Source organism: Campylobacter sp. RM6914 (genome assembly GCF_004803835.1).
GTDB lineage: Bacteria > Campylobacterota > Campylobacteria > Campylobacterales > Campylobacteraceae > Campylobacter_A > Campylobacter_A californiensis.
The window spans coordinates 1-57,671 of record NZ_CP012545.1; the positions used below are offsets into that span (position 1 = coordinate 1).

General features: G+C 38.8%; 49 protein-coding genes, 1 other RNA gene and 3 pseudogenes. 36 read left to right on the forward strand and 17 right to left on the reverse strand.

Going from position 1 to position 57,671, the window contains the following annotated elements; translation table 11 throughout:
* The 5 genes and pseudogenes from dnaA to CCAL_RS00025 all read left to right on the forward strand — a co-directional run.
* Nucleotides 1-1,314 (forward strand): chromosomal replication initiator protein DnaA, encoded by a 1,314-nt coding sequence (gene dnaA, locus CCAL_RS00005; RefSeq protein WP_169938123.1) that lies wholly within the window; start codon nt 1-3, stop codon nt 1,312-1,314.
* A gap of 153 nt (nt 1,315-1,467) precedes the next feature.
* Nucleotides 1,468-2,535 (forward strand): DNA polymerase III subunit beta, encoded by a 1,068-nt coding sequence (dnaN, locus tag CCAL_RS00010; RefSeq protein ID WP_170016833.1) that lies wholly within the window; start codon nt 1,468-1,470, stop codon nt 2,533-2,535.
* Between the two features lie 13 nt (nt 2,536-2,548).
* Nucleotides 2,549-4,861 (forward strand): DNA topoisomerase (ATP-hydrolyzing) subunit B, encoded by a 2,313-nt coding sequence (gene gyrB / locus CCAL_RS00015; RefSeq protein ID WP_170016835.1) that lies wholly within the window; start codon nt 2,549-2,551, stop codon nt 4,859-4,861.
* A 107-nt stretch (nt 4,862-4,968) separates the two neighbouring features.
* On the forward strand, nt 4,969-5,628 hold the full coding sequence (gene queF / locus CCAL_RS00020) for a preQ(1) synthase (protein WP_228026752.1): 660 nt from the start codon (nt 4,969-4,971) through the stop codon (nt 5,626-5,628).
* A pseudogene (locus CCAL_RS00025) lies at nt 5,629-6,846 on the forward strand (HD domain-containing protein); the annotation flags it as partial.
* A 3-nt stretch (nt 6,847-6,849) separates the two neighbouring features.
* Here CCAL_RS00025 and ffs read toward each other — a convergent pair.
* Nucleotides 6,850-6,947: signal recognition particle sRNA small type (gene ffs, locus CCAL_RS00030), an RNA gene on the reverse strand.
* Between the two features lie 189 nt (nt 6,948-7,136).
* Between ffs and CCAL_RS00035 the strand changes: the two genes are divergently transcribed.
* Nucleotides 7,137-8,651, forward strand: coding sequence for a SulP family inorganic anion transporter (locus tag CCAL_RS00035; RefSeq protein ID WP_169972339.1), 1,515 nt, complete (start codon nt 7,137-7,139; stop codon nt 8,649-8,651).
* A 41-nt stretch (nt 8,652-8,692) separates the two neighbouring features.
* Here CCAL_RS00035 and CCAL_RS00040 read toward each other — a convergent pair whose 3' ends face one another.
* The 8 genes from CCAL_RS00040 to ung form a co-directional block, all read right to left on the reverse strand.
* Nucleotides 8,693-9,838, reverse strand: a complete 1,146-nt coding sequence (locus CCAL_RS00040) for an iron-containing alcohol dehydrogenase (protein WP_170016837.1) — start codon at nt 9,836-9,838, stop codon at nt 8,693-8,695.
* A gap of 123 nt (nt 9,839-9,961) precedes the next feature.
* Entirely contained in the window at nt 9,962-10,651 is a 690-nt protein-coding gene (locus tag CCAL_RS00045) for an anaerobic ribonucleoside-triphosphate reductase activating protein (RefSeq protein WP_169938114.1), read from the reverse strand.
* 5 nt (nt 10,652-10,656) lie between these two features.
* On the reverse strand, nt 10,657-10,824 hold the full coding sequence (gene nrdD, locus CCAL_RS09415; RefSeq protein WP_169938112.1) for an anaerobic ribonucleoside-triphosphate reductase: 168 nt from the start codon (nt 10,822-10,824) through the stop codon (nt 10,657-10,659).
* A gap of 10 nt (nt 10,825-10,834) precedes the next feature.
* The gene (locus tag CCAL_RS00055; protein WP_170016839.1) at nt 10,835-12,931 is read right to left on the reverse strand and encodes a ribonucleoside triphosphate reductase; all 2,097 of its coding nucleotides are present in this window, start codon (nt 12,929-12,931) and stop codon (nt 10,835-10,837) included.
* Between the two features lie 322 nt (nt 12,932-13,253).
* On the reverse strand, nt 13,254-13,727 hold the full coding sequence (locus CCAL_RS00060) for a GNAT family N-acetyltransferase (protein WP_170016841.1): 474 nt from the start codon (nt 13,725-13,727) through the stop codon (nt 13,254-13,256).
* A gap of 2 nt (nt 13,728-13,729) precedes the next feature.
* Nucleotides 13,730-14,239: a pyridoxamine 5'-phosphate oxidase family protein gene (locus CCAL_RS00065; protein ID WP_170016843.1), complete on the reverse strand. Its 510-nt coding sequence runs from the start codon at nt 14,237-14,239 to the stop codon at nt 13,730-13,732.
* 7 nt (nt 14,240-14,246) lie between these two features.
* Nucleotides 14,247-14,579: a YnfA family protein gene (locus CCAL_RS00070; RefSeq protein WP_169938104.1), complete on the reverse strand. Its 333-nt coding sequence runs from the start codon at nt 14,577-14,579 to the stop codon at nt 14,247-14,249.
* A gap of 8 nt (nt 14,580-14,587) precedes the next feature.
* Nucleotides 14,588-15,277 (reverse strand): uracil-DNA glycosylase, encoded by a 690-nt coding sequence (gene ung / locus CCAL_RS00075; protein ID WP_169938102.1) that lies wholly within the window; start codon nt 15,275-15,277, stop codon nt 14,588-14,590.
* A gap of 532 nt (nt 15,278-15,809) precedes the next feature.
* On the opposite strand from ung, the gene CCAL_RS00085 reads away from it, so the two are divergent.
* The 10 genes and pseudogenes from CCAL_RS00085 (at nt 15,810) to CCAL_RS00130 (ending at nt 25,242) form a co-directional block, all read left to right on the forward strand.
* On the forward strand, nt 15,810-16,454 hold the full coding sequence (locus CCAL_RS00085; RefSeq protein WP_169938100.1) for a ferritin family protein: 645 nt from the start codon (nt 15,810-15,812) through the stop codon (nt 16,452-16,454).
* Between the two features lie 317 nt (nt 16,455-16,771).
* Entirely contained in the window at nt 16,772-16,969 is a 198-nt protein-coding gene (locus CCAL_RS00090; RefSeq protein ID WP_228026754.1) for a DUF2798 domain-containing protein, read from the forward strand.
* Between the two features lie 28 nt (nt 16,970-16,997).
* On the forward strand, nt 16,998-18,308 hold the full coding sequence (locus CCAL_RS00095) for an NTP/NDP exchange transporter (protein WP_170016845.1): 1,311 nt from the start codon (nt 16,998-17,000) through the stop codon (nt 18,306-18,308).
* A 388-nt stretch (nt 18,309-18,696) separates the two neighbouring features.
* A pseudogene (locus CCAL_RS09490) lies at nt 18,697-19,011 on the forward strand (YbaK/EbsC family protein); the annotation flags it as partial.
* A gap of 62 nt (nt 19,012-19,073) precedes the next feature.
* Nucleotides 19,074-19,778 (forward strand): SDR family oxidoreductase, encoded by a 705-nt coding sequence (locus tag CCAL_RS00105; protein ID WP_170016847.1) that lies wholly within the window; start codon nt 19,074-19,076, stop codon nt 19,776-19,778.
* Nucleotides 19,779-21,008 carry a hypothetical protein gene (locus CCAL_RS00110; RefSeq protein WP_170016848.1) on the forward strand — a complete coding sequence of 410 codons (1,230 nt, stop codon included), beginning with the start codon at nt 19,779-19,781 and terminating at the stop codon, nt 21,006-21,008.
* A gap of 239 nt (nt 21,009-21,247) precedes the next feature.
* Nucleotides 21,248-22,261 (forward strand): MBL fold metallo-hydrolase, encoded by a 1,014-nt coding sequence (locus CCAL_RS00115; RefSeq protein ID WP_172285010.1) that lies wholly within the window; start codon nt 21,248-21,250, stop codon nt 22,259-22,261.
* Nucleotides 22,262-22,338: 77 nt separating this feature from the next.
* A complete protein-coding gene (locus CCAL_RS00120) occupies nt 22,339-23,175 on the forward strand; it encodes a DUF3737 family protein (protein WP_170016852.1) in 837 nt (278 codons plus the stop codon).
* An 11-nt stretch (nt 23,176-23,186) separates the two neighbouring features.
* Nucleotides 23,187-24,053: an aldo/keto reductase gene (locus CCAL_RS00125; protein ID WP_170016854.1), complete on the forward strand. Its 867-nt coding sequence runs from the start codon at nt 23,187-23,189 to the stop codon at nt 24,051-24,053.
* 187 nt (nt 24,054-24,240) lie between these two features.
* Nucleotides 24,241-25,242: an aldo/keto reductase gene (locus CCAL_RS00130; RefSeq protein ID WP_170016856.1), complete on the forward strand. Its 1,002-nt coding sequence runs from the start codon at nt 24,241-24,243 to the stop codon at nt 25,240-25,242.
* Between the two features lie 275 nt (nt 25,243-25,517).
* Here CCAL_RS00130 and rarD read toward each other — a convergent pair whose 3' ends face one another.
* Nucleotides 25,518-26,393 carry an EamA family transporter RarD gene (gene rarD, locus CCAL_RS00135; RefSeq protein WP_170016858.1) on the reverse strand — a complete coding sequence of 292 codons (876 nt, stop codon included), beginning with the start codon at nt 26,391-26,393 and terminating at the stop codon, nt 25,518-25,520.
* Between the two features lie 102 nt (nt 26,394-26,495).
* Between rarD and CCAL_RS00140 the strand changes: the two genes are divergently transcribed.
* From CCAL_RS00140 to CCAL_RS00160, 6 genes are all read left to right on the forward strand, one after another.
* Nucleotides 26,496-27,371, forward strand: coding sequence for an aldo/keto reductase (locus CCAL_RS00140; protein ID WP_170016860.1), 876 nt, complete (start codon nt 26,496-26,498; stop codon nt 27,369-27,371).
* Between the two features lie 18 nt (nt 27,372-27,389).
* Nucleotides 27,390-27,965 (forward strand): P-loop NTPase family protein, encoded by a 576-nt coding sequence (locus CCAL_RS09240; RefSeq protein WP_216656465.1) that lies wholly within the window; start codon nt 27,390-27,392, stop codon nt 27,963-27,965.
* Nucleotides 27,966-27,992: 27 nt separating this feature from the next.
* Complete coding sequence (locus tag CCAL_RS09245; protein WP_216656467.1) at nt 27,993-29,276, forward strand: ATP-binding cassette domain-containing protein; 1,284 nt, start codon at nt 27,993-27,995, stop codon at nt 29,274-29,276.
* A 309-nt stretch (nt 29,277-29,585) separates the two neighbouring features.
* A complete protein-coding gene (locus CCAL_RS00150; RefSeq protein ID WP_170016862.1) occupies nt 29,586-30,164 on the forward strand; it encodes a flavin reductase family protein in 579 nt (192 codons plus the stop codon).
* A gap of 108 nt (nt 30,165-30,272) precedes the next feature.
* Complete coding sequence (locus CCAL_RS00155) at nt 30,273-30,932, forward strand: NAD(P)H-binding protein (protein WP_170016864.1); 660 nt, start codon at nt 30,273-30,275, stop codon at nt 30,930-30,932.
* A 406-nt stretch (nt 30,933-31,338) separates the two neighbouring features.
* Nucleotides 31,339-32,463: a phosphoethanolamine transferase gene (locus CCAL_RS00160; protein ID WP_172285011.1), complete on the forward strand. Its 1,125-nt coding sequence runs from the start codon at nt 31,339-31,341 to the stop codon at nt 32,461-32,463.
* Between the two features lie 227 nt (nt 32,464-32,690).
* Here CCAL_RS00160 and CCAL_RS00165 read toward each other — a convergent pair whose 3' ends face one another.
* Nucleotides 32,691-35,753: an efflux RND transporter permease subunit gene (locus tag CCAL_RS00165; protein ID WP_170016868.1), complete on the reverse strand. Its 3,063-nt coding sequence runs from the start codon at nt 35,751-35,753 to the stop codon at nt 32,691-32,693.
* Nucleotides 35,754-35,756: 3 nt separating this feature from the next.
* Nucleotides 35,757-36,869, reverse strand: a complete 1,113-nt coding sequence (locus CCAL_RS00170) for an efflux RND transporter periplasmic adaptor subunit (protein WP_170016870.1) — start codon at nt 36,867-36,869, stop codon at nt 35,757-35,759.
* A gap of 123 nt (nt 36,870-36,992) precedes the next feature.
* Between CCAL_RS00170 and CCAL_RS00175 the strand changes: the two genes are divergently transcribed.
* Together CCAL_RS00175 and CCAL_RS09495 are read left to right on the forward strand one after the other, a co-directional pair.
* Nucleotides 36,993-37,433 (forward strand): MarR family winged helix-turn-helix transcriptional regulator, encoded by a 441-nt coding sequence (locus tag CCAL_RS00175; protein WP_170016871.1) that lies wholly within the window; start codon nt 36,993-36,995, stop codon nt 37,431-37,433.
* Nucleotides 37,434-37,488: 55 nt separating this feature from the next.
* Nucleotides 37,489-38,772 carry a YbaK/EbsC family protein gene (locus CCAL_RS09495; protein WP_170016873.1) on the forward strand — a complete coding sequence of 428 codons (1,284 nt, stop codon included), beginning with the start codon at nt 37,489-37,491 and terminating at the stop codon, nt 38,770-38,772.
* Between the two features lie 36 nt (nt 38,773-38,808).
* Here CCAL_RS09495 and CCAL_RS00185 read toward each other — a convergent pair whose 3' ends face one another.
* The 4 genes from CCAL_RS00185 to rsmA are packed head-to-tail and all read right to left on the reverse strand — an operon-like array spanning nt 38,809 to nt 43,522.
* Nucleotides 38,809-39,573 carry a pseudouridine synthase gene (locus tag CCAL_RS00185; RefSeq protein ID WP_170016896.1) on the reverse strand — a complete coding sequence of 255 codons (765 nt, stop codon included), beginning with the start codon at nt 39,571-39,573 and terminating at the stop codon, nt 38,809-38,811.
* An 8-nt stretch (nt 39,574-39,581) separates the two neighbouring features.
* On the reverse strand, nt 39,582-40,541 hold the full coding sequence (locus CCAL_RS00190) for a KpsF/GutQ family sugar-phosphate isomerase (RefSeq protein ID WP_170000544.1): 960 nt from the start codon (nt 40,539-40,541) through the stop codon (nt 39,582-39,584).
* 10 nt (nt 40,542-40,551) lie between these two features.
* Nucleotides 40,552-42,696, reverse strand: coding sequence for a ribonuclease J (locus CCAL_RS00195; RefSeq protein ID WP_170016875.1), 2,145 nt, complete (start codon nt 42,694-42,696; stop codon nt 40,552-40,554).
* Nucleotides 42,665-43,522, reverse strand: a complete 858-nt coding sequence (gene rsmA / locus CCAL_RS00200; RefSeq protein WP_170016877.1) for a 16S rRNA (adenine(1518)-N(6)/adenine(1519)-N(6))-dimethyltransferase RsmA — start codon at nt 43,520-43,522, stop codon at nt 42,665-42,667. Before rsmA ends, CCAL_RS00195 begins: the two co-directional genes overlap by 32 nt.
* Nucleotides 43,523-43,640: 118 nt before the next feature.
* Between rsmA and CCAL_RS00205 the strand changes: the two genes are divergently transcribed.
* From CCAL_RS00205 to CCAL_RS00230, 6 genes are all read left to right on the forward strand, one after another.
* Nucleotides 43,641-44,474: an ABC transporter ATP-binding protein gene (locus CCAL_RS00205; RefSeq protein WP_194239045.1), complete on the forward strand. Its 834-nt coding sequence runs from the start codon at nt 43,641-43,643 to the stop codon at nt 44,472-44,474.
* Nucleotides 44,471-46,063, forward strand: a complete 1,593-nt coding sequence (locus CCAL_RS00210; protein ID WP_170016879.1) for a DUF4857 domain-containing protein — start codon at nt 44,471-44,473, stop codon at nt 46,061-46,063. Before CCAL_RS00205 ends, CCAL_RS00210 begins: the two co-directional genes overlap by 4 nt.
* A 54-nt stretch (nt 46,064-46,117) precedes the next feature.
* Entirely contained in the window at nt 46,118-46,876 is a 759-nt protein-coding gene (hisF, locus tag CCAL_RS00215; protein ID WP_170016880.1) for an imidazole glycerol phosphate synthase subunit HisF, read from the forward strand.
* Nucleotides 46,873-47,544: a purine-nucleoside phosphorylase gene (locus CCAL_RS00220; RefSeq protein ID WP_228026753.1), complete on the forward strand. Its 672-nt coding sequence runs from the start codon at nt 46,873-46,875 to the stop codon at nt 47,542-47,544. Before hisF ends, CCAL_RS00220 begins: the two co-directional genes overlap by 4 nt.
* Nucleotides 47,541-48,719 (forward strand): 23S rRNA (adenine(2503)-C(2))-methyltransferase RlmN, encoded by a 1,179-nt coding sequence (gene rlmN / locus CCAL_RS00225; protein ID WP_170016882.1) that lies wholly within the window; start codon nt 47,541-47,543, stop codon nt 48,717-48,719. The genes CCAL_RS00220 and rlmN overlap by 4 nt, the downstream gene beginning before the upstream one ends.
* A gap of 132 nt (nt 48,720-48,851) precedes the next feature.
* Nucleotides 48,852-50,042 (forward strand): hypothetical protein, encoded by a 1,191-nt coding sequence (locus CCAL_RS00230; protein WP_172285012.1) that lies wholly within the window; start codon nt 48,852-48,854, stop codon nt 50,040-50,042.
* A 40-nt stretch (nt 50,043-50,082) separates the two neighbouring features.
* Here the strand turns inward: CCAL_RS00230 and CCAL_RS00235 are convergent, their stop codons facing one another.
* Nucleotides 50,083-50,988 carry a pseudouridine synthase family protein gene (locus CCAL_RS00235; RefSeq protein WP_170016886.1) on the reverse strand — a complete coding sequence of 302 codons (906 nt, stop codon included), beginning with the start codon at nt 50,986-50,988 and terminating at the stop codon, nt 50,083-50,085.
* An 87-nt stretch (nt 50,989-51,075) separates the two neighbouring features.
* Between CCAL_RS00235 and purB the strand changes: the two are divergent.
* From purB to CCAL_RS00265, 6 genes and pseudogenes are all read left to right on the forward strand, one after another.
* Nucleotides 51,076-52,419 (forward strand): annotated as a pseudogene (purB, locus tag CCAL_RS00240) (adenylosuccinate lyase); the annotation flags it as partial.
* A gap of 116 nt (nt 52,420-52,535) precedes the next feature.
* The gene (locus CCAL_RS00245; protein ID WP_169938051.1) at nt 52,536-52,895 is read left to right on the forward strand and encodes a DMT family protein; all 360 of its coding nucleotides are present in this window, start codon (nt 52,536-52,538) and stop codon (nt 52,893-52,895) included.
* Between the two features lie 484 nt (nt 52,896-53,379).
* Entirely contained in the window at nt 53,380-55,650 is a 2,271-nt protein-coding gene (gene metE, locus CCAL_RS00250) for a 5-methyltetrahydropteroyltriglutamate--homocysteine S-methyltransferase (RefSeq protein ID WP_170016890.1), read from the forward strand.
* An 18-nt stretch (nt 55,651-55,668) separates the two neighbouring features.
* On the forward strand, nt 55,669-56,559 hold the full coding sequence (locus CCAL_RS00255; RefSeq protein WP_172285013.1) for a methylenetetrahydrofolate reductase: 891 nt from the start codon (nt 55,669-55,671) through the stop codon (nt 56,557-56,559).
* 104 nt (nt 56,560-56,663) lie between these two features.
* Nucleotides 56,664-57,080: a DMT family transporter gene (locus CCAL_RS00260; RefSeq protein WP_170017270.1), complete on the forward strand. Its 417-nt coding sequence runs from the start codon at nt 56,664-56,666 to the stop codon at nt 57,078-57,080.
* A complete protein-coding gene (locus CCAL_RS00265) occupies nt 57,077-57,391 on the forward strand; it encodes a DMT family transporter (RefSeq protein ID WP_170017272.1) in 315 nt (104 codons plus the stop codon). The genes CCAL_RS00260 and CCAL_RS00265 overlap by 4 nt, the downstream gene beginning before the upstream one ends.
* Nucleotides 57,392-57,671: the final 280 nt, after the last annotated feature.

A 57,671-nucleotide genomic window follows, 5' to 3' on the forward strand; every position in this document is an offset into this window, starting at 1 on the left:
TTGCTTGCAGATGAAGTTTTAAAGCTACTTAGCACAGAAATATCTCCCAATGAATACGAGTGCTATATAAAGCAACTAAAATTTAACGAAAAAGCCTCAAACAGCGAAAATATCGTATTTAACGCACCAAATGAACTCATTGCTAGATTTATTTCAACAAGGTATTCTGATAAGATAGCTCATCTTTTTGAAGTAAAAACTGGCATAAAACCAAAAATAAACATAACACTGCAAAACAAAGCAAAATCAACAAAACAAAATCAACAAGTTGATGTTAAACAGATAAAAACACAAAGCACACTACTAAATCCTTCATATAAATTTGAAAATTTCGTTGTGGGCGACTCAAACCAGTTTGCATATCTAAGTTGTAAAGCAGTTTCAGAACGCTTAGGCTCGGTATATAACCCACTTTTTATCTACGGTCCAACAGGACTTGGCAAAACTCACCTACTCCAGTCTGTAGGAAATTTTTGCATAAACAACGGTAAGGTCGTCATCTGTGTAACAAGTGAGCAGTTTATTACGGATTTTACTTATCATATTAATAACCATTCAATGGAGAGATTTCGCGAGAAGTATAGAAAATGCGATGTTTTACTCATCGACGATGTTCAATTTCTTGGAAAAACGGATAAAATTCAAGAGGAATTTTTTCACACTTTTAACGAACTCCACAGTAAAAACGGTCAGATAGTTATGACTTCAGATAAACCTCCAAAAATGCTAAAAGGCTTTGAAGAGAGACTTAAATCACGCTTTGAATGGGGGCTAATAGCCGATATAACACCACCTGAACTTGATACAAAAGTCGCTATCATCCAGAAAAAATGTGAATTTGATAAAATTTATCTAAATAAAGATGTCATAAACTATATCGCTACAAACATGGGTGATAATATTCGAGAAATCGAAAGTGCGATTATAAATTTAAACGCCTATGCAACTCTTATGAGACAAGAAATAACACTTGAATTTGCTAAAAATGTAATGCGAGATCAGATAAAAGAAAAACGCGAAAATATAAGCCTAGAAAACATCATAGAGATCGTTAGTAAAGAGCTAAATATAAAACCAAGCGATATAAAAAGTAAATCAAGATCGGCAAATATCGTAGAAGCAAGAAGGATTGCAATTTATCTAGTAAAAAATTTAACACCAAATTCTATGCCACAGATCGCAAGCTACTTTGGTATGAAAGATCATAGTGCAGTAAGCCATAACATCAAAAAGATAAACGAGCTAATAGAAAATAACGAAATTTTTAATCTTCGAGTGATCGAACTTAAAAATAAAATTCTAACAAAAGGATAAAAACAAAGTGAAATTTGTGAAAAACTGTGAAAAACTTTTTATAAATTTTCACACATTAAAATACCAAATAAAGGCAACCTTGAAAGGTTTTCACCTTTTAACGCTACCTACTAATGTTACTAAAATAAATTTAAAAATAAAAGGAAGTCTCATATGAAAGTCCTCATAAACAAAAACGTTCTTGAATCAATCGTAACAAACACAAGTCCGTATTTAGAAAAACGCGACTTAAGCGCTATAACATCACATATCTATATATCAGCAAAAAACGGCGTATTAAACATCCGTGCAACAGACCATGAAATAGGACTTGCATATAAACTATCAAACGTAAAGATAACTGATGAGGGATTTGCAACCGCAAACGGTAAAAAACTACTTGATATAATTAAAAGTCTAAGAGATGATGAAGTTACACTAGAAACTGTTAATAACTATCTTTACATCAAACAAAAAAATTCAAAATACAAACTTCCTATGTATAAATTTGAGGATTTTCCAGAATTTCCAAGCATAGAAGGTAAGTCTAAATTTAACATAGATGCTGTAATGCTTGGACGAAGCCTTAAAAAGATACTTCCTAGTATAGATAATAATAACCCAAAATTTGAGCTAAACGGAGCACTTTTAGATATTAAACAAAACTACATAAACATAGTAGGAACCGATACAAAACGCTTAAGTGTATTTAAATTTGAAACCTCGACAGAAAATGAATTTTCTATAATCATTCCAAAAAAAGCTATAAATGAGATACAAAAACTATTTTTTGACAAGATTGAAATTTACTATGATGAAAATATCTTAATAGCTCAAAGTGCAAATTTCGAATTTTTTACAAAGCTCATAAACGGAAAATACCCAGACTATGAAAGAGTAATACCAAAAGAGATAAAAAAACGCCTTAAACTAAACAGAGATAAGATGATAGACGGTATAAGAACCATCTCTATGCTAAGCGATCAGATGAAAATGACTTTTTCAAGTGATAACATCACATTTGAAAGCATCATCGAGGACAACTCTGAGGCAAAAACAACGATAGAGTATCAAACCGGACTTGATGAAAATTTCTCTATCGGTATAAGAAATAGATTTTTCATAGATTTTTTAACAAATATAGAAGATGATGAATTTGAACTTGGATTTAACGATAGCAACCTAGCTTTCGTAGTGAGTTCAAACGAACTAAAAACGGTTATAATGCCGATAAATTTATAATTAAGGAATTTTTATGCCAGATAAACAATACGACGCCGGTAATATTAAAGTTTTAAAAGGGCTTGAAGCTGTTAGAAAACGCCCGGGAATGTATATAGGAGATACAAATATCGGCGGTCTTCATCATATGATATATGAAGTAGTTGATAACTCTATAGACGAAGCGATGGCGGGTTACTGTGATACTATCGATATAGAACTTACACGCGAAGGAAGCTGTATAGTTTCAGATAACGGTCGAGGTATCCCTGTTGATATGCACCCTACCGAGAATTTACCAGCAGCAACGGTTGTCCTTACGGTTTTACACGCTGGTGGTAAATTTGATAAAGATACATATAAAGTTTCAGGTGGTCTTCACGGCGTTGGTGTTTCTGTCGTAAATGCACTTTCAAAAAAATTAGTAGTTACCATAAAAAGAGATGGAAATGTCCATAGACAAGAGTTTAGTAGAGGAGTTCCTACAACTGATCTAGGTATAGTAAAAACTACAAATCGCACAGGAACTTCGGTAGAATTTTGGGTAGATGATGAGATATTTGAAGTTACTGAATTTGATAGAGGAATTTTAGCAAAACGTTTTAAAGAGCTAGCCTATCTAAATCCAAAAATCACTATAAATTTTAAAGATCAAAGAGATGGATTTAGTGAAAGTTATCATTTTGAGGGTGGACTTGAAAGTTTCGTAACTGATATGAATAAGTCAAATCCTGTAAGTAAATCCGTTAGTTTTAGCGGTGCGGATGAAGATGTTGTAGTTGATTTTGCTCTAATGTATAATGAAACTTACTCTGAAAATTTACTAAGCTTTGTTAATAACATAAAAACTCCGGATGGCGGAACACATGAAGCAGGTTTTCGTGCCGGTTTAACAAGAGTTATTACAAACTATATCTCAGCAAATGCCGCAGCTCGCGAAAAGGACACTAAAATAACAGGTGATGATATTAGAGAAGGTCTTATCGCCGTTGTTAGTGTTAAAGTGCCAGAACCGCAATTTGAAGGACAAACAAAGGGCAAGCTAGGTTCAAGTTATGTAAAACCTATCGTTCAGAAAATGGTTTTTGAAGTTCTTTCAAAGTATTTTGAAGAAAATCCTATCGAGGCACGCGCTATAATGAATAAGGCTTTAATGGCGGCGCGCGGACGCGAAGCTGCTAAAAAAGCACGCGATCTAACTCGTAAAAAAGATGGCTTAAGTGTAGGAACTTTGCCTGGAAAATTAGCTGATTGTCAAACTAAAGACGCTACTATAAGTGAGCTTTATCTGGTGGAGGGCGATAGTGCCGGCGGCTCTGCAAAACAAGGACGCGATAGAGTATTTCAAGCTATTTTGCCGTTAAGAGGTAAAATTCTAAACGTTGAAAAGTCACGTCTTGATAAAATTTTAAAGTCAGACGAGATAAAAAACATGATAACTGCGCTTGGATGTGGTATCGGCGAGGAATTTGACGCAGAAAAACTAAGATATCATAAGATCATAATAATGACCGATGCCGACGTTGACGGTAGCCATATCCAAACACTTCTTCTTACATTTTTCTTTAGATTTTTAAATCAAGTAGTAGAAAAAGGCTGCATTTATTTAGCTCAGCCACCTCTTTATCGCTACAAAAAAGGTAAAAAAGAAATTTATCTAAAAGATGACAAAGCTTTAAATGACTTTTTGATACAAACAGGTATTGAAGGTGTTGATTTTGAAGGTATAGGAAGTAATGATTTGATTGATTTTCTAAAAATCGTAGCAGCTTATAGAAGTGTTTTAAAAGAACTAGAGAAGCGCTTTAGTTTACTTTCTGCTATAAGATACACGATAGAAAATCCTGATATCATCGGCAAAAATTATCAACAAATGTTTGAAATTTTAAGAGATTATCTAGTAAAACAGGGATATAACATACTAAACTCTTATGTAAATGATGAGGAAATTAGAATTTATGTTCAAACCGAGAGCGGTCTTGAAGAGCTGCATATAAATGATAATTTATTTGCAAATCCACTATTTGAAGAGGCTCTTCATATCAATAAAAAAATTCAAGAACGCGAGATGAATTTTGGTAAAGATGTTCTTGAAATTCTTGATGAGATAGAAAAAAATGCCAAAAAAGGCGCGTATATCCAGCGTTATAAAGGTCTTGGTGAGATGAATCCTGAACAACTTTGGGAAACAACAATGAACCCTGAAAATCGCCGTTTATTACAGATAAATATAAATGATGCACAAAGTGCAAGCGATACGTTTAACTTATTTATGGGCGATGAGGTTGAGCCTAGAAGAAACTATATACAAGATCACGCTAAAGACGTAAAACATCTTGATATTTAAAATTTAGTTTTTCTTGAGTGTATTAAGGTAGTCGGTAGAATTTAATAAATTTTACCGATTTTAAGCTTGAGATTTTAAAGATATAAAATTTTCTAAAAAGGGAAAAAATGAGTGAAGAGATGAGATACGGCGAGCAAATTTTAAAGGAATTTGATGTAGAGCGCGATCTTGAAGTATGGGAAAATAAACAAGAACGAGAATATATGATAAAGATAATATTACCGGAGTTTTGCTGTCTTTGTCCGCGTTCTGGATATCCTGATTTTGCGACGATTTATTTAGAATACATACCAAATAAATTAGTCGTCGAGCTAAAAACTATAAAATTATACATAAATAGCTTTATGAATAGAAATATCAGCCATGAAGATAGTATAAACGAAATTTATACTGTTTTAGAGAAGAAATTAGAACCAAAATACATGAAAATAACAGGGGACTTTAACCCTCGCGGTAATGTTCATACTGTTATCGAAGTAAGTTCACAAAGCTTTTTAAAGTCAGTCGAAAAACCTCGTAAAGAGGAGCAAGCTTATGAATTTAAAGATAGAGGTGATAACAAAAGAGCCGGTGCTAGACGTATAAACGAGCGCGAAAGAGATAGATCAAGAGATGATAAAAGGGGTAATTCAAGAAGCTTTTCTTCTGATAGACCATCAAGAGGTTTTAAAAGTGATGATAAACCAAAACGTGCTCCAAAAGACGGCTTTAGAAAGATAAGCTTTGAGGGTGATAAAAAGCCTAGGATTGTTAAAAAGGACAAGTAAGTGATAAGTTCAAAACTCATAGAACATATCTTTAAGTCAGCCTCAATATCCCGGTGGAATGACTATCCGAAGATGACGAATTTAGTTGAGCTTGATAAACAAGCACATAAATTTATCATCGCTTATTTCATCGCGAAACTTGAAAAAGATGTAGATATGAACTACCTAATCGAAGCCGGGATATTTGAATTTTTATCTCGTGTTGTAGTGACGGATATCCGTCCGGATGTGTTTCATCACATACAACGAACTAAAAAAGAGCAGGTAAACGCTTGGGTTTTGAGTAATCTTGAAAAATTAGTAAATGATATCGAAGGTGGAGAATTTCTAACAAGGCTTAGAAATTTTCTAAATGGCGAAGATAAGGGGCATGAAAAAGAGCGACTTATCCTAAAAGCAGCCAGTTATCTCGCTACAAGATGGGAATTTAGTATCGTTTATCAGACAAGTCAGTTTTTAAGTGATATAGATGAGTTAAAACGCAAGGTTGAAGAGGAGATGGAGGATTATTACGAGCTTATAGGAGTTCGTAAGATCGCAATGAACCAAAAACTAGCGCGTATAGTAGATCTTAGTGGTAGACTTCGTTTTCAAAAGCGCTGGGCACAAACTCCTCGCATACCAGAAACCGCGGTTTTAGGGCATATGCTTGTAGTTGCGATTTTGAGTTATTTTTACTCGTTAAAAGTCGGAGCTTGTAAAAAAAGACTTGAAAATAACTTCTTTTGTGCACTTTTTCACGATCTACCAGAAAGTCTTACTAGAGATATAATAAGTCCCGTAAAATACGGCGTAAAAGGCTTAAATGAGATAATTAGCGAATACGAAATAAGACTTATAGACGAACAAATTTTACCTTTTATACCGGATAATTTTAAAGACGAATTTAGCTATATACTTGGCATACGTGAAGAAAATGGTAAATTTATTAAAGATGAGTTTGAAAATCGCACATTTGAGAACAAGATCATACCGCATGAAGGCACTATGGAAAATGTAAATGAAGATAAATTTAATGCCATAGATGGTAAAGCTTTAAAATACTGCGATAAATTAGCAGCTTATATAGAAGCTGGTATGTCTATAAGTTATGGAGTAAAATCAAAAGAACTAATAGATGGTTTTAGAAAAATGTATAATAATTTTAGTGAAAGACCTAGGATAGACGGAGTTGATTTTCTAAAAATTTGTGTGGATTTTAACGGATATTTTGATCTAAACCCCCTCTCAGATAACTGCGGCACACACTAAAGCCAAGTGCTCTGCTGTGTTCCCACCCTGAAGCGGTGCTTGAAAATAGCATTGCACAGGTCTAAGAAGGAGCGGCTCACATTATACTAAAAAATACTTAAATTCTAGTAAAATAAATTTTATTAAATACTTCCAATGAGCTTAAATTTGTTACTCTTAGTTTTAGTAAAATTTGTTTTATAGTCCATTTAGTAAATTTTAACGACTTTAATTTGAATAAGATGTATAATATACGCTTTATTTTCCGGAGGTAAATTTTGAATATAAAAGGTGACGTAACCGGTGGTTTGACTGCTGGCATTATTGCGCTCCCTCTGGCTCTTGCTTTTGGTATAGCAAGCGGTCTTGGGGCTAGTGCAGGTCTTTGGGGTGCATTGGTACTTGGATTTTTCGCGGCTATTTTTGGTGGAACAAAGATGCAAATTTCAGGTCCTACAGGTCCTATGTCTGTTGTCGCAGCTGCGATAGTTTTTAACTTTAAAGGCGACATGGGTTCTGTCATGGCTGTCTTTGTTTTAACGGGTATTTTTCAGATAATTTTTGGTGTTTTAAAGCTTGGTAAATTTGTTAAATACATACCATATTCTGTTATTTCGGGATTTATGAGTGGTGTTGGTTTTATCATCATTTTACTTCAGATAAATCCGATGTTAGGTTCAAGTAGTGTCGGTAATACACTAAGTGCGATAGAGTCTATTCCGCAAGCGATCGCGGATATAAATTTTACAGCATTTTATTTCGCCGTAGCTACACTTTTGATACTATATCTGACACCTAAGAAAATTTCGCGTATACTCCCTACTCCGCTTTTAGCTATCATCGTACTTACACCGCTTTGTATGATACTTAAAGCCGATGTAGCAACTATCGGCGAGATACCGCTAGGACTGCCTAAATTTATCGTTCCTAACGCAGATATGGCTCTTATGAGCTCTATCTTACTTTATGCCCTTATGCTTGCTGTTCTTGGCTCTATTGATTCGCTTTTAACATCTCTTGTAGCAGACTCTATAACAAAGAGCAAGCATAGTCCAAATAAAGAGCTTATCGGTCAAGGTATAGGCAATGCTTTTGTAGGATTTGTAGGAGGAATTCCGGGTGCCGGAGCTACGATGAGAACGGTTGCAAATATAAAAGCCGGTGGCGAGGGTAGAATTTCAGGAGTTGTCCATGCTCTGTTTTTGCTATTTGTAGCTTTGGTTTTTGCTCCTGTTGTAGCTTATGTTCCACTTTGTGTTTTAGCGGGAATTTTGATAAAAGTAGGTATTGATATACTTGATTATCGTTTGTTAAAACGTATAGCATTTATACCGCGTAAAGACGCTACTACTATGGCTATCGTATTTTTACTCACTGTTTTTGTGGATTTGATATTTGCGGTTGCTATCGGCGTAGTTTTAGCCTGGTTGTTTTACTCTACAAACATCCCTAAACGCAATAAAAAATTTAATATCACAGTTTGTGAAGAAGAGGAATTTAAAAGCGTTAAGATAACAGGTCCGATGTATTTTGGTACAAGCTCTAAAATAATGAGAAATTTAAATAGAAATTTAAATACAAAACACATTAAGATCGACTGTAGGAAAGTTACTTTTATGGATATTTCCTCAGTTTATGCACTTGAGGATTTTATAGATAGCGTTGATGAAAATGCCACAAAGGTAAGTATTATTATCGATGAGAGGTCATTTTCAGGTAGATCGCTAAATGAATTAAAATATATATTAAGAGATAACATCGATCCGACTTTTGCCGAAAACGACGATGAGTAAAATTTAAATGTGTTTGCCTTTATGACAAACACATTTTTTGATTATTTTGCTAGATTAAATATCTCTGTGATAGCTTCTTTTGTATAAAGTTCGCTCATGCCCCAATCTTTAGCATTTTGAACTGCAACTTTAATAGTCTCTTCTAAAACTTCACCTTCTATATTAACTTGCTTTAAATTTGTATGAGTATTTATCTTTTCAAACCAAGCCTTAAGTGCTTCTATGCCTTCATCAGCTGTTTTTAGACCGAAAATTTCACGTGCAAAGCGCTCAAATTGCTCTAAATTTCTATTCTTATACCACTTCATCCATGCAGGCATTAAAACACTAAGTCCGGCACCGTGAGCACAGTCTACAACAGCACTCATTGCGTGTTCTATCATGTGATTTGGAAAATTAAAACCACCTACTCCAACGTGTGTTAGTCCATTTAGTGCCATTGTAGCAGCCCAGGCAAACTCCGCACGCGCATCATAATCATTTGGATTAGCAAGTAAAATTTCAGTCGTTTTTATGATTGATTTGATATTTGCCTCAACTTGCATTTTAACAAGATCACAATGAGAAGTTGCGGTAAAATAAGCTTCAATAGAGTGTGCTATAACATCTGAAGCGCTATAAACTAGGTATTCTGGTGTAACAGTAGCTTGAAGCTTAGGGTTGATGATAGATACCTTAGGATATAGACAAGGCGCATCTATCGCGTATTTTTGTTTAGTGTTTTCGTTTGTTACGACACCGCCTTTGTTCATCTCACTGCCAGTTGCGGCGAGTGTTATGATATCAAAGATTTTAAGTGCTTTTGTGGGTTGTTTACCAGTGAAAAAATCCCAAACATCGCCGTCATAACAGGCACCTGCAGCAACTGCTTTAGCACTATCTAACACAGAGCCACCGCCGACTGCTAGTACGCTGTCTGCGCCAAATTCTTTTGCCACTTTGATAGCTTCGTTTACTTTACTTAAAACAGGATTTGACTTAATACCGCCTACAGCCGTAAATTCAATACCCTTTTGGCTTAAACTTTTTATAACTACATCATAAAGACCGTTGTTTTTAACACGTTCTGAACCGTATAATATAAGTGCCTTTTTAGCACCGAAGTCAGCCATGTATTCGCCGATATTTTGCTCTTTATCTTTACCGAATTCTATTCTGACTGGGTTGTGAAAACTAAAATTTTGCATATTTTCTCCTTTAATAATTTTAAGTCATTATAGCGTTTTAGTAAAAATAAGTGTTAGCATGATCCTCCAAATTCCTTGCCTAATTCTCCAAAATTTACAAGGTAAAAGGATTTATATAAATTTTTAAAAATTTCGTAGTTTTATGTTAAGTTTAGAAGTTACTTTTGAGATATCAAAGTTATTTTTTGGCTCTTTTAAATTTCCTAAATTATCACCGGTATTTAAAAAATTTTGCAAGAAATAATCCCCTCTATAGCCTTTTTCATATAAAATTTCAGCCATGTTTGAGATATCATCTTCGTTTAACAAATCAGAATGAACCGTTGTTCTAACTTCAAAATTAAAATTTATACTAATTAGGTATTCAAGCGTTCTAGTAAACTCAAAATATAAATTTGAACCCGTAACTTTACGATATTTTTGTGCGTGAGCTTTAAAATCAAGTGCGATGTAGTCGATTAAATTTTCATCTATAGCAGTATTTAAAATTCCTAAATTCGTGCCGTTTGTATCTACCTTTAGACTAAAGCCGCGTTTTTTAACTTCGCGTGCTAAATTTAAAAACGAACGACTTATAGTGCACTCTCCACCACTAAAGACTATGCCGTCAAGTTTATTGATGCGTTTATCTAAAAAAGCGCAAAATTCTTCTTCATCTATCTTGCCTTTGTCTAATACAATGGGTGCGTTGTAGCAGTAAGCGCAACGTAGGTTACACCCGGCAAACCACGCGATAGCAGCGATTTTGTCGGGGTAGTCAAGTGTTGTAAACGGTGTGATGCCAAAGAGTGCCGGGTTAGACGATGATATCATTAAATTTATTTGCAGCGACTTAGTCTTTCAAGAAATTTAACTCTCTCTTTATGCTCACCCTTTTTACCAAGGTTAAAGCTTTCTACAGGGCGATGATAGCCCATTACTCGCGTATATACCACACATCTTGTTCTTTTATCTTCGTTTTTTGCTAAAATTTCAGCGTTATTCATTTTATATCCTTTATTTTGATTTTTCTTTTTTAATTATCTCTGCGTCGCATATCGGGCAGAATTCATGTTCGCCGGCTATATATCCGTGTTTATCACACACGCTAAATACAGGCGTTATAGTGATATAAGGAAGTTTGTAGTTTGTCACGATATTTTTTACTAAATTTTTACAAGCTGTAGCCGAGCTAATGCGCTCTTTCATATATAAGTGAAAGACTGTTCCGCCGGTATATGCACTTTGTAACTCGTCTTGTAGGTCAAGCGCTTCAAATGCATCATCGGTAAAATTTGCAGGAAGTTGAGTCGAGTTTGTATAGTAGATATTTTCGTCCATTCCGGCTTGGATTATATCAGGATAGCGCTTTTTATCCTCTTTTGCAAATCTATAAGTCGTTCCCTCTGCAGGTGTGGCTTCGAGATTGTAAAGGTTGCCTGTTTCCTCTTGGAATGAGCGAATTTTGTCTCTTAGATAATTTATCATCTCAAGTGAAAACTCACGACCGTATGAGGTGGCTATATTTTCGCTATCGTTTGTGAAATTTCTTAGTAGTTCGTTCATACCGTTTATACCTATGGTGCTAAAGTGGTTGTTAAAATGGCTTAGATAACGAGCTGTATATGGATAAAGCCCGCGATCATACATCTCTTGGATAAATTTACGCTTTTTCTCTAGTGTTGATTTAGCAAGGTTTAAAAGATATTCAAGTCTTTTATATAAAGCTTCTTTATTACCTTTATGGTTATATCCTAAGCGTGCTAAGTTTATCGTAACTACGCCGATACTTCCAGTCATCTCGGCACTTCCAAACAATCCTCCGCCACGTTTTAAGAGTTCGCGTAGGTCAAGTTGTAGACGACAGCACATTGAGCGAACGTGTCCCGGTTTATAAGCGGCATCGTTTGGCACGCGGTTGCCGTTTTCATCGGTAGTGTATTGAGAGCCGACAAAATTTTGAAAGTAGCTTGAGCCCATTTTGGCAGTATTTTCAAAAAGTATTTGTGCTACTTCGCTATCCCAGTCAAATTCTTCTGTTATGTTTACGGTAGGTATCGGAAATGTGAATGGTTGTGAGTTTTTATCACCCTCGGTTAAAACTTCATAAAATGCCTTATCTATACGTGCCATTTCAGGCATAAAGTCGCCGTATGTCATATCTACAAGCGTGTTTCTACCACGTTCTTTTGCACGTCTTAACGCATCTTCGTCATTGAAATTTTTAAACAAATGCTCATCGTTTGCGGTAGGAATTTGAGCTCTTAGATCCTCAGGACATGTGATATCTATGGTAACGTTTGTAAATGGACTTTGACCCCAGCGTGCCGGAACGTTTAGGTTAAATATAAAGCTGGTAATTGCTTTTTTTATCTCTGTGTCACTTAAGTTATCTTTAAATACATAAGGAGCAAGGTAGGTGTCAAAGCTAGAAAATGCCTGCGCTCCTGCCCATTCGCTTTGAAGTATGCCTAGAAAATTAGCCATTTGACTTAGAGCTTCGCGGAAGTGTTTTGGCGCTCTACTTTCTACGCGTCCTCTAACTCCATTAAAGCCTTCGTTTAACAAGGCTCTAAGCGACCAACCGGCGCAATATCCGGTAAGACAATCAAGATCGTGGATATGATAGTCACCGTTTCTATGGGCTATGCCCTCTTCTTTGCTATAAACAGCATCAAGCCAGTAGTTTGCGATGACTTTACCGGCGGTGTTATTGATAAGACCTGCGTTAGAGTAACTAGTGTTTGAATTTGCAGAAATTCTCCAGTCGGTACCGTTTATATACTCATTTATGGTCTGGGTAGAGTTTATGTATGTTGTATCTTCATTTAGTCCTAAGATTTGTTCGCGTTGGAGTTTATGTGTGTGACGATATAGCATAAAGCTTTTAAGCACATCAAAGTATCCGGCTTCAAAAAGCTCTTTTTCTATCGCATCTTGGACATCTTCAACTGTTATCACTTCTGATTTTTGAAAGATATCTTGAACTACGCTTGTAAAAATTTTTTCGTCATACTCTCTGTTTTCGCTCTTAAAAGCCTTTTTTATCGCATCGACAATCTTATATGCAACAAACTCTTGTCTAGTTCCGTCTCGTTTTAAAATTTCTTTCATAGCTGACCTGAATGGGGAATTTGATACTCGAAGTATAGGCGAAGATAGCTTAAAATCAAATTGAGATAATTGCTCTTATTTGATATTTTTTATCATAAAAGACAAAAAAATTTCATTTTAAATATAAGTTTATAAATTTATATATTATCGTTAAAATCACACTTTTAATAACAAATACAAGTTTATATTTTAAGCTATAAATTTAATATTATTTCTTAAAGTTATAACCTTAATATTTGTTATATTAATTACAAAAATTTAAGTAAAATCCTCTGCCATCAATTTCTAAGCTTTATAAATATCATCAATATATCCTTTAGAGTTATTTGACAGTTAATTTTATCATATCTTCTTTTGTCATTCTAAATTTTATCCAGCCGCTTTGCTTTTTAGCACCTAAATTTTCATAAAATTTAATGCTTGGTTCATTCCAATCCAAGCACTCCCACTCAAGACGCCCGTAACCCTCTTGTTCGCAAATTTTGGCAAGCTCTTTTATCATCGCTAGCCCTGCTTTTTTGCCTCTAAATTCAGGTTTTATATATAAATCTTCCAAATATATCCCGGCTCGTCCTAAAAATGTGGAAAATGAGTAAAAATATATCGCGTAGCCTACTATTTTATCGTCGTCACTAACTGTTACTAACGCGTTAGCTAACTGTTTTTCAAACAAATGTGAGGTAAAAACAGCCTCGTCTATGTCTACTTGATCTGACATATTTTCATACTTGGCAAGCTCATTTATAAGCGATATTATCGCGTTTGCATCTTCTTTTTTAGCTTTTCTTACGATCATTTTTATCCTTTTAAAATTTTAGCTTTCGCACTAACGCTAATAATCTTTAACTCATATACGTTAGTTATTTTTAGAGATTGTGTTATAGCTGCGTCAAATGCGTCCATGTATTTTGGAGTGTATTTTTCACTAAGCAGTCTTAATGCTTTTATCTTTGTTTCATCATCATTTATAAGATAGGCTTTAGTTTTTGCGATAGCGCTTTTGTATTGTGTTGTAAATACATTTGCAGCCTTATTATCTTGTATCATTTGTTTCACGCACTCATTGCTAAATTCCGGCACTTTTACATCAATTACACAAACTAACTCTACATCCTTGCCGTCTTTAAATAGTTTAGCTTTGTTTCCGCCTTTTGCCCCGTGAATGTAAATTTTATCCTCTTTTCTTACGATAGATATGGGCACGGAAAAAATTTCATCATCATTTATACACGAGATGACACCATACTGACAATTATCGATTATCTCGTAAGCCTCGTTTTGGCTTAGCTCTCTATCTTTTCTTCTCATTTTTATCCTATCTTAAATTTGGGTAGATTATAACGCAAGCCCCGATCAGTGCTATTAGTGCACCTATGAGGTCGAATTTACTGAAATTTTGTTTTTCTATAAAATTTAACCATAAAAGCGAGCAGATGATATAGATACCGCCGTAAGCTGCGTAAGCGCGTCCTGCAAATTCGCTTTGAACTTTTGTTAGTGTATATGCAAAGATAATGAGTGCTACAACTCCCACTCCAAGCCAAATGAAATTTTTAGAATTTTTAAAAAACTGCCAAAACGCAAAGCAGCCTAAAATTTCAAAAAATGCCGCTATGATGTATATGAGAATTTCCGTTAAAATAGCCATCATATGCCTTATCCGTTATTTAAATCCCAGTCTATTGGAGCTAACGAGTTAGCTAACAGGTATTTGTTAGTTTGAGAAAAGTGTTTGCATCCAAAAAACGCTCCACGCGCTAACGGGCTTGGATGAGCTGCTGTTAGTACTAAGTGTTTGTTAGTATTAATGAGTGGAATTTTAGCTTTTGCGGGATTACCCCAGAGTAGAAAGACTATATTTTCTCTCTCTTTACTGAGTGTTTTTATAACTGCGTCTGTAAATATCTGCCAGCCAAAATTTGAGTGGGAATTTGCCTGTCCTGCATTGACACTTAGGCTAGTGTTTAGCAGTAAAACACCCTGTTTTGCCCAGTAAGTTAAGTCGCCTGAATTTGGCTGTCGGATACCAAGGTCATCATAAATTTCTTTATAAATGTTAGCAAGACTAGGAGGCACGCGGATGCCATCTGGCACGCTAAAACTTAAGCCCATTGCCTGCCCTGCTCCATGATAAGGGTCTTGTCCTAATATCACGACTTTGACATCATTAAACGGCGTTAGATTAAATGCGTTAAATATCAAATTTGAAGGTGGATAAACAGTAAAACTAGCTTTTGCTTTTAGTAAATTTGCCTTTATCTCACCAAAATAAGGTGCCAAAAACTCATCCTTTAAAGCCTCTTTCCAGCTTTGCTCGATCTGTACTTTATTTATATCAATTTGCATATTTCCTCCAAAATTTACCTCTCAATCATACCCAAAATCGTCTAAAATTACCCATTTTTAAAAATAAATCCATTTATTTAACAGTGGCAGAATTTATAAAATTTAAACCAAAATAGCTAAAATGAAGTATCTTTTATACTAAACATTCAGTCTTATAACGGCGCCGATGTCGTTTATAACGTAGGCGTATTACTAAAAGTGTGCGGTAGCTGTATGACAAGGTGCGGTGTTAATGTTAACAAGCCTTACTTTAGCGACGATGTAAAGGGCAGTATGGATATACTTTCAAACTGGGTTATGGAGTGCGATAAGATACTAAGTTTTTAAAATTTAGAATGTTGCTTTAGTAAAATTTATCGCTGATATAGTTTATCATTTTTGAAATTTATGATAAAAATAGTCGGTGTTTTATCAAATTTAGGCTATTTTTGATTATTAAAATAAAATAACAATAAACATTATCAATAAATTTTATTATTTACTTAATTTAATTATTTAGATACAATTAAAAAATATTTTTTAAGGAGATAAGATGAGACAATACGAAACATATAAATGTGAAAAATGCGGCAATGAAGTCGAGGTTCAACAAGTCGGTGGTGGAAAACTAAGCTGTTGTGGCGAAGAAATGAAGTGTATAACCGAAAATTTAACCGCGATAAATTTAATGAAAGCCTTTGCAGGCGAATCACAAGCAAGAAACAAATACGAACTTTACGGCGATCTTGCTCGTGAAGCCGGTTATCACGCTATCGCAAGACATTTTTACGAGGCAGCCGAGAATGAAAAGTGGCATGCAAGAGCAGAATTTAAAGCATATCACGAGCTTATGAACGATCCGATCGATAAGATGGATAAAAACCTACTAGATGCTGCAGCAGGCGAAAACTACGAACACACAACCATGTATCCTGACTTTGAAAGTATTGCTAAAGAGGAGAAATTTAACGATATCGCAAGACTTTTTAGAGCTATCGGCAAGGTTGAAGTAGAGCATGAAAGAGAGTATTTGGCTCTTAAAGATATGCTTGAAAAAGAGGGCTTTTTCGAGAGCGAGGATGAGGATATCTGGGTTTGCGAAGTGTGCGGACACGTTCACCGCGGCAAAAAAGCCCCTGGAGCCTGTCCTTTATGCAAAGCTTCAAAAGAGTATTTTAAACGCGAATTCCTAGGCTAAAAGCTAGAGTTTGGCTCGTTTTGAGCCAAACTCTTCTTAAGTATAACTACATAAATTTCGACCCAAACTTTGCCACAAGCCGTATAAATTTTTAGTGACATCAAACTGTATTTAATTGTTTTGTAGGATTAGGCAAAGAATTTGGAGGATCATTCTAACGGTCGACATTAAATTTCAGCTACAATACCCATAGATTTTATTAAGTAATTTATATTATATGGCACTTATCTTTTATATGAAATTTAGGTGAATAACGCGTAATAAAAGGATAAATTTTGATAGATATAAGGTATTTTAGGTTTATTTTTTCGTTTATTATGGCTCTTTGTATGTCATTTGTGATCTCTGGTGTGCTTACATATATCAACCTTGGGCTTGTAGATGGTTTTGTAAAAATTTGGCTAAAAGGCTATGCTAAAGCATTTGTGATAGCTTATCCGACTCTACTTGTATTAACGCCTTTTGTTACAAAGCTAGCTAAGATGATCTGCATAGATAAAAGCAAGGTTAAGTAGGGATAATCAACTAGCAAAATGAAGTAATATGCAAAAATATATCTATAAAATTTTTAGTCTAAACAAAGGCGAGTTTTGGCTGCTTCTTTACAGCACGCTCTTTATATTCGCGCTTTTTGCCTCCTATGCCCTACTTCGCCCGATCAGAGATGCTTTGGGGCTAACGGGCGGCAAAGAGGAGCTAAAATGGCTGTTTTTGGGCACTTTTATAGCGACTTTGGTGGCATCTATGCTAGCTATGTGGCTAAGCGGAAGTATCAAGCGTAAACGCTATACGGACTGTATTTTTATATTTTTTGCACTAAATTTGGTGGGCTTTTACGTGGCGATTAGGGCGTATCCTGAGGGAAGCGGCGAGTTTTTATACCTATCTCGCACCTTTTATATCTGGGTTAGTGTCTTTAATCTTTTTGTTATCTCAACCGCGTGGAGCCTGCTAGCCGATGTGTTTAGCAAGGATAGGAGCAAGCGACTCTTTGGTATCATAAGTGCGGGGGCGAGTATCGGTAGTATCGCAGGGGCTAGCGCTGTTAGCTTTTTAAAAGTCGTTAGCGTGGAGGAGTTTATATTTGCCTCTATAGCCTTGCTTGCCGTTACTTTGGGGCTTAAAAATTTGATTATTTATGAGAGCGGGAAGCTACTAACAAACGAAGAAGAACAGTCGGCTTTCAAGGCTAGATTTGACGCGCCAATCGGCTCAAAAAACCCATTTGCAGGCTTTAACCTCATCATTAAATCAAAATTTCTAATGGCGTTTGTGGGCTTTATCTTGTTACTAACAAGTGTTAGCACGTTTTTGTATATGGAGCAAGCACGCATCATAAAAGAGCTTTTTCCTACCAGCCAGGCACGTGCGGCGGCATTTGCAAATATCGATCTTATCGTGCAAACAAGTAGCTTTATCATACAAATTTTTCTAACCGCAAAGATCGCCAAAATCTTTGGCATACGGTGGCTTTTGTCGTTGCTTGGCTTTGTGGTGGGCGCGGGCTTTATCTTGCTTGCATTCACGCATCCAGCATTCTTGCCGCTTGTTGTTGTGATGAGTATTAGAAGAGTGGGCGAATACGCCATGGTAAAACCCGCCCGCGAAATGCTCTTTGTCCCGCTAGATAGCGAGAGCAAGTATAAGGTCAAAAATTTCCTTGATACGGTGGTGTATCGCGGCGGTGATGCGGTGAGCGCACAAGCTGAGAGTGCGTTAGCAAAATTTGGCGTGAGTGTGGCGCTCTTAGGCGGTGCGGCGATAAGCTTTGTTTGGGGCATGCTTGGAATGTATCTTGGTAAAGAGTATGATAAGGATAGAGTAAAGGAAAACAGAGGTAACTCTACGAAGTAGAAAGAACGTAAAATATGGTAACATAGGGACACCTCGCTTGCGGGGACTTTCTCTTCTTGTAAAGCTACGAGCATTAGCGAAGCAGAAAGAGAGTGCAAGCACAAGAGTTTTACTCAATTTTTTGCTAAAAAATTGCCGCAAGGTAGGGCTTGGCTCTACCGCAGAGTAAAATATAAATTTAAGAGAGATAATGTCAGAGAAAATTTTTAACTAAATTTATTCACTTCTAAGCGAGCAAAATGCGAAATTTAAAGTGGTCGGACATGAAGCGGCAAGGACGTCCAAAGAGGTCGCAAGACTGCGAAATACTGAGCTTGGACAGGGTGTAAAGGCTCTTGTATGCGTGATAAAAGGAGTGTAAAACCAAGAGGGACAAAAGCAAAAGCTTCACGTCCTAGCCGTCTTGCGAGCCGATATGAAGGCGGACTTAGACGCCATTGCCAAAGCATTTGGCGGCACAAGGGCGTCTTCGGTAAAACCAAGCGAGACTAACGAGCTAACGGACTTTGTCTTTTACTCGGTGTCACCTTTTAGCTTTCATCCAAATTTAACCCTTATAGCCGACCCTTCGCTTCTAACTAGATATGATGAACTCGCCTTTAACGCGGGACTACTTGACTACTATATCTTCCTAAATACAAAGGACTACGAGCGGATTATCTCGCCAAAATTGGTCAAATTTGCAAGCCAAGCGATAGTTTAAATTTGCCTAAAAGCTGTATAATGAGAAAAGTTTAAATTTTACACTAAAACAAGGAATTATCGATGTTTAAAGACAAAGTTGTAGTGATAACAGGCGGAGCGAGCGGTATCGGAGCCGTGATCGCTAGTGAATTTAAGAGCGAAGGCGCAAATGTTTGTATGATAGACATAAAGTCAAACAGTTATTTCGTGGGCGATATAGCAGATCAAAAAACGCTTGAGAAATTTGCTGCAAAAGTCGTGAGCGAATTTGGCGGAGTGGATTATCTGATAAACAATGCCCTGCCCCTCATGAAGGGCATTGACGAGTGCACGTTTAGCGAATTTAACTACGCATTAAGCGTGGGTGTAACGGCGCCATTTTATCTGACCAAGCTATTTAAACCACACTTTAAAACAGGCGCTAGCGTCATAAATATCTCATCAAGTAGAGATAGAATGAGCGAGCCAAATACAGAAAGCTACACCGCCGCAAAAGGCGCTATCTTCGCGCTTACTCACGCTTTGGCGGTTTCGCTTGCGGGTAAGGTTAGAGTAAATAGCATATCTCCGGGCTGGATAGATACGACAAACACCGAATTTAACGGTGCGGACGCACTTCAGCACCCGGCAGGGCGCGTGGGAAAACCTGAAGATATTGCAAATTTGGTGCTATTTTTGTGCTCGGACAAAGCAGGCTTTATCACAGGCGAAAACATATGCTGTGACGGCGGTATGACCAGGCAGATGATATATCACGACAGCCACGGCTGGAAGTATGAAATTTAGATGAAAATTTTATTTGGTTTTGGCATTTTGTGGCTTTTTGTTAGTGTGGCTTGGAGCGGAAATCTTCCGCAATTAATCGCCCTTGGGCAAAACGCCACGCATGAAAGCAGGCTCAAATTTGGCAAAAATCAAAAATTTAAAGATCCTAAAAACCGCCTAAATTTTAGCCTAAACGGACGCTATACTCTGGCACCAGACGATAGTGGCGGCTATAAAACAAAAACGGGCAATCTCACAACAAGGCTAGAATATTTGCTGTTTGACAGCGGAGCGAGCCGTGCCAGAGATCAAATCGCTATCCATTCTGACATCTTGCAATACTACAAAAATGCCAAATCCCTAAATTTGACCGCGCTACAAATCGGGCGAATTTACTTCAACGCCATAGCGCTCGATGATATAATAAAGTTAGAAAGTGAGCTAATCAAAATGCTTGATCCGCTTTTGGACGAGGCTAGCTTTTGGGTGGAATTTGGCGATATAAGTAGCGACGAATTTGACCTGTTGAAAAACACTCTAGCTCACTTTGCAAAAGAGGCCGATGAGCTTGGCTTTAGACGGTTTGAGCTACTAACTCATGTAAATTTACTTGGAGACGGCGAGATAGATTTCATAGCCGGAAGTAGTTTTAAGATGCCAAAATTCGGCCTTGTAACAAGCGGCAAAGCGGAGTCAAATTTACAACTAAATTTAGCCGCAAAGCAGTCCGCAACGGAAGAACAAAGCAAACTAATGCCAAAAATTTACTTCAAAGACACGCAAGGATTTGACATAGATAGCTTTAGGCTGTATAAAAGAACCGGTAAAGAGCTAGTTAGCGGATATCTAGCCGCAAATCGCCCTATGCTTGAGTTTTCATGGAAGCTACCAAATCAAAGTAGCAGCAAAGAGCGCCAAATACGCCGTATCGAGGAGCAAAGAAGCGCGCTAGAGTTTAACGACGAGATCATGCTAAACAAACAGCGACTAGATGAGCTGAAAGATCGTATAGTGGTTCTTGAGACAAGGATCTTTATCGATGAGAGCAAGCACGCGCGAGTCATAGAGGAGCTCTCACGTGCGATACAAAGATACGCCGTGGGCAATATGAGCGCCGACAAAATGGTGATTTTGCTTGAAGGAATTTTTGAAAACAGCGCAAATTTCATCCTTAATGTTAGTGAACTTGAAATTTCAAAAATGCAGTGGTATTTTGAGCGTGGCGAGAGATTGGTGGATCAAATTTTATAGCCTCGCCTCGCTTTACTTTTCACCTTTTTATAAAATTTGTAGAATTAGGCAAGAAAAATGGAGAATCTTACTAACGCTTTAACCTCTTAAATTGTTATAATCTCTTAAATTAGATTTATTAAATATCACACTATCTAGCTTACAATATTTAATAAATTTACAAGGAGACTACGATAAAGAAAATTTTAAAATTTATAACCTATTTTGCGGTTATTGTCGCTGTTTTGTTCGGAGTACTTGTGGCTTACGTTTATAGAGATATTGGTGCTTTACCTGAGCCTAGTAGATTTGCAAATTTGCGTTATTATAAGGATGGGCAGTTTATCTCGCCCGAACCTATACTTTACTATCCGGAGCGTCGCACGGGCAAGGTGGGGTATTTTTGTCATTTTGGACCATCTATTAACGGACCAAGGTCACCTATGCCAAGGGTAGAGCTTGGCAAAAATAGTTTTGGCGAGCCTGAAAATTTCGCTTACTACTGGCTGGGACATTCTAGCGGGATTTTGGAGCTTAATGGTGCTAGGATACTGATCGACCCTGTTTTAAAAAATGGTGGACCTCTCTTTTTAGTACCCAGGTTTGAGCCATCCGTTATCAGTAAAAAAGAGCTTCCGGATATTGATATAGTGCTTATCACGCATGATCATTATGATCATTTGGAGGCTGACACGATACGATATTTGGCGGATAAAGCAAGGCATTTTATCGTTCCTCTTGGTGTGGATAGTCGTATCATCTCATGGGGTGTGCCAAAGGATAAGATAACGGCGCTTGGCTGGGGTGAAGACGCTGAACTTTTTGGAGTGAAATTTAAAGCACGCGAGGCTGTGCATTATAGCATGAGATGGACAAACGATAGGGATAAGACACTGTGGGTTTCATATGTGATAGAGGGTGCCGGACTAAGGCTATTTTGGAGCGGAGATAGCGGATACGGTAAGCATTTTGGGCGTATAGGAGATGAATTTGGCGAGTTTGACGTAGCATTTTTAGAGCTTGATGCGTCAAATCCAGGTTGGCCAAATACGCATATGTTTGGCAACGAAGCGGTTAGAGCTAGCATGGATCTAAAAGCCAAGCGTATAGTGCCGATACATTGGGGTGTTTTTAACCTAGGTGCAAATGCTTGGAACGAAAACATCATAAAAGCCGCAAATGAGGCGAAGCAGCTTGGTGTTAGACTTGATGTGCCAAAGCAGGGCGAGAGATATGATCTAAACTATCAAACGCAAGTGTGGTGGGAAGAGTAAATTTATAAAATTACACTTGAAACTTCTCTTCTTAAAGGACCAAATTTCAAGTGCGAAATCAATAAGGTGAGAAGAAAGTGAAAGAGATAAAAGAGCAAAAATTCATGGGCGAGCGAGCACTGTTTAGTGCGCAAAGTTTGATTTTACAAAACTGTATTTTTAAAGACGGCGAGTCGCCGCTAAAACATAGTGAGCAAATACGCGTGACAAATTCGCACTTTGCTTACAAATACCCATTTTGGTATAGTAAAAACATAGATGTCAAGGACTGCACATTTAGCCAAATGGCAAGGGCGGGCATATGGTATAGCAGTAATTTGCGTTTTACCGACGTGCTCTTTGAGGCTCCTAAGGCATTTCGTAAATCATCTCAAATTTTACTTGAAAATATCACCTTTACAGATGCTGCCGAGACGCTTTGGAATTGCACGGATATAAGAGCTAAAAACATATCGGCAAAGGGTGATTATTTTGCCATGAACTGTGAAAACGTGGAGTTTATAGGGCTAAATTTGGTGGGTAATTACAGCTTTGACGGATGTAAAAATGTGCATATCAAAGACTCGAAATTGCTCTCAAAAGACGCCTTTTGGAACTGCGAAAACGTTGTGGTCGAAAACTGCGTGATAATTGGCGAGTATTTAGGTTGGAATTCCAAAAATATCACGCTGATTAATTGCACGGTTGAGAGCTTGCAAGGTATGTGCTATATCCAAAATTTAGTTATGCGTGAGTGTATGTGCGCGGATACGACTTTGGCGTTTGAGTATTCTACTGTTGACGTGGAAATTTTAGGCAAAATTCATAGCGTGAAAAATCCACTATGTGGACGCATAAAAGCAAAAGAGATCACAGAAGTGATAATGGATGAAGATCTCGTAGATCCTAGTAAAACAGAGATAATTACCAACTAAAAGGAGATACTATGCAGTATAAAATTTTAAATGACGGCAACAAGATGCCGATGCTTGGCTTTGGCGTGTTTCAAATAGAGCCAAATTTAACGCAAAAGTGCGTAGAGGACGCTATATCAGTAGGGTATCGTAGTATCGACACGGCTCAGGCGTATTTTAACGAGGAGCAAACGGGCGCGGCGCTAAGAACGGCGATAGAGGGCGGCGTGAAGCGTGAGGAGCTATTTGTTACGACAAAAATTTGGATAAATAACATGGATAGCGAGACAAAGGCGCTAAAAAGCATAGAAACTTCGCTTAAAAAGCTAGGACTTGACTATCTTGATATGCTTCTCATACATCAGCCATATAACGACATCTACGGCACTTGGCGTGTGATGAAGCGACTAAAAGATGAGGGCGTGTTAAAATCGATCGGCGTTAGTAACTTTTACGCCGACAGAGTGGCTGACTTGTGCGAAAATACGGGCGTGGTGCCAGCTATCAATCAGCTAGAATGCCATCCGTTTTATCAACGAGAAGCGCTAAAAAAGGTGCTTGATAGCTACGGCGTGGCGTTTTGGTCTTGGGCGAGCTTTGCCGAGGGTAAAAATGATATCTTTAAAAACCAAATTTTACAAAGCATAGGTGACAAATACGGCAAAAGCGTGGCGCAAGTGGTGCTTAGATGGCTTATCCAGCGTGATATCTTAGTCATACCAAAGAGCGTGAATGTTGAGCGTATGAGGGAGAATTTTGACGTATTTGACTTTACTTTAAGCGATGATGATATGAAGCTTATCTCTACGCTTGATACGGATAAAACGCTATTTTTTGACCACACTGACAGCGAAAGAGCAAAGTGGATAATCAACGTTTGGAAAGATAAATTTAAATGAGAAAAATTTTAGTCTTTTTAACGCTTTTTATGGCGTTCAATTTAGTGGCGGGAGAGCAAATGCAAATTATACTAAAAAACAAAAACGGAGAATTTAGAGCGGTTTTGGGTGACATAGATAAAGTAGCAATAGACGGCGAAGTAACAATAGAATTAGTGAAGTAAAAATTTAATAAAAAGGAAAAACAATGAAATACACAAAACTAGGTAACACAGACATTAGCGTCTCACGTGTATGCGTGGGCTGTATGGGATTTGGCGATAAGGATAAGGGTATGGCGTGGAGCTTGCCTTATAATGAGAGTGCAAAGATCATCAAATACACCCTAGAAAAGGGTATAAATTTCTTTGATACAGCGATGGTTTATAGTGCCGGCACGAGCGAAGAGTATGTCGGAAGAGCACTAAACGAATACGCCAAGCGTGATGAGGTAGTAGTAACGACTAAATTTACACCACGCACCCAAGCCGCGATCGACCAAGGCGTATCAGGGCAAAAATTTATCACTAAATGCGTAGATGACAGCCTAAAACGCATGGGTATGGACTATATTGATCTTTATGTTTATCATTGGTGGGATTATCATACGCCTATGGAGGATATTATGCAAGGCTTACATGAGGTGGTAAAAGCCGGCAAGGTGCGAGCTATCGGCATCTCAAACTGCTATGCATGGCAACTAGCCAAGGCAAACGCATACGCAGAGGCGAACAATCTAACGAAATTTGCAAGCGTTCAGGGGCATTATAACTTGATATTTAGAGAAGAGGAGCGTGAGATGGTGCCGCTTTGCCGTGAGGACAATATCGCTCTGACACCGTATAGTGCGCTTGCCGCGGGACGTTTGGCTAGGCTGGGTGATGAAAAAACTTTGCGCTTAGAAAGCGATAAGGTCGCTAACAGCAAATATGACGCAACCGCCGCACAAGACGCTCTAATCATCGCTCGTGTCGCCGAACTAGCCAAAAAACGAGGCGTTAGCATGAGTGAAATTTCAATATCTTGGCTCATCTCAAAGACCACTTCGCCTATCATCGGTATGACAAAGCCAAGCAACGCTGATGGCGCTGTAAATGCCGTAAATTTGACACTAACGACGGAGGAGATAGCGTATTTAGAAGAGCCTTACGTACCACACAGCATAGTGGGCGTAATGGCAAACGAAGCGATGAAAAAGCCGGGTAGATAAGATCGGATTTAGGCGGACTATCCGTCTATATGTTACTAAGATGGCTGTGAAGTCTTAAATTTATAGAGATTCTTGCTAATGCAAAAGTGTTTGATTTGTTATTATGTGTTTTTTAATTAGTAATAACCATATTTCATTAGAGAGGAGTTTGGTATAGGTGAAGATTAGGCGGTGGCTATGGGTGTGGCGCTTGGTTATGCAAGCGATGACAGATCAATAAATTCCGCACTTCACGTGTGCCACTAGATGAAATGCTGGTCATGAAGGGGTGAAATTTACCCCTTCTTTCGCTTCACTCCGTCTACACTAACAAGCGCTAACGCTATCCAGATCAGAACAAACGAGATTAGCTTGCCGCTTGATAGCTCTTCACCAAAGTATATGCCAAGTCCGACCGACATCGTAGGTATGAGGTATTGCATAAAGCCTAGGACGTTAAGATTAACCCTAGTTGTGGCAAGACCGTATATCATAAGTGGCACTATCGTAACCAAACCTGACATTATCATCAAAAAGCCGTCAAATTTCACTCCAAAGTGGCTGATGCCAGTCATCTCAAGGTAGAAAAAGTATGCTAAACAAAACGGAGCTAGTAAAAATGTCTCAACAAAAAGTGCGGCAAAACTAGGCACTTTAAGCCCTTTTCTCACAACTCCGTAAAATGCAAAAGAGACGCCAAGTACAATCGAAACTATAGGTAGATGACCTATGAGATAAACTTGCAAAACAACCGCCGCAAACACCATAAAAATGGCAACTTTTGCCATGATACTAATACGCTCTTTAAGTAAGATCGCACCAAGCATTATGCTTACAAGGGGTGTGATAAACTGACCAAGACCCGCTTCTAAAATTTGCCCGCTACTTACGGCAAAAACAAACGCCCACCAATTTAGTCCTATCAAGGTTCCGCTCAAAAGTAGGGCATTTCTAGTCCTTTTGTCTTTTAAAAGCTGCATCACCTGATGAAATTTACGAGTTAATAAAAGCACAAGTGCCAAAACCGCAATAGACCAAATTATACGATGTATAAGTATCTCAAGAGCCGGGATTTTCGGGCTATAAAGCCTAAAAAATAACGGAAAACAGCCCCATAGAAAAAATGCCAAAAGCCCAAAAGCTAGACCTTTTTTCTGTTCGCTTTCGTTCATATTTTACCTTTTTACTGTTTTTATAAATTTTAGCAGAATTTATTCAATTTTTGATAAGGCGTTTTTTGTAAAATAAATTACAAGTAAAATTAGGAGTAGGGCATGCAAAGACGTGAATTTATGAAAATTTCAGCGTTAGGAGTTATGGCGATGGCAAACGTGAGTTTATTTGCAAACGAAAGCGTAAAAACGCTAAATTTAGGCGGTGTGAATTTGCCTTTCGTAGGGCTTGGCACTTGGGATATTAGGGGAGCTGAGGGACAAAAAGCGATCGAATCGGCATTAAAACTAGGCTACCGACTGATCGACAGCGCCGTGATGTATGGTAACGAAGAGATCGTAGGCAAAGCGGTCAAAAACAGCGGAATAAAGCGCGATGAGATAATAGTAACTACTAAAATTTACACCAACATCAATAAAAACGGCGTCAAAGAGACGCTTTTAGGCTCACTTAAACGAAGCGGGCTTGAATACTTTGACATCTATATGTTTCATCGCCACGGCGGATCAAGAACAAATGAAGCGTGGGAGGCGGCTGTGGAGCTTAAAAAACAAGGGCTTTGCAAGCACTTAGCCGTGAGCAACTTCACGCCCGAAGAGGTAAGAGATGTGTGCGTGAATTTCAAAGATGAAAAGCCGCTAATCAATCAAATTTTAATCAATCCGTTCGATCAAAAAATCTCTGCTGGGGTCGCGCACAAAGAGCTTGGTGTGGTGCTTCAAAGCTTCTCATCATTTGGCGGTAGCGGCGCAAGCGTGCTAGGTGAGCAAACGATAATAAATATCGCCAAAAAGCACGGCAAAACGCCCGCTCAGGTGGTGCTAAGATGGCTTATCCAGCGTGAAATTTTAACCATACCAAAAAGTATGAGCGAAAAGAGACAAGCGGAGAATTTAGCCGTTTTTGACTTCACACTTGATGCAAACGATATGAGCGAAATCGCTAAAATGGATAGAGGACAAAATTTTTATTATTAAAAATTTAAGGAGCTTAACGTGGATCAAATCGAAATCAAAAACGCACATGAAAATAACCTAAAAAATATAGATATAAATATCCCAAAGGGTAAGCTTGTGCTGTTTGCGGATGTTTCAGGGTGTGGTAAAAGCTCGCTTGTGCATGACACTATCGCCGTGGAGAGTGCAAGAGAGTGGCAAAGCACCTATCCGCTCTATATCCAAAACAAAATGCCACATTTTGAGCGCCCAAAGGTGGGAAGTATCAAAAATTTAACGCCCGTTATCGTGGTGGATCAGCGCCCTCTTGGCACGGGAGCAAGATCAACTGTTGGCACCGCCATAGATGTTTCACCGCTTCTTAGACTGCTTTTTTCACGTGTAGCAAGTCCAAGTGCTGGTGGTTCGATGGCGTATTCGTTTAATCACCCCCTTGGTATGTGCCCCGCTTGCTCTGGGCTTGGCAAACGCCTAAAACTAAACGAAAGCAAGCTTTTTGATATGGATAAAACGCTTAAAGAGGGGGCGATTTTATTTAGCGAATTTAGCGCTGGCTGGCAAACGCACCTGTATCAAAGCAACCCCTTGCTTGATGCGAACAAAAAGCTAAAATAGTTTAGCAAAAGTGAGCTTGATACGCTGATGTATGGCAGTGATGCTGATATAAAGGTAGAGATCCGCTCAAACAATACGGGCAGAGTGAATAGGGTGGCGTATGAGGGAGTGGTGCCGCGATTTAACAGACTTTATCTAAACCGCGATATATCAAAGCTAAAAAAGAGCTTGCAAGATGAAATTTCAGCCCTTATAAGCGAGCAAGTGTGCGATGAGTGCGGTGGTATAGGACTAAACAAAAACGCCCTTGCTTCAAGGATAAATGGGCTAAATATCGCCGAGCTTTCAAGGCTAAATGCAAACGAGCTTTTGCGTGAGCTAGGGCGCATAGATGACCCTGTGGGTAGCGCTCTATCGCGTCAAATTTGTGAAAAACTAGAGCGGATGATAGCAGTGGGCATAGGCTACTTGTCGCTTGATAGGCGTAGCGATACGCTAAGTGGCGGTGAGGCGCAAAGGGTGAAAATGGTGCGAAATTTAGGCTCGTCGCTAAGCAATATCACCTATATATTTGATGAGCCAACGGCTGGACTTCATCCGCATGATGCGAGTAAGATCGGTCAAATTTTGCTAAATTTACGTGATAATCACAACAATATCTTGGTGATAGAGCACAATACGCAGATGATAAAACTAGCCGATCATATTGTAGAGCTTGGCGAATTTGGGGGAAGTGGTGGCGGGCGAATCATCTACGAGGGCGATCTAGCGGGACTACAAAAGAGAGATAGCAAGACCGCAAAGGCACTAAACGAAGGCGTGCAAATCAATCAAAATCCGCTTAAATTTAGTGAAGTTTTTGCTATCAAAAACGCCACAAGAAATAACCTAAAAAATGTAAGTGTAGATATACCAAAGGGCGTTTTGGTGGCTATCAGCGGTGTGGCTGGCTCTGGTAAAAGCTCACTTATGGATGAGTTTATGGCGCACTATCCGCAAGCTATCAAGATAGATCAAAAAGCCATAGGTGCTCAAAACCGCTCTACACCGGCAACTTACACGGGCGTGATGGATGAGATACGCAAGCTTTTTGCCAAGGCAAACGGCGTGGATGCGGGCTGGTTTAGCCCAAATTCCAAAGGTGCGTGCAAGGCGTGTAAGGGAAGCGGAGTGATAAGCTATGATATGGCATTTGCCGAGCCTGTCGTGCTTACGTGCGAGGAGTGCGGAGGTAAAAGATATAGCGATGAGGCGCTTAAATTTTGCTATAGCGGGCTAAATATCGAGCAAGCCGTATCTCAAAGCATAGATGAGGCGGTGGAGTTTTTTAACGATAAAAAGATAGCGAGAGCGATTCAAAGGAGCTTTTAAAGCTTTTAAGAAGGCTTGTAGATGCTAAAAACTCAGTCATCATCATAGAGCATAGACTATCTCTCATCGCGTGCGCGGACTTTGTCGTAGATATGGGCGAAGGCGCTGGGAGTGAGGGCGGAGAGGTTGTTTTTGCTGGTACGCCAAATGAGCTTTTAGAGTGCGCGAGGTCAAAAACGGCTAGGTATCTAAAAGAGCTAATTTAAAAAATACTAAATTTGTAGGATTAGGTATGAAAATCGGAGTTTTATGCTAACGTAAATTTTAAATTTAGGGTAGAATTTATCTATTAAGTTACTAGGAAATAAAATGGCAATCATTAAAGTTGATTTACAAAAATCATATCGTATCTTAAACCCCGGAGCCACCACGCTAGTATCGGCAAAGCACGGAGAGGACGCGAATGCAATGGCGATCACGTGGGCGCAAGCGCTTGACTATGACAAGCTCACGATCATCCCGCACAACGGCTCATATACAAGAACGCTTATCGAAAAGAGCGGGTATTTCGCCGTGCAAATCCCAGTCGCTACGCAAGCTGAGCTTGTAAGCGAGCTAGGAGCGGAGGACAACTCACGCTTTGATAACCCGCACAAAATGGACTCCGTGAAGCTCTTTTATAAAGACGGCTTTGACGTGCCGCTCATTGAGGGTTGTGCTGCGTGGATCATTTGCAAGCAAATCAGCGAGCCACACAACGAGCAGACATATGACCTTTTTATCGGGCAAGTTGTGGCGGCGTATGCGGATGATAGGATATTTGACGGCGGGCATTGGAAATTTGAGAGCGTGCCGGATGAGCTAAAAACGCTTCACTACGTGGCTGGCGGGCAATATTACTTGGATGGTAAGGCGATAAATACTAAAAGAAATCCGATCGTTGAGTAAATGCAAAAAAGAAATAAGCAAAATTTATAAAGCCAGCCTGATAGCGTTACTATCAGTGCTAACGGTTGCTTTGCTGTGCTAAAAGATAAAAATTTAAATGAGGATATAATGAACGAAAAAATATATACCAAAACTACTAAAATAGCCCTGGTTGTAGGTGCTACGGGGGTTGTAGGGCGTGAGATAGTGGCAAAACTCTTAGCCGATGAGAGCTACGAAAAGGTGATAGTTTGGGTGCGAAGGGAGCTAAATTTCACGCACGAAAAGCTAGAAGTAAGGCTGGTAAATTTTGATGAAATTTCAGCTATCCCACACGAGAAAGTCGATGAGGTTTTTTGCGCATTAGGCACGACAATGAAGCAAGCCGGAAGCAAGGAGGCGTTTTTAAAAGTCGATGTAGAGTATGTAAAAGAGAGTGCAAAATGGGCGAAAAATGCGGGTGCAGGGCGCTTTTTACTAGTCTCAGCGCAAGGAGCGGATAAAAACTCTTGGTTTTTCTATAACCGCACAAAAGCACAGGCGCAAGATGCCGTGATAGAGCAAAACTTCGCCGTTACACAGATATTTGCCCCGCCTATAATAAAGGGCGAGCGCAAAGATGAGCGCACGGGAGAGAAATTTAGCATTTGGCTTTTTGAGCTCTTTCCTAAAAGCTGGTTTAGCGCCTATCCGATGACCGGTAAAGAGATAGCGCAAAAGATCGTAGAAGCGACGAAACTTGACGTGCAAGGCGTGAAATTTTATACGTTAAGAGCGAGTGAAATTTGAGCGTATTTATGAGATAATATGGTTTGTAATTTGGATTTTAAAACATATCTTTATACCATTGTAAAATAGTAAATTTTAAGACTATATTTGCCAAGTTGTTACTATAGGGATATAGAATGCGCATTTTATTTTATCAAAAGGAATAGAATGCTTTTAAACTACCCAAAAATCACTATGCAAATAAATTTTTATAAATTCATATTCTTTTTTTATTGCCTTTATGGCGGTAGTAAATTTTGGTCTTTTTGGCATGGTTTTCAACAAATTTTTGGTTACAAATTCTTTTTTGTTTTCACTATTTTTTACGGCTATTTTTGTAGTTGTTTACATTGCTGTTATTGCGCTTGTTGTATCTTTGACATTTTTATTTTGTTGTTTTTACAGAAATTTCATTTAAGGACTTAAAATGAGAGTAAAAACAAGGTTAAAATTTGTGTTTATATGCATTGTCGTTATAGTCCTTGTCTTATTAAGCCTTTCAAAAATTTTATTTCCATTTGCTAGAGAAAACAACGAGATAAGATTTCAACTTTTGCCATTTTATCCCATTTATTCATGTATTAAATTTTATAAGAGTATGAATAAAAAAGATATGCCGTTTACTATTATAGCAGATGATGCTGTGCATAAAAGCACCAAAAAACAGCTTGTCGTATTTGTTGTGGGAGAAACACAAAGAAGCGCGAACTACTCACTAAATAGATATACAAAAAACGAAACAAATTTTTACACAAAAGAGCAAAATGTTATAAGTTTTAGTGAATTTTACTCGTGTGGGACTGCAACAGCGGTTAGTTTGCCTTGTATGTTTTCAGATCTTAAAAGGGGTGATTTTGATATCGCAAAAGCAAATAGTAGGCAAAATTTGGTTGATGTAATTTCAAGTGTCGGCATAGATACATTTTGGCTTGGCAATAATAGTGGTGGATGCAAGGCCGTATGTGACAGGCTTATAAAAGAAAATGTAAAAGAGTATAAGGCTATAAATTTTGATGAGGTGATATTTAAAGATGCGATAGATATGATAGAGAAAGCCACGAATACTACTTTCATTGTGCTTCACGTGCAAGGCTCGCATGGACCTATTTATTTTAAAGAGTATCCTGATGAATTTAGACGGTTTACGCCTACTTGCGATACTGCCGAGCTAAATAAATGTAGTATAGAGGAGATACAAAACACGTATGATAATACTATTTTATATCAAGATTTCTTGCAAAGTGAGCTCATAAAAGCGCTAAAAAAACGTGAAAATGAGTTTGAAACGGCTATGTTTTTTATATCTGATCACGGTGAGAGTTTAGGCGAAAATGGCGTGTATTTGCATGGTTTGCCATATGCTATAGCGCCAAAGTATCAAAAACATGTGCCTTTTATCTTTTACTCAAACAACGATGCTGTAAATAAACGCCTTTTAGCTTTAAAAGATGCGCAATTTTCGCATGATTATATTTTTAGCTCGGTTTTGGGATATTTGGGGATAAAAACTGCTGTTTATGAGAAAGAATTTGATATTTTTAGCAAGTATTAAAGCAAGAAATTTGCCTCTTTGTATATCTTGTTTGATAAATGCCTTTTGTTTCTTTCACTATCTTTTATGTTACCTGGATATTGAATTTGCTCATTAAGTAGCTTAACTTAAATCAAACTATCTCGCCATGCATGTCTTTTTAATAACTCAATTAAAATTACACTTGCTTAAATTTAACACATGGTTGATATAGTTCGTTTGGCATCTCTTTTATAATCTATAGTAGTCTACCTCTCTTTATCCTCCTTTGTTACCGACGTTAGCCGTGCAAGGCGTGGCAGAAGGAAATTTTTAAAATCATCCATTAGCGAATAGACCACCGGCACGAAAACAAGGCTAAGTAGCGTTGAAGCGATAAGCCCGCAGATAACTGCCACCGCCATAGGTGCGCGAAACGCCGCCCCAGAGCCACTTGCAAAGACAGCCGGAAGCATACCCGCTACCATCGCGATAGTAGTCATTATGATAGGGCGTGCCCGCTCCTTACCTGAGTTTATGAGAGCTTCTAGGCGCGCCATACCGCCAGCTCTTTTTTCTATAACGAAGTCAACAAGCAAGATAGAGTTTTTCGTAACTATACCCATTAGCATTAAAATTCCTATCACAGCGGCAAGGTCGAGTGCGGCTTTATAGGCTAGCAGACCCGCTATCACTCCGCCGATGGAAAGAGGCATCGCGACTAAGATAGTAAGTGGCTGCAAAAAGTCCTTAAAAAGTAGCACGAGCACGACAAAGACCATCATCACGCCAAAGCCCATCGTCAGCCCAAACTGTTCAAACATCTCGTTCATATACTCAGCGTCGCCATACTCTGGCACTTTGACGCCTGCGGGCAAGTTTTTCATAACCTCTAAGGCGTTTATCTCACCTAGCACACCGCCTATCGTATAGCCTGATACTAGGTCGGCGTCCACTGAAATTCTCCGCTCTCTGTCAAACCTCTCGATACTTGAAAGTCCCTCGCCGTAGCTTAGAGTTGCCACCGTGTTTAGCGACACGACTGAGCCATCCGTGCTATCTACTCTAAGCGAGCGCAGTATCTCTATATCGTTTCTAGCCTCCTCTTTTAGAGTTACACGTATAGGGATCTGGCGGTCTAGTAGGTTAAATCTAGCCGATGTTCCGCCCGTGTCGCCCACCGTTGCTATGCGGAGCAAATCGCCCACGGCTTGTGGTGTTACCCCTCTTTTTGCCGCCTCATTAGCTAGCAAGCTTACTTGCAGCTCGGTCTTTGCTAGAGGTGCGTTTATCTGCGGGTTTGCCACGCCCTTTACCTCTCTCATCTGCGCTTTTAGCCTTATGGCTGTCTCTTTTAGTGTGGCTGGGTCGTTACCTGAGAGCATTATAGAGATGTCGCGCTGAGAGTATTCGTTACTAAATGAAAATCGCATATCGGCAAATTTGGCAAGCTCCCCACCCAGCCTATCCTCAAACTCCTTTTGGCTAATACTTCGCTCATTATGCGGTTTTAGGCGCACGAGTAGCCAGCCTTTGTTCGTCTCGTCTCCACCAGCACTCATAAAGACGTGGTTAACTTCCTCGTGCTCTCTGATGAGCTTGTCAAGCTCTCTAAAGCGAGCGTCAGTTTGCGCTAGCGTGCTTGATGGTGGTAGGGTGATGTTTATCTGTGAGCTGCCGATGTCTGCCTTTGGCACGAAGCCTGTGGGCAGAAGTGGGACGAGCATAAGCGAGAGGATAAAGAGTAAAACTCCCACCATAAGGCTAGTTTTACGAAATTTCAAAGCCATCTCAAGCACTTTTACATAAGCCTTTTTTATACTACTTTCACGTTCGATACTCTCTTTATGAGCGTGCGGAGCTAGTATGTAGGTCGCAAGTAGCGGCGTAGCAAGGCGTGCGACAAGCAAAGAGGCTAGCACTGCGACCGAAACTGTAACGCCAAACTGACTAAAATACTGCCCCACGACACCAGAGATAAAGCTAACAGGCATAAAGACCGCCACGATAGTAAGGCTTATGGCGATAACTGCAAAGCCTATGGCGTCGCTCGCGTCAAGGGCGGCTTTATAAGGGCGCTTGCCAAGCGACAGGTGTCGCTCGATGTTTTCTATCTCAACTATCGCGTCATCGACTAAGATACCCACAACCAGCGTAAGAGCTAGCAAGCTGATGCTGTTTAGCGTGTATCCTAGCATATCCATCACTGCAAACGCTGGCAGGATGGAGAGTGGGAGCGAGATAGCCGCGACAAGCGTAGCACGCCAGCTACGTAGGAACAAAAACACTATAAGCACCGTTAAAAACGCCCCTTCAACCAAGGTGCTAATGGCTACGTTGTAGTTCTCTTTTGTGTTATCAACGAGGCTGTAAATTTCACTTATATTGATGTCTGCATGCTGTTCGTTTAGGCTTTTTATGGCGTTTTGCACACCATTTGCCACTACCGTGTCGCTTGATCCGCGAGTTCTTGAGACATTAAAGGCTAACACCTCTTTTCCATTTAGCCTAGCCTTGCTTCGCACCTCGGCGTGAGAGTCTATGATGTCCGCGATTTGCGATAGCTTGACCCTACGCCCGCCAGAGATAGCGATACTAAGCTCCTTTAGTGCTTCTAGGCTCTTACTGCTTGCTAGCACGCGGATAGACTGCTCTTGCTCGCTTAATATCGCTCTGCCGCCTGCTATATTTGCGTTTGTTTGAGCTATGATGTTATGCACTTGCACGGCGGTTAGCCCGTAGGAATTTAGGCTGGCTGGGTCAAGCAAAACACGAATTTCACGCTTCTCGCCGCCTAGTCTGGTTACTTGCTGCACGCCTTGGGTGGCTAAAAGTGCACGAGTGATCTCGTTGTCTATGAAGTAGGCTAGCTCGGTTTGGTCTAAATTTGGCGAATTTAGGGCGTAGTAGAGTATCGCTCCGCCTTCAACATCCATGCGATCAACGATAGGGCTATCTATGCTTTGCGGAAGTTCGCTTCTAATTTGCGAAACAGCGTTACGCACATCATTTACGGCTCTGTCGCTGTCTGTTTCTAGGGCGAATTCTACTGATGTAACTGACTGTCCTTCACTTATCGTTGAGGTGATGTGTCTAACGTTTGCCATACCAGCCACGGCATCTTCTATACGGCGTGTTACGCTGTTTTCTAGCTCATCAGGTGATGTACCAGACTGCGTAACGGTCACGGTTACTACGGGGAAATTTACGTTTGGATCGGCGTTTATCGGTAGGCGGTTAAATGAGAGAATTCCAAGCACTGTAAGCACGAAAAATAGCACGATAACAGGGATAGGGCGGCGGATGGCTAGGGCTGAGATATTTGCACTCATGGCTTACTCTTTGAACTCTATTAAATTTGGCTCTACGGTGTCGCCCTCGTCGATAAAAGCAGAGGCGCGAAAGACTACGACGTCGTCCGCGTTTATGCCATTTGTTATCTCGACTAGACCTCGCTGCTCCTCACCTGTTTTTATCTCTTTTTTATAAACTTTATTGTTTTCATCAAGCACGCTTACTCTTTTTGTGCCGTTTGTTTCAAACGAGACAGCCGATAGTGGAAGCGCGAATTTTAGGGCTCTGGCGGGCAAATTTATAACTGCACTTGCATAAGAGCCAAGAGTTGCGTTTTGCTTGCTTGTGAGTTTTACACGCACCTTGCCAAGCCTTGTGGCTGGGTCTAGCTCTGGATAGATGAGGCGAATTTTGCCATCAAACGTTAGCTGCGAGTTTGTAAGGTTTATTAGCGCTTTTTGGTTTGGTTTTAGAAGCGTTATTTCGTTTGTGTCTGCTTCTACTTCAAGCTCTAAAATGCTATCTTTTGCGATGTTAAAGAGTGCGTCTGAATTTACAAGCGCTCCGGCGACGGCTGATTTTTTGGTGATTAGCCCGCTAACGGGTGCTTTTAGCTCGGTTTTGTTTAGCTGGTGAGCGCTGTTTTCTATCGCCGCTTTTGTTTGATCTATTTGTGCCTTTGCGGACTTTATGTTTGCCCTTGTGGTGGCTACTTTTGCCTCTTGCGCTTCGTAGTCTTGCTTGCTTAGGGCGCTATTTTTTTGCAAGATTTTATATCTCTCAAATGTCGAAAGTGCTTCTTTTAAAGTAGCTTCTTGTGCCGTTAGTTCCGCTTCCAGGCGCTTTAAATTTGCCTTGTTTTGTTCTAGCTCGGACCTTGCGCCCACATTTTCTAAATAGGCTAAAATTTGACCCACTTTGACATTTTCGCCAGCTTCTACTTCAACCGATAAAATTTGCATACCTTGCAATGAACTTGCCACCGCTACATCATCACGCGCTTTAAACGTGCCGTAAAGTCTCAAGCTTTTGGTAAATTCCACGCTTTTTGCTTTTACTACGTTTATCTTAGCAAGCGGTTGCTCCGTATTCTCCGCCTTGTCGATAGAACAACCCGCTAAAAATAGAGTTAAAAATGTAATTAAATTTCTCATATATAGTCCTAATTTTTACTAAAATAGGGCTCATTATAGTCAAATTTAAGACTATTGTCAATTTCTTGCATTTGGTTTTATAAATTGCTACAATTCTTGTAAAACAAAATATAGGGCTAAAAGATGAATAAATTCGACATTTTAGGTAATTATAATACGCAAATAGAAGATTCAATCGAAACTTGTATAAAAAACGTAGGCTTTAGCTACAACGAGTTTGCGCTTTTTTATACTTTATATTTTAGCGATGATGGCAAATGCACGCAAAAACAGGTAAGCGATGAGTGGTTTTTGCCAAAGCAAACGGTTTTTAATATCTGCAAAGAGTACCGCGAAAAGGGATGGATAGAGCTAGCTCAAAGTAGCAAGGATAAAAGGGAACGGATAGTGTGCTTAACGTCGCTTGGCAAGACGCAGGTTGAGCCCGCGATGGTTAAATTTATAAAAATAAATGAGAGTGCATTTAGCAAATTTGGCGAAAAAAAGAGCGCTAGACTATTTGCTTTACTTGATGAATTTAGTGATATATATAAAAAGCAAGTTGACAATATGAGTCCTCAATAGTTTTCACACTTAATTTTTTGTTAAAATTATGCTTTATATCAAAGGAAAACATGTCATGTCGGAGAGAATTTTTAATAATATAAGAGAAATTTTAAGCGCAAACGGTGCGAAATTTCGTGTGATAGAGCATGAAAAAGCAGGGACGAGCGAGCTTGTAGCAAATGTCAGAAAAAGTGTCTTAGCTCAAGGAGCAAAGGCCTTGCTTTGCACGATAAAGACGTCAAATTTAGATGAATTTGTCGGCTCCAACATGCCGACTTCTCTTTTGCTTGATAAACATTTAAATGTAAAATCCGGTAGATTTCACGTTTTAGCCGTATTTCCAGCAGATCACAGCGCAAATTTAAGCAAGCTAGCAAACGCACTTGGCGCAAATAAGGCATCTCTTGCATCTCCGGCCGAGGTTGAGATCTTGGCTGACTGCGTCTTTGGTGCCGTGCCTCCTTTTAGCTTTCATGAGCAACTTATGCTTGTGGTTGATGAAAATTTATTTAAAAGATATGACGAGATAGCGTTTAACGCGGGGCTTCTTGAGCGCTCTATCGTGCTTGATGTTAAGGATTACGAGCGTATAGCCAAGCCTAGGGTGATAAAATTTGCCGATAACGTAAGACGCGTAGGTAAATTAAGCGTGATGCCTATAGGGGTTGATTGTACGCAAATTTTGAGAATGGATCAAAATGAGGCGATAAATTTTATGTGTAAAGCTTGTGAGATAGAGTATGATCTGTTTGATATACCAAGCGGAGGCGAAAGTCTTGCAAAAAAGGCGCTTAAAGATAGTAACGGAAGTGTAAAATTTGCTTTAAATTTGCCAATAAATTTAAATACAAACGAGATAAAATTTAAGATAAAAGAGGTATTAGACATCTTAGGAGTTTCTTGTGTCAAGCTTTGCTTTTTAGACATAAATAGCGATACCATAGAGAAAGCGACGCTTATGGAGAAGCTTGTTAAAGAGGGCTTGGTGGCAAACTGGGGAGTTTATGAGACTGGTTTTGATAAGCTCAAAGAGGTTTGTGAGATAACCCAGGTTAGCGCGATAAAAGCTTTGCTTGAGCCAAATACCCTTAAAGAGCTTAAGATATCGTCTTTATGTAAGATAGATCAAAATTTCATAAATTCGCAGAATTTAAAATTTATAAATTTAGCCAAATTTTATGCCGCACAAAAAGATACAACAAAAGAGATGATAATACTCTCATGGCTAACAAACAGATCGACTGATGTTTTGCCTATGTTAAATGATTTAAATGTTATAAAAGACGGCTTTAATGCGCTTAAAATAGGGCTTAAATTTGATGAAATTTTATCTTTGAACGAGGCTTTTAGAAGCTAACATTAAAACTAATAAGGTCTTAATGTTAGCCGTTTGTTAGTAGTAAATTTTGTTTGTCTTTAGGAAGTCGCGTAGGTCTTCGTATTCGTTATTTGCAAAGTAACGCCACTTACCTTCTTTTAAAGTTCCAAGCTCTACACGTCCGAAACTAACGCGTTTTAAGTCCATAACTTCAAGGTCAAAATATCCAAAGAAACGTCGAAGCTCTCGGTTTTTACCCTCGTTTATCATAACGCGAAGCTTTGTATATCCGCCACTACTTCCAAATATATCAAAGGCTAAAAATGGGGCAAATTGCATTGAGATTATCTTGCTTTTTGTATGAGCTCCTTTGCTTGCGTCAGCCGCGAAAAATCCCTCTCTCATCGCGGTTTTAACCTCTTCTGTGATCTCGCCTTTTACTTTTAGATAGTATTCACGCTCGATGTCGCTATTCATCAAAGCAGTTGCGATAGCCGGGGCGTCTGTTAGTAAAAGCAAACCCTCGCTAGCATAGTCAAGGCGTCCGATACTAACAAATTTTGAAAACCCGTGAGGTAGATTATCATATATAGTTTTTCGTCCACGGTCGTCTTTTTTAGTTACTAACTCACCTTTTTGTTTGTGGTAAACGATCATTGTAAAGTCTTTTTTGAGTTTTACAAAACGTCCGTTTATTTTGACCTTATCATCCTCGCCCACGCTAACACTCATATCACTAACAACGCGGTTGTTTAACGTTACCTTGCCTTGTTTGATAAGCTCATCGGCTTCACGGCGAGAGTAGTTTGTGTTGTGTGAGATGAATTTGTTTATACGCATTTTTTCCATTATTTTAGTCCTAAGCCGGTTAGGTCGTGTATATGTAAAACACCGGCTATCTTGCCGCCGTTTAACACGACTAGAAGTTGAATTTTATACTCTTCGATGATGCTAAGTGCATCGATAGCCAGGATATTTTCGTTATCCAGCACCTTTGGATTTTTAGTGGCGTATTTTATAGCTTGTTCGTTGATATTGAAATTTTCATCCATTAACGCACGTCTAAGGTCACCATCACTAAGTATGGCAACTAACACTCCGTCTTTGTTAGTTAGCAAGACGTTGCCTAGCTTACCGTGTGTCATCGTATCTATAGCGTTTTTAATACTAACATCTTCGCTAACGATAGGTAGGTTTTGTGTTTTCATGACGTCTTTAACTTTAACAAAAAGTCTTTTGCCAAGAGAGCCACCAGGGTGGAAATTTGCAAAATCCTCTGCTTTAAAATTTCTTTTTTGCATTAAGCAAACGGCTAAAGCGTCTCCTAATGCCAGAGTTAGCGTCGTTGAGGTTGTTGGAGCCGCATTTAAAGGACATGCCTCGCTAACGATATCAAGAGCTAAAACAACATCGCTAAATTTACCAAGCGAACTATCTAAATTTTTAGTCATGCCTATGATCTTTACGCCAAATCTTTTCACATGGGGTAAAATTTTAATTAGCTCGTCACTCTCTCCGCTAAAGCTAATCGCAAGAACCAAATCATCCTTGCCTATCATGCCAAGATCGCCGTGCATAGCCTCCGTAGGATGTAAAAAGAAGCTTGACGTGCCTGTGCTTGCTAGGGTCGCAGCGATCTTAGCGCCGATATGACCGCTTTTGCCAACACCCGTGATTATAACCTTGCCCTTGATCGAATGGATCAAATTTACGGCATTTTCTATCTCCGCACCTAGCTTATCAGCCTGTCTTAAAAGCTCATTGCCTTCTATTCGTAAAACTTCTTTTGCGACTTCGATTAAGTTCATATTTCATGCCTTACATTAGATAAATTATTGGAACGATTGTTGGATATTTTTTAACTTTTCTAAAGATGTGCTTTCTTAAGACTTGACGAATTTGACCTTCAAGCATTCTGTTGTCTTTTAAGAGTTCTTCTTTTACGTTGGTTAAAAACTGCACCAAAACCTCTTGCATCTCGCGACTAAACTCTCCGTCTTGTTTGTTTGCGACAAGTCCGTAGCTAATAACGCGTGGTTTGCCGATTAGCTTTTGGTTATGGCTTGAAATTTGTGCGATTATCATTACTACGCCCGACTCTGCTAGGTTTTGTCTGTCGATGACAACATCGTCTGCGATTTGTTTATTGATCTGATTGTCTATAAATACCTTGCCGGTTTTTACCGTTTTGATACGTTTCATGTATTTTTGACAAACTTCTATTTGATCGCCGTCACTCATTAGATAGATGTTTTTCTCATCGACCCCACAGCTTATCGCAGTCTCTTTGTGCTTTGCGATATGGTTGTATTCACCGTGTACCGGTAGGAAAAATTTAGGCTTTATTAGCCTAACCATAAGCTTTTGCTCTTCTTGGGCGGCGTGTCCAGAGACGTGAATTTCACTAAAGTCTTGATAGGCAACTTTTGCACCGCTTTTGATTAAGAAATTTAGCACTGTCGATACGCTACCTTCATTGCCCGGTATAGCCTTTGAGCTGATTATTATCTGATCTGTCGGTTTGATCTTTATGTATTTGTGTTCGTCGGTTGCCATTCTGTAAAGTGCGCTCATAGTTTCGCCTTGACTTCCGGTGGTTACGATAAGCACCTCGTCGTCTTTATATTTACCGACTTCGTTTGCGTCGATAAAAATTTTGCGATCAAGTTTGATATAACCTAGCTCCATCGCCGTAAATAAATTTCGCTCCATGCTTCGTCCGATGACACAAACTTTACGGTTGTATTTTAGTCCCCACTCTATAGCCTGATAAACACGGTGGATGTTAGAGCTAAATGTGCTCATTATCACACGTCCTTTTGACTTGGCAAATATCGCGTCAAATGTCTTTCCGACGCTGCTTTCGCTCTTTGTAAAGCCTTCTCTATAGCTATTTGTGCTGTCGCTCATCAAACATAAAACACCTCTTTCGCCGTAGTGAGCCAGGCGTCCAAGGTCACTAGGATAGCCGTCTATCGGAGTGTGATCTATCTTAAAGTCGCCGGTGTGGATTATTGTTCCTGCCTTTGTTGTTATGGCAAGTGCGCTTGCGTCAATGATAGAGTGCGTGATATGTATCCATTCTACCTCAAATTCACCTATCATGTAAGGTTTTCGCTTTTCAACAGAGCGAAATAGCGAGCGTTCGCTTTTTAGACCATGTTCCTCAAATTTATTGTTTATCATACCAAGCGGAAGCGGAGTGGCATAGATAGGAAATTTAAACTCTTTAAAAAAATAAGGAACAGCACCGATATGATCTTCGTGCGCGTGAGTGATGATGATGCCTGCGATCTTGTCTTTTATCTTTCTTACGTAGTCAAAGTCCGGGATCAAGATATCAACTCCGTGCATACCTTCATTTGGAAAACTCATGCCGATATCTACTATGATAGCCGAGGTTTCGGTTTCAAATATCGTCATATTGCCGCCGATCTCGCCAAGTCCGCCAAGTGGGGTTATGCGGATCTTGTGGTCGCTTGAGTTTAGATATTTTAGTGGTTCAAGTATTAATTCATGTGCAGCTTCGTTTGCTTGCATCGCAGAAGCTATGTCTTGCTGCCAGGGTTCGTTACCGATTAGTTTTGCAGGTAAATTTCGTTTGATCTTTTTCTTTCTAGCTTTTTTCTCACCTGTTTTTTCGACCTCATTGTTAGTGTTAGCGGCTGGTTGGTTAGTCTCTTTTTTTACATTTTTGTTAGCTTCATTACTAACTTTTGGAGATTTTTTATTAGTGTGTTTGTGTAGTTTTTTACTGGCCAATGGCGCACTTTCGGTATGTTGCTCTTCGTTGCCAAACGGAGCTGCAAAGAAATTATCTATAACGCTTTGAGTTTGTGAGCCGTTAGTAGCTACTAATGCTGTGCTTTCGCTGTTAGTTTGTTTGTTTTTGTTTTTTGGACGGAAGCGTCGTTTTTTATTTGTTTTTCCGCTACCCGTTACTTCGTTGTTGTTTTCGTTCATTATCTGCCTTTATTTGTTTGTAAATTTCTAAATACAAGGCGACATTTGACTCGTGAGGACGTAAATTTGTATTTAAATTCATCTCTAAAAAGAGTTGATTTAATAAATTTTTATCAAATCTTGAGCTTAGGTTTTTAAGTAGAGTTTTTCTGGGGGCGCTAAAACAAATCTTTAGAAATTCCCCAAAGTTTTTATACTCGCTTAAATTTTTAAATAAACCAAACTCTCCTAAAAGTTCATGACTTTTAGTTATTTGCAAAACTGATGAAACAACCTTTGGCTTTGGCTCAAAACACTCCGGTGCTACGTCAAACAACAACTCACAAGAGCCGTTTAAATTTGCTAAAACTCCAAGAGCGCTAAAGTCGCTATCTTCGCCCTTACAGGCAAATTTAAGTGCGACTTCTTTTTGTGTCATGGCTATTACGCCTACGCAAAGTTCGTCTTGCAAGGCGGACAATATCATCTTTGTGGCAACATAATATGGAAGATTTGCCACTAAAATATATGGTTTATCGCTTAGGCTTTGTTGCTCTCGCCACGCCTCATTCGCATCTTTGTTTATCAGTCTAAATCGTCCCTCTTTGACTTCTTTTTGAAATTTTTCATTCAAGATCGGCACTAGCTCATCATCTATCTCATAGCTTGTGAGCAAAAAGCCGCTATTTAAAAGCCAAAAGGTCAAATCACCCAAGCCAGGCCCAATCTCAACTACGTTTTTAATAAAATTAGGTGTAGTTTCGTTGGGAATCGCTTTGATGATCTTGCTTAAAACGCCTTGATCTTGTAAAAAGTTCTGTCCAAATTTCTTTTTTGCTTTTATCATCACTTTTCCTAAATAACGGGCGATTATAACCAAAAAATACTTATAGCAACATTACTTGTTGTATTTAATGGCTTAGTTTTAATATTTAGGTAGTATAATTTTAATAAAGGATTTCAAAATGTATGCGATAGAAGTTAAAAATTTAACCCATTTTTACGGCGAGAAATTAATCTATCAAAATTTAAATTTTAGCGTAAAAACAGGTAATGTATTTGGTATTTTAGGTAGGAACGGCGTTGGCAAAAGCACACTTATAAATATACTTATGGGCTATATCAAGCCAAAGAGTGGCGAGTGCAGAGTGCTTGGAGAAAACAGCTTTGAGTTAAGCGCTAAAACAAAGCAAGATATAGCTTTGCTTTTTGAGGGATTTGTTAGTTATGATCATTTAAGTATCGCAAGATACGAGGAATTTTTGAGCTCATTTTATCCAAATTGGGATAGTGTGGTTTATAACGATCTGGTAAGGCTTCTAAAGTTAAACAAGGATCAAAAATTAAGCTCGATGTCATTTGGTCAAAAGTCGCAAGTCGTTCTTGCTTCGCTTTTTGCGCAAGATGCAAAAGTGCTTATTTTTGACGATTATTCTATGGGGCTTGATGCAGGCTATAGACGACTTTTTGGCGACTTTTTAAAGGATTATTTAGACGGCAAGGACAAAACCGTCGTTATAACAAGCCATGTTATGAGCGATCTTGAAAATTTGATAGATGAGTTTTTGATCATAAAGCGTGGTGGAGAGATTTATCAGAGTAACATGGGTGATTTTATGTCAAATTTTCATGCCTATAAGTTACCAAAAGAGTTAAATTTAAATGAATTTGACTTTAAAAATATAGATGAATTTAAACATCATAAAATGGCATACGGTTTTGTAAATTTAGATGGTTTTGAACCGATGAATGCAAGTTTTGAAGATAAATTTTTAGGTTATGTAGGACTTTATGAATGAGAGCGATATTTTTAAAAGAATTTAGCCGTTTATGGGTGTTTTTGTCGGCGTTGTTTGCTGTTTTGGTGCTATTTTTTAGTTGGTTTAGTTTTGATTTTTTCTTTAAATTTAACGCTATCCACCCAGAAGCCGTTATCTGGTATCAATACGTATTTTTTGAAAATGAGCCCGAGCGACTAACGCTTTTTGTTGTCGTTAGTGCCTTTGTTAGCGTTGCGTTAGCGCAGTTTTTACCTCAAAGAAATCGCATAAAATGCCTACTTCATTTGCCGATTTCTAGTTTTAAAATTTTACTTTGGCACTATCTTTTTGCGTTGTTATACTTTGTGTTAGTTTGGTTGGTTTTTGGGCTTTGGCTGCTTGTTTTGTCGGTTAAATTTTATCCTGATATTATTAGTATTTATGTGCTTATAAACTGGAGCTACTACTGTTTTTGCAGTGTTATAATTTATCTTTTTGCAAGTGCGATCTTACTTGATATGTTTGTTAGACGAGCAGCGATATTTGGAGTTGTTGCCGCTTTGGTTTGTGTGATTTTGATATTTTATATAAATAGCTTTTTCTTGCTTGTCGCCCTGGCATTTTCAGGCATTATTTTTGGTTTTAATGCACTTTTATCACATAAACAAATATCATTAAAGCTAGTTCCTTTTTTTCTTGCCTGCGCCACAGTTTCATTGGTTTTATCGATAGGGGGATATGAAATTTTTAAAGATAAATTTGCCGATAAAAGTGAAAGGTATTATATATTTTACTCGCCGAGTTTAAAAGAATTTATCTATCAAGAAAATTTAGGTGGTCATTATTTTGCCTATAAAAGCGTTAGCGGTAAGGTGTTTCAAAACGAACTAGATTATAAAAATGAGCTAGCATTTAACTACTTTATGGACTTAAAACAGCAGGGAAAACTACCTGTAACTATAGATGGAAAAACATATAGCGAAAATGAAATAAGAGCCTCCAGGATGTCTATGACATTAAGTCAAAATGAGGCAAATCCGCCAAAGATCCCTCTGTATCCACTCTTTAACCCAAATCCTAAAATTTCAAACATACCCTCAGCTGAAGATATGCTTTACTTTGGTAAAAATGCTTTAACGCTTTATCATCACGACGGCGAAAAAGATGAAGAGCTTACGCATGTTTTTAATCAAAAAGCAAAAGAACTTGATGTGAAATTTCCCATTCAAGGTGTTTTTGGGCGTTTTACAAATTTAAAGATATTTGACGAGGGTTTATTCTTTAAAGATGCGAAAGGTGATTTTTATAATATCAAAATGTATAATAATAAGCTAAGTTTTAAAGCTGTTTCTAGCTTAAAAAACTACGAGTATTTACACATCGTAGAAAATGATAATACCGACTTTTTAGGTCTTGCTTTTAAAGATGGCAAGATATACTTTTTTGATAAAAATTATGTTACTTTAGACACAAGTGTTGATGGTTTTGAGCTTGGCAAAATGAGGCTTAGAGTCGGCTTTGATCCTAAATTTATACAGATAAGGCTTGATGATGGCGATAGCTATAAGGCTTTTGTTTTTGATAAATTTAACCTTGAAAAGCTTGGAGAAGCGCAGTTAAAACGGTAAAAGCTTATTAAGCGAAATTTGGATAAAATCACTAAAACTTAAATAAGGTGTCTCATGCAACATTTCGCAAAACGTATTATTCCTTGTCTTGATGTTAAAGACGGGCGCGTGGTAAAGGGTGTAAATTTCGTAGGACTTGTTGACGCAGGCGATCCTCTTGAGGTTGCTAAACGTTATAATGATGAGGGTGCCGACGAGCTTTGTTTTTTGGATATATCTGCCACACATCAAGGGCGAAACACCATGGTTGATGTGGTGGCAAAGATCGCTAAAGAGCTTTTTATACCACTTACCGTAGGGGGCGGGATACGCACGGTTGATGACATATCACGTCTTTTGAATGTCGGGTGCGATAAGGTTAGCTTGAATTCTGCTGCAGTGCATGAGCCAAATTTGATCAACGAAGCCGCTAAGAAATTTGGCTCTCAATGTGTTGTTGTTGCTATTGATATCAAAAATGTCGGAAACTCTTACAACGTCTTTATAAACGGCGGTCGTATCGACACTGGTAAAGATGCGTTTGAGTGGGCTAGAGAGGTAGAAAGGCGCGGAGCAGGAGAGATACTGCTAACGTCGATGGACAAAGATGGCACAAAAGACGGTTATGACATATATCCTACCAGCAAGATGAGTAGCGAGCTACAAATCCCTATTATCGCAAGTGGCGGAGCAGGAACAATGGAGCATATAAAAGAGGCATTTTTAAACGGCGCTGACGCCGCATTGGCTGCCTCGATATTTCACTTTAGACAGATAGAAATTTTAGAGCTAAAGCGTTATTTGTCGCAAAATGGAGTAGAGGTTAGACTTTGAAAGAGGGGTGCTTGTTTGTCTGTGCTGGAGAAAGCGAGAGCTTTGACTTTGCCGTCCCTGTTGGCATAGGGCTTGTAGATAGCTCAGCAAGGCTAAGTGAAATTTTAGCTCAACTTACACTATTTGACGAATTAAAAAGTCTAAAGGTTTCAGATGAAATTCTTCATGATTTGCTTGCTGTGGAGTATAGTAAGTGTGAAATTTTAGCCAAATTTTTAGAGCCAAATGTAAAGAAGCAAAAGAATTTCTTGCCAAACGAGATCATCTTCATAGGCTCGGCAGGACTTTATAAAAATGGTGAACTGTTTGAAATTTTCGAAAGTCAAAATGCTGCAAATATTGAAATTTCACTACTTGACGATAAGTCTTATGTGCCTGTTCCACAAGAGGTTTTTAATGATGTTTCACGCGAAACATTTATAAATTCTTCAAATTTTATCACAAAAGATACTTTAAGTGCCAAAAAGCTTTTTAAACTTGGTGCATATGCTGAAAATATGGAATTTTACTCTATTATGGCAGTCGCAAAGAAATTTAACATCCCAGCAAAAGGCATTTTTATCGCGACAAATTTTTGTAACGCAAATGCGCATAAGGACTTTATGCATAACCACTCGCTTGCCAAAGATATGCTTTGCGAATATTTAGAACACAAAGGTTTGATTTGAAAAATATACTTGACTATACGCTAAAAGAGCTAGAAGAAGTTGTCTCTCCCAAATTTCGAGCTAAGCAAATTTATGAATGGATATATAAAAAGGGTGCAAATTTGTTTGATGAAATGACAAATTTGCCACAAGAAATGAGAGAAAAGCTAAAAAGCGAATTTGTTGTTGAGCCACTGAAGTGTGTAAGATCTGAAACAAGCTCGGACAAAAGCGTTAAATATCTCTTTGAAGCAGCTGACGGGTCGCGCATAGAGAGTGTCTTACTTCCTATGAAAGAGGAGCTAACGCACGAAGACGGCGGCATAAAGCGTCATGCTAGATATACGATCTGTGTTAGTTCTCAAGTTGGTTGTCGCATGGGCTGTAGCTTCTGTCTTACGGCAAAGAGTGGACTGACAAGAAACCTAAGCGCTGGTGAGATAGTAGGTCAAATTTTATGGATAAAAAAGGCAAATAACATACCTTACGAGCGTCGTATAAACGTAGTTTACATGGGTATGGGTGAGCCGCTAGATAATCTAACTAACGTTGCAAAAGCCGTGCATATCCTAAAAGAAAACGACGGTTTAGCTATCGCTCCACGTCGCCAAACGATATCAACTAGCGGTCTTGCAAGCCAGATAAAAAAGCTGGGTGATTTAAATTTAGGCGTGCTTCTAGCCATCTCGCTTCACGCGACTACAGACGAGCTGCGCACGAAGCTCATGCCGATAAACAAAGCATATAACATAGAAGCTGTTATGCAGGCGGTAAGAGAATTTCCTATAGATATGAGAAAGCGGGTGCTTTTTGAGTATCTTGTCATAAAAGATCTAAACGATAGTATAAATGATGCTAAAACCCTTGTAAAACTGCTTCACGGTATAAAAGCTAAAGTAAACCTCATATATTTTAACCCTCACGAGGGAAGTCAGTATAGACGTCCTGAGCGCGAAACTATGATCAAATTTCAAGACTACATGGCAGTACACGGTGTAACTTGCACTATAAGACAAAGCAAAGGGCTTGACATCTCTGCTGCTTGCGGTCAACTAAAAGAGAGAAGCAAAGAAGATGTAAAAGCTAACGAAAAATCAACTAACGCTAGTGATAACTCTGCTAAATTGAAAGCCCAAACTACTACCAGCAAATCAACTAACACTAACAACCAAAGAGGTAAAAATGAGCTTGCTTGATATAGCTCAGCTAGTATTTATAGTAGCAGTGGTGCTAGTGGGGCTTGTTTTTATGCTAAAAGTTATCAAGGAAGAGCGCTAAAATTTATATCATTTTTGCCGATATTATTATAAATTTGATTGAGGTGTAAAATGAGAATAGATAGCTATATTGTGGATATGTATTCTAACTATCTCAGCTCAAAAAACGAGCTGGGCGTCTCTTTAAAAACTACTAACACAACACAAGATAATTTCACAAATGAAACTAACATTAATACCAAAAAACCAGAAATATCAAATAAAATTTCTACTAACACAAATGCTAACCAAGAGTATATGTTAGCTAAAATAAGCTCAAATATAATAAAGGTGTTGCGGGACGCAAGGGATGAAACGAAAGATCTTTCCACAACAAATATGCTAGATACGACCATTTATGAAAGTAGCGAAACAGAAGAGCTAAAGATAAAAACAAAAGCTGTCGTGATGGCTGACGGCAAACAGTTGGAAGTCGACCTTGATCTAATGTTACAAAGAAGCTTTTTGCGAAGCATAACTCTTTTTGATGTTGTATCAAAATTTTACGATCCGCTTGTCATCGCTCTTGATGGAGGTATGCCGAGTATAAAAAACGATAGGATAGCTTTTGATATAGATGCAGATGGAGAGGTAGATCAGATATCGCGTCTTGGAGCAAATTCCGGTTTTTTAGCTCTTGACCTAAACGAAAACGGTGCTATCGATGACGGATCGGAGCTTTTTGGCACACGAAGCGGAGATGGTTTTGTCGATCTGGCTAAATTTGATGATGACGGCAATGGCTGGATAGATGAAAATGATGAAATTTTTAACAAGCTTCGAATTTGGCAAAACAATGATGACGGTAAAAGGTTGTTGGCTCTTGGAGAGGTTGGTGTGGGTGCGATATTCTTAGGAAGCGCGCAAGGAAATTTCAGCTTTAAAAATGATATAAATACTGAAATGGCAAAACTAAGGAACACGGGTTTATTCCTTTTTGAAAATGGTCGCGCAGGAGCTATCGCACAAATAGATTTTGCTAAGCGAGATGAAAATGATTTGCTTGAACTAGGTGATACATTAGAGGGTTTTGGAGGCAGAGATACCTTTGCTTTTATAAGCGATCAAGTGGGAGAGCAAAAAGAAGACGATAAAAAATTTAAGCCCATAAAAGGCGAAAGTAAAAATACACAAACTTACACATATGAAGATAAATTTAAAGAGCATTTTTTCAAAGAGCTTTTAAAGGCCGATAGGGAAAATAGCATAAGAGTTATAAAACTAATGGAAAAAGCCGAGCAAAAAGTTGACAAAACAATCTAAAAATAACTAGTCAAGTGCAGTAAAGAATTTTGTGTGTGATTTAAATTTTAGCTAATCTATAAAACTCTTCACACGTGTTAAATTTACTTTTTACATTATAAATTTTACTGTTAAATTCAAATGAAATTTCATCAGCATGAAGTAAAAGTCGACTAGCTCCAGTTAAGGCAAAACGCTCCGCCTCACTCATCTCGTTATCCAGTATCTTTATCACTTCATCGCGACTTAGCCCATAAAGAGGCTCACCTAAAATTTTATGTTTCTCGTGAAACAAATGCAATCTTATCTGGTGCTGGCGACCTGTTAAAGGATAACATCTAAGTAAGCTTGCACCAATATCTTTAAAGTATTTTACTAACTCAAATTTAGTTATCGCACTTTTGCCGTCATCGCAAATTTTCATGCGAGTCTTGACATCATCGTAGTTATCAGCTAGATCCATAGCTTTATCGACCGTAAAATTTTTAGCTGTTTGCCCTACAACCATTGCAAGATAGGACTTTTTTACTGCTCTTTCTTCAAATAGCCTTTTAAGTTCTACCTGTGTTTTTGGATTTTTAGCGACAACTATAAGCCCGCTCGTTTCGCGGTCAAGCCTATGTGCAACCGCGGCTTTTTTGCCAAAAAGATGCCAAATTTCATCATTTAGTGAGTATTCGCAGTGTCTGCCGTTTGGATGACTAAGCACACCACTTGGTTTGTCAAATACCGCAAATTCTTGCGTTTCAAATATCGGCATAAGCCCGCGTGGGTTGCACTCATACTCTATCAAACTTACATTGCCAAATAAAACGGCATTTTTCTCTCGCACAACTTCCCCGTCACAAGCCAACCTTGCCCTATCTATCAGGCGTTGAGCCTCTTCCATTTTGTATCCCAACGAGAGTAAAATTTCATATGCTTTTTCGCCGTTTACATTTTTTATAAATTTGTTTATGTAAGCCAAAATTTATCCCATATCATCTAGCTAAAATTATTTAACCGCTATTTTAGCCCAAATTTTATATAATATTTCTCCAAAAATTATACACAAAAAGAGGACAAAATGGTAGAGCGATATTCAAGAAAAGTCATGAGCGATAAGTGGAGTATACAAGCAAAATACGACGCTTGGCTAAAGGTTGAGCTAGCTGCTGTTAAAGCGTGGAACAAACTAGGCTTTATAAGCGATACAGACTGCGAAAAGATCTGCAAAAATGCTAAATTTGATGTCGCTAGGATAGATGAGATCGAGCGCACGACAAAGCACGATGTTATAGCATTTCTTACGAGTGTAAGTGAGAGCCTTGGAGAAGAGAGCCGTTTTGTGCATTTTGGTATGACCAGCTCTGACTGTATAGATACGGCTGTTGCGTTGCAGATACGCGATAGTTTAGAGCTTATAGAGGCTGATGTTAATGAGCTTTTAGGCGCTTTAAAAACTCGCGCTTTAGAACACAAAAACACATTAATGGTCGGCAGAAGTCACGGTATCCATGGTGAGCCTATAACTTTTGGCTTAGTCGTAGCTATCTGGCATGATGAGATAAAACGTGCATTAGAGCTTTTGCAGCACGCCAAAAAAGTCATAAGTGTTGGCATGATAAGCGGAGCTATGGGAAATTTTGCTCATGCGCCACTTGAACTAGAAGAGTTTACTTGTGCTCAGCTTGGTCTTGGTGTAGCGCCTGCTTCCAACCAAGTCATCCAGCGTGACAGATATGCACAAGTTTTAAATGCGATCGCCATACTTGCTTCAAGCTGTGAGAAGATCGCTGTTGCCGTTCGCCACTATCAACGCACCGAAGTTTATGAGTGCGAGGAGTGTTTTAGCCCTGGACAAAAAGGATCAAGCGCAATGCCGCACAAGAGAAACCCTGTGCTAAGCGAAAATGTCACAGGACTTTGCAGGATGTTACGTGCATATGCCCTACCTGCAATGGAAAATGTCGCACTTTGGCATGAGCGCGATATCAGCCATAGTTCGGTTGAGAGATTTGTTCTGCCTGACGCGTTTATAACGGCAGACTTTATGCTGTCACGCTTAACGGGACTTATCCAAAATTTAGTTGTTTATCCTGAAAATATGATGAAAAATTTAAACCTAACAGGAGGTCTTGTTTTCTCTCAGCGTGTGCTTTTGGAGCTTCCAAAACGCGGAATTTCGCGTGAGGACGCATATAAGATAGTTCAAAGAAACGCTATGAAGGTCTGGGCCGACTTGCAAGAAGGAAAAAAGGCGATAAATGAAAACGGCGAGAGCTTATATCTGCAAAATTTACTAGCCGACGCAGAATTAAGAGCAAATTTAAGCGAAGCCGAGATCAAGGACTGCTTTGATTACAATTACTACACAAAAAATGTCGATAGAATTTTTAAAAGGGTTTTTGCAGAGTAGTCTAAACTCTTAGCAAATAAAAGACACGATAAATTTAGGAAAACTTACACGCCGAAATTTATCGTGTGTGTGTTTTAAATTTTTAAATTCTTATATCTCCTGACACAAGGACTTTGATGCTAAATGCAACTTATACTATCGCTTTATTGATCGGTTCAAATGTATTTATGACGCTTGCTTGGTATGGTCATCTTAAATTTGGCACGCAAAATTTGGCTTTGTTTTGGATCATTATCATTAGCTGGGGGATAGCTTTTTTTGAGTATTGTCTGCAAGTTCCGGCAAATCGCATAGGCTTTAGCGGTAACGGAGGTGCTTTTAATTTATGGCAGTTAAAGGTCATTCAAGAGGTGATCTCATTAAGCGTCTTTTGTGTATTTACATTGCTAGTTTTTAAGGGCGAAACTTTGCGACTAAACCACATTATAGGTTTTATTTTTCTTATTTTAGCTGTTTATTTTATCTTTAAAAAATAATACGTTTTTGATAAGATTTTATGCTAATGTGTTTTAAATTTACTCACATGAGCGCAAAATAACTGCTTAGTGCTACAAAATCTTTACAAATTTATCAAAAAATTTTATAATCAACGCAAAATTTACATTATACAAGGACTATAATGAGACATCCCATGCAAAAAAGGCTTTATAAAAAACGTTAAAAACCTGATATTAATGTTTGTATTTTGCATGGTTGCAAATCTCATCAAGCTCGTTGCCTATCTTATCGGGCAGGAGTATTATAAATTTCATTTTAGTTTACGAAAATCCGGTTGTCATCCACCTTTCTAATCATATTCTCTTGAGCGATTTTAAATGATTTTTGTTTTTTCTTCCTTGATAGGCTACATGCCTTATCTGCAGCCTTGAAAACTGCAAAAACATTTAAACTCGTCTCAAGATAACACGATTATAAAATTTTAAATAAAATAATAAAAATATAAATTTTAAAGGAATTATTATGATAAAAAGTTATGTAACAGGGTTTCCAAGAATCGGTGAACAAAGAGAGTTAAAGCGTGCATTAGAGGGCTTTTGGAGTAAAAAAGAGGGCTTTGATAACGATCGCCTTCAAACCACAGCAAAGACGCTTCGCGCTAGACACTGGGCGTATCAAAAAGATGCTGGCATAGAGCTAATCTCTAGCAACGACTTCTCATTTTATGATCTTATGCTTGATACGATTTTCGCACTTGGTGTTATTCCAACTCGTTTTGCGAAATTTAGCGGTCAGGAGCTATACTTTGCGATGGCTAGAGGTGCTGACACTGCTGTGGCTATGGAGATGACAAAGTGGTTTAACACAAACTACCACTACATCGTGCCTGAGCTAAACAAAGATAGCAAATTCACACTAAATGCTGACAAAATCATCGCTGAATATAAAGAGGCTAAAGAAAACGGCGTAAAAACTAAGATAAACCTAATCGGGCCTATCACCTTTCTAGCGCTTTCAAAGACGACTGATGATAGTTGCGCGTTTTGCCACCTAGACACTGTGGTAACAAAGTACAGCGAGCTTCTAGAGCAAATTTCAAAGCTTGATGATGAGGTTATCGTTCAGTTTGATGAGCCGATATTTGTAACCGATAAAGATGAAAAACTAGCTCCTAAAATCGTGCCTGTGTATGAGAAGCTAACAAGTGTGGCAAATAACGTTAAAATCGTATTTATGACATATTTCGAGCACGCACTAAAAGCGGTAAATGAGGTAGTAAAAACTAAAATTTACGGTCTTGGTCTTGACTTTGTTTATGGCGAAAGAAACATTGAAGCGCTTGAGACTATCAAAAATAGCAACGTTGTGCTATTTGCAGGTGTGGTAAACGGAAGAAACATTTGGAAAACTAACATTGATGAGAGAGTAAAATTTGTAAAAGAGATAGAGACAAAACTAGGTGGCAAGGACTTCTACGTTGGCTCATCTTGTTCACTTCTACACGTGCCATTTACTCTAAAATATGAGGAAAAACTAAACCCTGAGATAAAGAGCTGGCTAAGCTTCGCGGTTGAAAAACTAAGCGAAATCTCAATCATCACAGCACTTGCAAACGGCAAAGAGCTATGCGAAGTGGGCGCGAAAATTTATGCTGAGAACAAAGCTAGTGCAAACTCACGTGCAAACTCAAGCCTAATCCACGATAAAGCGGTGCAAGAGCGCGTGTCAAAACTAACAAAATTTGAGCGTGAGATGAGCTTTGAAGAGCGTATAAAAGTGCAGCATAAAGCCTTAAACTACGGTATCCTACCAACCACTACGATAGGCTCTTTCCCGCAAACTGTTGAGCTTCGTGTGCTTCGCCAAAATTTCAAAAAGGGCGAGATAAATGAGGCAACTTACAACGACGGTATCAAAAAATATATAGATGAGTGCGTGAAATTCCAAGAGGATTGCGGTCTTGACGTGCTAGTTCACGGTGAGCCTGAGAGAAACGATATGGTCGAGTACTTTGGCGAGCAGATAAAGGGCTATGCGTTTAGCCAAAATGGCTGGGTGCAAAGCTACGGTAGCCGTTGTGTTAAGCCACCACTTCTATTTGGTGACGTGAGCCGTCCAAATCCGATGACTGTGGAGTGGATAAGCTACGCGCAAAGCAAGACAAGCAAGATAATGAAAGGTATGCTAACTGGCCCTGTTACTATCCTAAACTGGTCTTTTGTGCGTGATGATAAACCAAGAGCCCAAATCGCAAAACAGCTTGCACTTTGTATAAATGATGAGATAGCTGACCTTCAAGATGCGGGTATAAAAATCATACAAGTTGATGAGGCGGCGTTTAAAGAGGGCTATCCACTACGTGCTGAAAATGTCGGTGCGTATGAGAAATTCTCAGTGGACTGCTTTAAGCTTTCAGTTAGCTCAGCACGTCCTGAAACGCAGATCCATACGCATATGTGCTACTCTGAGTTTAACGACATCATAAAAACTATCGAAGCGATGGATGCGGACGTTATTTCGATAGAAACAGCAAGAAGTGGCAACGAACTGCTTAAAATTTTCAAAGCTGTTGGCTACAAACAAGAGGTAGGACCTGGCATTTACGACATACACAGCCCAAGAATCCCAAGCGTAGAGGAGCAGGTAGAGCAGATAAAAGCGCTACTAGAGGTGCTTCCAAAAGAGCAACTTTGGATAAACCCTGACTGCGGACTAAAAACTCGCAAGTGGGAAGAGGTCGAGCCAAGCCTAAAAAATATGGTCGAAGCGGTAAAAATCGCAAGAGCGTTATAAATTTCATGCGGAGATTTTATGCTGGTTGATAAAATTTTACAAAACAAGCAAGGGATCATGCTTTATGGCATGACTCCACCGCGTGATAACGTAGAGTTAAGCGAGAAGGAGCGTCTAGGAACGCTTCATCGCGAACGAGTGCAAAGTATCGGTTGTGACGGTGTTGTGCTTTATGACATACAAGACGAGAGCGATAGGAACGAAAGTGATCGAGTTTTCGGGCTTATCGAGCCGATCGTGCCTGAAATTTATTATCGCGACTGGATGAGGACAAGCGTTCCTGCGGTGATTTATAAGGTTGTGGGCAAGTATGATAGAGCGGAATTTGAGAAATTTATAAACGAGCTTTCGCCAAATTCGATATGCGTTTTTGTGGGTGCTAGTTCATCAAGCAAGCAGGTAAAAATTCACCTAAATGAAGCATACGAGATAGCAAAAAGCCGCACAGATATAGTATATGGCGGTATTTGTATACCGGAGCGTCACATCACTAAAGGCGATGAACATCTAAGAGTTGCTCAAAAGATACAGCAAGGATGTAAATTTTTCATCACACAAGCAGTTTATGACGATAAAAATGCAAAGAAATTTTTAGACTACTACGCTAAGCTTGACGCGCCAAAAGTGCCGATAATCTTTACATTTACGCCGTGCGGAAGTGCAAGAAGTCTTGAGTTTATGAAGTGGCTTGGTATAGAAATTTCACCCAAAACCGAGCAAGAGCTTTTGGGTGCGCAAGATATGTTGGCTCACTCGATGAAACATAGTGCAAAGCTTTTTGGGGAGTTATATGAGTATGGAAAGAGGCTTGGAATTTCAATAGGTGCAAACGTCGAAAGCGTTGCTAAGAACAAGACTGATATCGCCGCCGCTGTTACGCTTTTTAGCAGCCTAAAAACGATGATATAGCTAGCGATAGACCGATTTTGGTCTTTCGCTCTTCTTAAATTTCACATTTTATTCAAAGTTTTTTAATTTTTACGCTAAAATCGCGCTTTTGTTTAGGAGAATTTATGAGTAGGACAAATTTAGCCTGGCTTTTGGTAATACTTGGAGGTATTGTTGAGGTGTGTTGGGTGGCTGGTTTAAAGCATGCCGATAGCTTGTTTTTATATACATTAACGATACTTGGTGTGATGTTTTCATTTTCAGCCATGATAATGGCTTGCAAAAGTATCGAAGTTGGTGTTGCATATAGTGTGTTTGTGGGGATTGGTGCAGGCGGAGTGGTACTTGGCGAGATGATGTTTTTTAATGAGCCTGTATCTATAATTAAAATTTCTCTTATCGCCTTACTTATGGTTGGCGTTGTAGGGCTCAAATTTACAAGCAACGAACAAGATGAAAAAACGGTAAAAACTCTTTCAAAAGATCTTGGTATAGATGAGATAGAAGAGGACTTAAACGAGCTTGGAGGCGGTAAAATATGAGCTGGCTTGCTTTGATAACGGCTGGGATTTTGGAGATATTTGGCGTTATTGCTATGAAGAAATTTGTGCTAAGCGGCAAGAAGAAATTTATACTTCTTATCGCTGTTTTGTTTATGATAAGTTTTTCGTTTCTTGGTATCGCTATGGAGGAAATTTCAATGGGCACAGCCTATGCTATATGGACCGGTATAGGTGCAGGTGGAGGTGTCGCGGTTGGAATTTTGTTTTTTAAAGAGAGCGGAAACTTTAAGAAGATATTTTTTATAACACTTATTTTAGCCTCGAGTATCGGACTAAAGATCATATCTTGAAATTTTAAGATATTTATTATGCAGTATTTGCGCCAAAAGCTTGTGTTGATTTTGGAAAAGGTTAAATTTTACCGACGAGAAATAACAAGCAGTAAGCAAGCTTAATGCTTGTTAAATTGCTTCGTATGATATTGTCAGCTTAAGGTTGTAAAATGCAACTTTTAATTCATCTTGCGCGTATGGGCTAATAATAGAACTTTACAAAGATAGAGCAAAAGAGCTTCTTGATGATATCTTTTAATGCTCTATATTCAAAATGGACATAATTTATTCTGATTTG

Excerpts from the sequence above, each read along its gene's own strand:
- CCAL_RS00045 (WP_169938114.1), bottom strand. The coding sequence starts at position 10,651 with ATGATATCATCGTCTAACCCGGCACTCTTTGGCATCACACCGTTTACA.
- CCAL_RS00205 (WP_194239045.1), top strand. The coding sequence starts at position 43,641 with ATGTATGCGATAGAAGTTAAAAATTTAACCCATTTTTACGGCGAGAAA.
- CCAL_RS09495 (WP_170016873.1), top strand. The coding sequence starts at position 37,489 with ATGTCGGAGAGAATTTTTAATAATATAAGAGAAATTTTAAGCGCAAAC.
- dnaN (WP_170016833.1), top strand. The coding sequence starts at position 1,468 with ATGAAAGTCCTCATAAACAAAAACGTTCTTGAATCAATCGTAACAAAC.
- CCAL_RS00040 (WP_170016837.1), bottom strand. The coding sequence starts at position 9,838 with ATGCAAAATTTTAGTTTTCACAACCCAGTCAGAATAGAATTCGGTAAA.
- gyrB (WP_170016835.1), top strand. The coding sequence starts at position 2,549 with ATGCCAGATAAACAATACGACGCCGGTAATATTAAAGTTTTAAAAGGG.
- CCAL_RS00195 (WP_170016875.1), bottom strand. The coding sequence starts at position 42,696 with ATGAACGAAAACAACAACGAAGTAACGGGTAGCGGAAAAACAAATAAA.
- metE (WP_170016890.1), top strand. The coding sequence starts at position 53,380 with ATGATAAAAAGTTATGTAACAGGGTTTCCAAGAATCGGTGAACAAAGA.
- CCAL_RS00090 (WP_228026754.1), top strand. The coding sequence starts at position 16,772 with ATGGCTCTTTGTATGTCATTTGTGATCTCTGGTGTGCTTACATATATC.
- CCAL_RS00095 (WP_170016845.1), top strand. The coding sequence starts at position 16,998 with ATGCAAAAATATATCTATAAAATTTTTAGTCTAAACAAAGGCGAGTTT.
- CCAL_RS00165 (WP_170016868.1), bottom strand. The coding sequence starts at position 35,753 with ATGAGTGCAAATATCTCAGCCCTAGCCATCCGCCGCCCTATCCCTGTT.
- rsmA (WP_170016877.1), bottom strand. The coding sequence starts at position 43,522 with ATGATAAAAGCAAAAAAGAAATTTGGACAGAACTTTTTACAAGATCAA.
- CCAL_RS00110 (WP_170016848.1), top strand. The coding sequence starts at position 19,779 with ATGAAAATTTTATTTGGTTTTGGCATTTTGTGGCTTTTTGTTAGTGTG.
- rarD (WP_170016858.1), bottom strand. The coding sequence starts at position 26,393 with ATGAACGAAAGCGAACAGAAAAAAGGTCTAGCTTTTGGGCTTTTGGCA.
- ung (WP_169938102.1), bottom strand. The coding sequence starts at position 15,277 with ATGCAAATTGATATAAATAAAGTACAGATCGAGCAAAGCTGGAAAGAG.
- CCAL_RS00190 (WP_170000544.1), bottom strand. The coding sequence starts at position 40,541 with ATGAACTTAATCGAAGTCGCAAAAGAAGTTTTACGAATAGAAGGCAAT.
- CCAL_RS00175 (WP_170016871.1), top strand. The coding sequence starts at position 36,993 with ATGAATAAATTCGACATTTTAGGTAATTATAATACGCAAATAGAAGAT.
- CCAL_RS00130 (WP_170016856.1), top strand. The coding sequence starts at position 24,241 with ATGAAATACACAAAACTAGGTAACACAGACATTAGCGTCTCACGTGTA.
- CCAL_RS00085 (WP_169938100.1), top strand. The coding sequence starts at position 15,810 with ATGAGACAATACGAAACATATAAATGTGAAAAATGCGGCAATGAAGTC.
- CCAL_RS00070 (WP_169938104.1), bottom strand. The coding sequence starts at position 14,579 with ATGGCTATTTTAACGGAAATTCTCATATACATCATAGCGGCATTTTTT.
- CCAL_RS00160 (WP_172285011.1), top strand. The coding sequence starts at position 31,339 with ATGAGAGTAAAAACAAGGTTAAAATTTGTGTTTATATGCATTGTCGTT.
- CCAL_RS00265 (WP_170017272.1), top strand. The coding sequence starts at position 57,077 with ATGAGCTGGCTTGCTTTGATAACGGCTGGGATTTTGGAGATATTTGGC.
- CCAL_RS09245 (WP_216656467.1), top strand. The coding sequence starts at position 27,993 with ATGTATGGCAGTGATGCTGATATAAAGGTAGAGATCCGCTCAAACAAT.
- CCAL_RS00185 (WP_170016896.1), bottom strand. The coding sequence starts at position 39,573 with ATGCGTATAAACAAATTCATCTCACACAACACAAACTACTCTCGCCGT.
- CCAL_RS00105 (WP_170016847.1), top strand. The coding sequence starts at position 19,074 with ATGTTTAAAGACAAAGTTGTAGTGATAACAGGCGGAGCGAGCGGTATC.
- CCAL_RS00260 (WP_170017270.1), top strand. The coding sequence starts at position 56,664 with ATGAGTAGGACAAATTTAGCCTGGCTTTTGGTAATACTTGGAGGTATT.
- CCAL_RS00230 (WP_172285012.1), top strand. The coding sequence starts at position 48,852 with ATGAGAATAGATAGCTATATTGTGGATATGTATTCTAACTATCTCAGC.
- CCAL_RS00155 (WP_170016864.1), top strand. The coding sequence starts at position 30,273 with ATGAACGAAAAAATATATACCAAAACTACTAAAATAGCCCTGGTTGTA.
- hisF (WP_170016880.1), top strand. The coding sequence starts at position 46,118 with ATGCAACATTTCGCAAAACGTATTATTCCTTGTCTTGATGTTAAAGAC.
- CCAL_RS00055 (WP_170016839.1), bottom strand. The coding sequence starts at position 12,931 with ATGAAAGAAATTTTAAAACGAGACGGAACTAGACAAGAGTTTGTTGCA.
- CCAL_RS00125 (WP_170016854.1), top strand. The coding sequence starts at position 23,187 with ATGCAGTATAAAATTTTAAATGACGGCAACAAGATGCCGATGCTTGGC.
- CCAL_RS00170 (WP_170016870.1), bottom strand. The coding sequence starts at position 36,869 with ATGAGAAATTTAATTACATTTTTAACTCTATTTTTAGCGGGTTGTTCT.
- CCAL_RS00140 (WP_170016860.1), top strand. The coding sequence starts at position 26,496 with ATGCAAAGACGTGAATTTATGAAAATTTCAGCGTTAGGAGTTATGGCG.
- CCAL_RS00255 (WP_172285013.1), top strand. The coding sequence starts at position 55,669 with ATGCTGGTTGATAAAATTTTACAAAACAAGCAAGGGATCATGCTTTAT.
- CCAL_RS00150 (WP_170016862.1), top strand. The coding sequence starts at position 29,586 with ATGGCAATCATTAAAGTTGATTTACAAAAATCATATCGTATCTTAAAC.
- queF (WP_228026752.1), top strand. The coding sequence starts at position 4,969 with ATGAGTGAAGAGATGAGATACGGCGAGCAAATTTTAAAGGAATTTGAT.
- nrdD (WP_169938112.1), bottom strand. The coding sequence starts at position 10,824 with ATGAATAACGCTGAAATTTTAGCAAAAAACGAAGATAAAAGAACAAGA.
- CCAL_RS00060 (WP_170016841.1), bottom strand. The coding sequence starts at position 13,727 with ATGATCGTAAGAAAAGCTAAAAAAGAAGATGCAAACGCGATAATATCG.
- CCAL_RS00245 (WP_169938051.1), top strand. The coding sequence starts at position 52,536 with ATGCTAAATGCAACTTATACTATCGCTTTATTGATCGGTTCAAATGTA.
- CCAL_RS00065 (WP_170016843.1), bottom strand. The coding sequence starts at position 14,239 with ATGAGAAGAAAAGATAGAGAGCTAAGCCAAAACGAGGCTTACGAGATA.
- CCAL_RS00210 (WP_170016879.1), top strand. The coding sequence starts at position 44,471 with ATGAGAGCGATATTTTTAAAAGAATTTAGCCGTTTATGGGTGTTTTTG.